Consider the following 54,177-nt stretch of genomic DNA (forward strand, 5'->3'; position numbering starts at 1 on the left):
CCGCACGGGTTCGCGCACATGCTCAACCTGGTCCGGCCGGACGAGCCCACCCACCCCACCGCCACCGCGCTGCTGCGCGACCTCAACCGGCCCGGCGGCCTGGCCGCGCTCCAGGCGCCGCGCGTCGCGCAGGGCGCCCGGGACGCCTCCCAGCAGTACACGACGGAGCAGCTCACCTCCGCGTTCGCGGAGATCGGGCCGGCCGCGATCGAGGGCGCGCGCAGGCTCGGGCCGGTCGTGGTCGACTACTTCGGCATCGCCCGCCTCACGCTGGCGGAGGCCGCGGGCATCGGCGTGGTCGAGTCCACGGTGCACCTGCTCGACCTGCAGCGCGCGCTCGGGCGCGAGCCGTCCGTACCCGAGTCGGGCCTGACCCAGACCACGGAGATCCTGGCCGCGATCCCGTCGCCGATCGCGTTCATCGAGGCCGCCACCGGCCGCGGCGCCGGCACGCTGTTCCCGCTCGTCTCCTGACCGGCGTGGGCTTCCGGGCGTTCTGGCTCGCGCAGACGCTGTCGGTCGCCGGCGACTCGTTCTCCCTGATCGCCGTGCCGCTGCTGGTCCTCGGCGCGACCGGCTCGGTCGCCATGATGGGCCTGCTCACCGCCGCGGCCGGCGTCGCCACCGTGGTGGCCGGCGCGGTCGCCGGCGTCGTCGTGGACCGGGTCGACCGCCGCCGGCTGCTGATCGGCTGCGACCTGGCCCGGTGCGTGCTGCTGGCGACCGTACCGCTGGCCTGGCTCCTGCCGGAACCACCGATCCACCTGCTCTTCGCGGTACTGCCGGCGTGCGCCGCGATCGGCATGTTCTTCCAGGTCGCGGCCGTCACGGCGGTCCGCGGCCTGGTCGGCCCGGACGGCGTCACCCGGGCGAACGGCCGGATCTACGCGTCCACCGCGCTGGCGTCCGTGCTGGGCCCCGCGCTGGCCGGCACCGTGTCCGCCCAGCTCGGTCCCGCCGCCGCGATCGCGGCCGACGCCGCCACGTTCGCGGCCTCCGCCGCCTGCCTGCTGGCGGTACGGCTGGCGCCGGTCCCGGCATCCGTGCGCGGCCGATGGCGGGACGAGTTCTCCGCCGGCGCCCGCTTCCTGCTCCGCCACCCGGTGCTGCGCCCGCTGACCGCGCTGCTCACCGTGTTCCTGCTGTTCACGTTCGGCCTGACCGACGTGGTCATCTACCGGTTGAAGTCCGGCCTGGACGCGCCGGACGCCGTCGTCGGCCTGGTGCTCGGCGCCGGCGCGGTCGGTACCGCGCTCGGCGCGCTCGCCGTCGCCCCGCTGCGGCGGCGGCTCGGCTTCGGCGCATGCTGGATCGGCAGCACCGCCATGTGCGCCGGGGCCGTGCTCGGCCTGGCCGTCGCGTCGTCCGTGCCGGTGGTGTGCGCGCTGGTCACGCTGTACTTCGCGAGCCTGAGCATCGGCGGCATCTGCTCGATGTCACTGCGCCAGCAGGTGACGCCGGAACACCTGCTCGGCCGCGTCACCTCCGCGTTCTGGACCATCCACTTCTCGCTCGGACCGCTCGGCGCTGCGGCCCTCACCGCGCTCGCCGCCCGCTTCGGCACCGCCACCGCCTTCACCGTCGCCGGCGCCGGCACCCTCGCCCTGGCCGCGACCGCCCTCACCACCCCGGTCCGCGCCTCCCGCCCGGAACGGCCGGCGTAGCGATCCGGGCGTCGGTCCGCCGGGCGAATCGGTAGCCATCCCACGATCAGCCGGTCGATCGTGATCTTGCGGTCGCGGCGCGCCATCCACCTCGGTCGCTGCCGGATGCCACGCGACACGCGTCACGTGGGCCGGCCGACGGCGGGAGCCGCGTGGTCTTCGCCGCCACGCCGGGACCGGCTCCGTCGCCGCGGGCGCAGCGGAGCGCCAGCGGAGTCGGAGCCCGCGGCGAGGTTTGCCCGCGGGAGCATGCGGAACCGGGCCACGCCGGAAGCGGGAAGATCGTGAACGTGGTTCTCAGGCCCTGGCGTCGTACGCGGTGCGGTTGGTGGCGACCTCGTCCATGTGGGTCTGGGCCCACAGTTTGAGGCCGCGCATCAGCCGGTGCAGGGAGAGCCCCAGGTCGGTCAGCTCGTAGGAGACCGTGACCGGGACGGTCGGGGTGACCGTGCGGGTGATCAGGCCGTCGCGTTCCAGCGAGCGCAGGGTCTGGGTGAGCATCTTCTGGCTGACGCCGGCCAGCAGGCGGGACAGCTCGGAGTAGCGCATCGGGGCCGGGTCGCCCTGGCAGTCCGGGCCGCTGCCGAGCGCGGAGAGGATCAGCGCGACCCACTTGCCGGAGATCCGCTCGAGCAGTTTGTGGCTGGGGCAGACGGCCAGGAACGCGTCGTAATCGATCTTCGCCTGGGCGCGCTGCGCCGCGGCCGTCATCGTCGCCATCGGCTCGCTCCTCCTACCGGTGGGTGGGTTACGCACCTGGAGGTGCCTACTTCCCGATGGAAAGTTACCACCCGATAGTGGAGTGGAATCATCCGTTCGAGATCAATGAGGTACGCACGATGTCCCACTCCCTGCCCGGCGGCACCTGGACCCTCGGGGATCTGACCGTGACCCGGTTCGGCTACGGCGCCATGCAGCTCGCCGGACCGTGGGTCATGGGGCCGCCCGCCGACCGGGACGGCGCGCTCGCCGTGCTCCGCGAGGCCGTGGCGCTCGGCATCACCCACATCGACACCGCGGACGCGTACGGGCCGCGCGTCACCAACGAGCTGATCCGGGAGGCGCTGCACCCGTACCCGGAGTCGCTGCACATCGTCACCAAGGTCGGCGCGACGCGCGACGCCCGGGGCGGCTGGCCGCCGGCGCGGGACCCGGAGAGCCTGCGCCGGGCCGTCCACGAAAACCTGGACAGCCTCGGCCTGGACGTGCTCGACCTGGTCAACCTGCGGCTCGGCAACGCGGAGGGCCCGCGGCCCGAGCCGATCGCCGAGGCGTTCGAGACGCTGGTCGCGCTCCAGCGGGACGGGCTGATCCGGCACCTGGGCGTGAGCAACGCGACGCCGGAGCAGGTCGCGGAGGCGCGCCGGATCGCGCCGATCGCGTGCGTGCAGAACATGTACAACCTGGCACACCGGACGGACGACGCGCTGATCGACTCGCTCGCCGCGGAGGGCATCGCGTACGTGCCGTTCTTCCCGCTCGGCGGCTTCAGCCCGGTGCAGTCCGCGGCGCTGTCCGCGGTGGCGGCCCGGCTGGGGTCCACGCCGATGTCGGTGGCGCTGGCCTGGCTGCTGCGGCGCTCGCCGAACATCCTGCTCATCCCCGGCACCTCGTCCGTCGCCCACCTGCGGGAGAACGTCGCGGGCGCGGCGCTCACGCTCTCCGCCGAGGACCTGGCCGAGCTGGACACGATCGGCCGCTGACCGCGGTCAGCCCGCGGCCACGGCCGCGATCGCGGCGATCGGCCGGTGCGGGTCGTCCGCGGGCCGCCGCTGGTGCGCGACCTCGGTGAAGCCGGCCCGGGCCAGCCGCGCGGACATCGCCGCGACCGGCCCGCGATAGGCGGTCGTGACCTTGTGGTCGAACGCGGCGACCTCGTCACCGTCGAAGAACCCGACCACCAGCGACCCGCCCGGGGCCGTCACCCGCCGCAGCTCGGCGAGCACGTCGTCGAGCTCCGGCGGCGGCACGTGGATCAGCGAGAACCAGGCCAGGATGCCGGCGACCGAATGGTCCGCCGCGTCCAGCCGGTCGAGCGTGCCGAGCCGGTACCGGCCGTCCGGGTACGCCGCGCGGGCGTGCTCGATGAACTCGGGCACCAGGTCGATCCCGGTCGCGTCCGCGCCCAGCGTACGCAGGTGGTCGGTGAGGTGCCCCGGCCCGCAGCCCAGGTCGAGCACGGTGCCGCGGGTGCCGCCCAGGTGCCGCGCGATGAAGGCGAGATCGTCGGGGTGCACCCGCTCCCGGCTGCCGAACAGGTCGATGTAGAGATCCGCGACGGCGGCGTACGACCGCCGCACCTGGTCCGTGTCCACCGCCGCGACTATAGACGCCGGTAGACCGCGACGGTGGCGCCGTGCACCCGGTACAGCCCGGTCCGGTGGAACTCCGCGCGGAGCACGGCCGCCGCGCGCGGCTTGTGGACCAGCGGGTCCTCGCGACGGGTGGACGCGACCACGAACCAGACGCGGGGGACGCCGGCCAGCCGCGCGGCCACGTCCGGGTGCTCCACCGCGGTCAGCCGCCCGGCCTGCCCGGCGGTCCGGGCCAGCAGCACGTCGGCCGGCCGGCCCGGATCGCCCCGGTAGTAGTAGTCGACGCCGGCCCGCAGCGCGCGGTTGTCGTCCTGGTAGAGGATGGCGTCGCCGGGCCGGTCCCGGTCCGCGATCAGGCGGGTCAGCGCGCGGTAGTCGGCGCCGTTCTTGGCCAGGTCGGTGCGCTGGTGGCGGTGCGCGGGCCAGGCGACGGCGACCAGCACCGCGAGCACCACCGCGGCGTGCGCCCGGACCGCGGCGCGCGGCAGCGGCCGGCCGGCGAGCGAGACGACCGCGGCCGCGCCGAGCAGCGCCAGCGGCGGCAGCACGACCAGCAGGTAGCGCGGCACCCACAGCGGCCCGGCCAGCAGCGAGTACGCGGCCAGCGCGACCGGCGGCGCCGCGCACAGCGCGATCAGCTCCCACCGCCGGGACCGCCACCCGGCGGCCAGGACCAGGCCGATCAGCAACCACGCCACGGCCGCGGAGCCGACGACGCCGGCGGGGGAGCGGTGCAGCGCCGCCACGGACAGCGGCTTGATCCAGGCGACCTGCCCGGCCTGCTGGCCCGCGCCGGCCAGCACCAGCGGTGCCAGCAGCACCAGCACGGCGGCGGTGGTCAGCGCGAACGCCCGCAGGTGACCGCGGTCGCGCAGCACCACGATCAGCGCGTGCGCGGCCAGCACGGACACGCCGACCAGGTGGCTGAGGCCGAGCAGCAGTACGGCGGTGCCGTACCCGAGCCACCGCCACCACGCGGGCCGCCGCAGCGCGCCGAGGAGCAGCAGCAGCGACAGCGCGGAGAAGAGCACGCCGAACGCGTACGGGCGGGCCTCCGCGGCGTACCGGAAGGAGTTGGGCATGATCACCAGCAGGAGACCGGCGGTCAGCCCGGTGAGCGGCGTGAACAGCCGGCGGCCGAGCTCGCCGGTGAGGCCCGCGGCCAGCGACATCGCCACCACCTGCGGCAGCCGCAGCGCGGCCTCGGACGTGCCGGCCAGCCCGGTCCAGACGTGCATGAGCAGGTAGTACGGCCCGATCACGGCGTCCACGTGGCGCATCAGCGCCCAGATCTGGGCCGGCGTGCGCGCGGCGATGTCCGCGGTGGCGACCTCGTCCCAGCTGAAGCCGGGACCGGTGATCCCGGCGAACGCGGTGACGAACAGCAGCACCGCGGGCACCACGCTCGGCGCGCAGACTCGGGCGTGACGCATCAACCGAGAACCCCTTACATGACACGCCGCCAGGCGTCGATGATCTGGACGACGCGCATGCCCTCGGACAGGTACAGGCCGAGCGCGGGCCGCCGCGGATCGGTGTCCACGTGCAGGATCGTGCCGGACCAGCCGTCCCGGGCGTCCTCCGCGAACGCGTGCCGCAGCAACCATCGTCCCAGCCCGCGGCCCTGAAACGCGGGATGCACGCCGAGCAGCCGCAGGTAGCCGCACTTCTCGTCCGGAACGAACTGGGTGGACCGCAGCGTCAGCCCGGCCGGCTCACCCGACTCGGTGTAGAGCACGTTCAGGAACGACCAGTCGTGCGTGCTGCCGGCCTCCAGGTTCGCCACCCAGCCGTCGAACTCGCGGCGCACGTGCCCGTAGTGATCGTGGAACGCCGCCTCGCGCGTCGCGTGCGCATCCCGCCGGACCCGCTCCGACTCCGCACCGTTCTTCAAGACATATCCCGGCGGTACGTCCGGCAGCGCCCGCCGGCCGGTGTGCGCGATGCGCAGCCGGTGGTAGACGGTGCCGACCTCGAACCCGTACCCGGCCAGCCGCCGCCCGGTCGCCGCGTCCTCCCGGTACACGCCCGCGGCCACGGTCACCGACGGCCACCCGCGCTCCCGCCCGATCTCGGCCGCGCGCGCCCGCACGGCCGCCCACAGCCAGTCCGCGACCTCGCCGTCCAGCGTGAACACGTCCACGTCCACGATGCCGCCGTCCCCGGTCGGCCACGCCCACGCCCAGCCCACCGCCGCGCCGTCCGCCCCCAGGACCAGCCACGTGTCACGGCTCAGGTCCCCGTCCGGCGAGCGCAGATCATCCTGGACCTCCTCGAGCGTGTAGTCCACCCGCCCGATCCGGCTGCGCTGCACCGCCGCGATCAGCCCGTGGATCGCCTCCGCGTCCGCCTCCGTGGGCGGCCGCACCTCGTACCGTCCGGAAAGGTCTGTCATGGAATCCCACCCACCAGCTTCCCCACATGATGACGAACGATGCCGAGCATGAACTCCCGGTCCGGAAAGTCGCCGTCCAGCAGCCGCAACGGGCCCGCCACCAGCGACAGCTCGTGTGCCGTGCGATAGAGGGCGAGCCGTGCCGGGTCGAGGCCCGGCACGCGCAGCCGGTCGGCGCGGTCACCGAACCGGATCTCCAGGAACGCGTGCTCCCACTCCGCGTCCAGGAACATCAGGCCCTCGATGTCGATGATCACCGGCTCGCCGCCGTCCGCGATCAGCACGTGGTCCGGGCCCAACTCGCCGTGGACCAGCGTGTATCCGCCGCGCGGCGGCACCGCGCGGGCCAGTTCGTCCAGGCGTGCGGCGAGCGCGTCGCGGACCGGCCGGAGTTCGGGACGCCGCGCGGCCGCCTCCGCGAGATCGCGGTGCGCGGCGGCGGTGATCGCCCCGACGGCCGTCGGGGCGGCCGTGAACGGCGCGGACACCCGGCCGAACGCGGGGGAGCGGGTGGCGTGCATGCGGCGCAGCGAGTCGGCCAGCCGGTCGAGGACCGGTTCCGCCGCGGCCGGATCACGCGCGATCAGCGCCTCCAGCGTGCCGCCGGCCACGTCCTCGACCAGCGCGGCCTCGCCGTCCAGCAGCGTGCGCGAGGCGTCGAAGGCCAGGATCTCGACGGTACGCACGCCCGCGCCGCTCAGCGCCGCGTGCGCGGACCGGAACAGCTCGGGCCCGCTGGCCTCACCGAACAGCACGGGCGCACCGCCGGCCGGTGCCGGCCAGTGGTTCTCCGCGGGCGACCAGAGGTAGAGGACGACGGTCCGGCCGTCCGGCAGCGTCAGGCGGTACGCGCCCTTCTTGGTGCCGCCGCGCAGCCGGGTGACCTCGACGGGCTCGGCGCCGAGATGTCGCCGGGTGAAGGCGGTGAGGCGGGGGGCCTCGGTGAACGTCCGCACCCGGCGACCCTAGCGTCAGGCGGTGGCGCACGTCCCGGGATTTGTCCGCGGCTCGACCCGGTCGGCCACGGTGTGCAGCGCCCGGGCGATCGCGCGGCGGGCGCCGGCCGCGCGCGGGGTGCGGGACGGCCGGTCGGGGCGGATCGGCGCGCCGGGCTGGGCGGAGGTCACGTCGCGCATCATCGCGTTCAGCGCCATGTTCATGCCGAGGGCGTCGGTGGTGTCCATGTCAGTTCCTCCCGTCGAGGGCCGGGCCGGTGCTGGCCCGGACGATGAGCTCGGTGGGGAGCGCCACGCGGCGCCCCTCCGCGGTGGCCGGCGGGTCGAGCAGCAGCTCACCCGCGATGCGGCCCTTCTCCTTGGCCGGCTGGCGGACCGTGGTCAGCCCGGCCTCGGCCGCCTGCGGGATGTCGTCGAACCCGATCACCGACACGTCCCGGCCGGCGCGCAGGCCGCGGGCGCGCAGCGCGTCCAGCGCGCCGAGCGCGATCACGTCGCTGAACGCGATCAGCGCGGTCGGGCGGTCCCGGCGGTCGAGCGCCCGTGCGGCGCCGTCCAGCCCGGCCTCCCGGCTGTTGCCCGCCACGTTGATGATGGTGACCTCGTCCCAGTCCAGGCCCGCCTTCTCCCAGGCCTGCTGGTAGCCGCGCATGCGCTCGCGATCGCCCTGATAGGACACGTCCTCCGGGCCGCGGACCGGCGTGGTCAGCGGGCCCAGGGCCGGGTGCAGCAGGTCCGCGATGATCGCGACGCGGTGGTGGCCCAGCGCGGTCAGGTGCGCGCCGGCCGTGCGGGTGGCGGCCACCTCGTCGACGCCGGCCGCCAGCATCTCCGGGTCGGTGGCGTGCAGTTCCGTGCCGACCACGGGCAGCCCGCGCTCCAGGATCGCCTGCCGCGCCGGGTGCCCCTCGGCCACGCAGAACACGCAGAAGCCGTCGACCGCCGCGTTGCGCACGGCGGCGCGCGCCGCGTCCGCGTCGTCCGGGATCGGGATGAGCAGCAGGCCGGTGGAGTGCCGCTCGGCGGCGAGCGACAGCCCCTGCAGGAAGCGCACCGCGAACGGGTCCTTGAACGCGTAGGACAGCACGTCCGTGAAGAGCACGCCGATCGCGCCGGCCCGGCCGCGGCGCAGCGAGCGCGCGGTCGGGTTCGGACCGGCGTAGCCGAGCCGGCGGGCCGCGTCGAGGATGCGCTCGCGCAGCTCCGGGGAGAGCTGGTCGGGGCGGCCGTAGGCGTTGGAGACGGTGCTCCGGGAGACGCCCACCTCGTCCGCGACGGTCTGCAGCGTCGGCTTCACGCCGCGCCTCCTCTGTATCGATCCAGTGGCGCTCTAAATCGATACAGTACGCGCGTCGGCGTACCCCTTCAAGAGGTTTTCTGGATCGATGCAGAAAGTCCCGCGACCCATCGTCCGGCGGGCCGGGCGGGCCTGACATGATCGGGCGATGACCGTGACCGCCCCGGAGACGACCACTGTGGACAGATTGGCCCGCGTGATCACCGAGGTGCTGGCGCCGACGATCTGGGCCGTGACCATGCCGTTCGTCTTCGCGATCGAGCAGACCCGGTCGCTGTCGGGTGTCTGGTGGGCGCTGCTGGCCTGCATACCGTGCGCGCTGATCCCCTACGGCATCGTCCGGTACGGCGTGGTGCGCGGCACGCTCACCGACCACCACATCGGACGCCGCGAACAGCGTCGCACCCCGCTGCTGCTGGCCATCGCCTCCGTCCTCGCCGGCCTGATCCTGCTCTGGCTGCTCAAGGCGCCGAGCCACCTGATCGGCGTCATCGTGCTCATGCTCGGCGTGCTCACCCTCGTCATGCTCAGCAACCTGGTCTGGAAGCTGAGCGCGCACGCCGCCGTCGCCGCCTCCTCCTCCACCGGCCTGATCTGGCTGTTCGGCCCCGCGCTGCTGCTGGTGCTGGTCCCGGTGGTCGCGGCCGTCGCCTGGTCCCGCGTCCGGCTGGCCGACCACACCTGGCTCCAGGTCGCGGCCGGCACCGCCGGTGGCGCCGCCGTCGCCGTGCTCCTCGGCCCACTGTTCTTCTGAGCGTTTCCGTCGTACCCGCCGGGCGCTCCGCGTGATCGAGGGCGACGCGACCGGAGCACGGCCTGCGGATCGGCGGCGCCGGTCCGCCGATCCGGTACGACGCGGTCACGCGCTGCCTTCAGGCGCCGGGCGGCGAGGCGCGGATCGGCCGCGGCCGGTGGGAGCTGATCGGGCTGTCATCGTCCACGACTACGGACAGTGATTGAATGACAGCGCGTGCCCGGTGTACGGGGACGTGAGCAGGCTTCTACAGTGCTTGTCGTGACCACGGAGAGCCCCGCGAGCGTCGAGATCGAGATCGAGGTGGAGGTCGAGCACCCCGCCGAGCGGGTCTGGCGTGCGCTCACCGAGCCGCGCCTGCTCCGCCAGTGGTTCGCCGAGACCGACCTGAAGCCGCGCGTCGGCGCGTTCTTCCAGCTGTCCGGCACCGACCTGCCCGGCCTGCAGCCGGACCCGACGGCCGAGCGGCCGGACGAGGGCTCGACGGTCGAGGGCGAGGTCGTCGGCGTCGAGCCGGGGGAGCGGCTGGTGCTGTTCCTGCACGGGCCCGGTCTGGTGTCCCGGCTCCGCTGGGAGATCACGACGGTCGAGGACCAGCGGACCCGGATCATGCTGCACCAGTCCTGGCGCGAGGGCGCCGGGTCCGAGGCGGAGCTGGCCGACAAACGCATCGCGTACGAGACCGCGCTCGCCCAGCCGCTCGCGGCCGTGCTCGACTGGCTCGCGTTCGGCGACGTCGACCTGGAGGGCATGCGCGGCCGGCGCGGCCCGGAGACCGTCATCCTGCCGCGGCTCAGCGTGGCGCGGCTGCGCAGCGCCCGGGTGCCGCTTGCGCTGGCCGCCCTGGCCGTGGTCGTCGGCCTGGCCGCGGTCACCGCCGGCATCCTGTGGGGACGCGGCGGGGACGACGGCGACGTGGCGGCCGAGCCCGGCGTCCCGAACATCACCTCCTCGCCCGCGCCGCTGCCGTCCGCGAGCGGCGCGCCGCCGATGACGTCGTCGACCAGCACCGCGCTGCCCGCGCCCGGGCCCACCGGCACGCCGCCGCCCGCCGCGGACGTGCTGCTGCCGACGCTGCCGCCGCGGGCCACGCCGACCGCGTCCGCGTCGCCGCCCCCGGAGGACGTGCTCTCGGCCGCGTACGCCACGGACGCGGACTGGGCGTTCGGCTACCGCGGCAAGATCTCCCTGAGCAACCCGGGTACGGTGCAGAACGGCGCCTGGACGGTCGTGATCACGCTGAAGAGCCCGATCGCGGTGACCAAGGCGGACGGCGCCACCTTCACCCAGTCGGGTGAAAACGTCACGTTCACCCCCGCGCCCGGCGTGTTGCCGGTGGGCGCGGCCGGCGGGACCGCCTCGTTCACGTTCGAGGCCGACCTCAAGGGCGCGCTGTTCAGCGACCGTGAGCCGACCGCCTGCACGATCAACGGGCGGGCGTGCAGCGGGGTCTGATGCGTCATCCACTTAGGGTGATCGCATGACGGAACCCACGTACCTGAGTCCGTTCGTTCTGCCGGTCACGCCGGTGGCGCCGGAGCGGCGCGACCCGATCGACCTCTACCTGCCGGCCGGCGACGGCCCGCACCCCGCGGTCGTCCTCGTGCACGGCGGCCCGATCCCGCCGGAGATGCGGCCGTCCCCGCGCCACTGGCCGGTGTTCCAGGGGTACGGCGCACTGGTGGCGTCCCGCGGCGCGGTCGGCGCCGTGGTCGACCACCCGCTGACCACGCCGGCCGACTACCCGGTCGCCGCGGCCGCGCTCGCCGACGCGATCGAGACCGTCCGCGCCGACCCGCGCGTCGACGGCGAACGGATCGCGGTCTGGTACTTCTCCGGCGGCGGCCTGCTCGCCGCCGACCTGCTGCGCGAGCCCCCGTCCTGGCTGCGCTGCGCCGCGCTCAGCTACCCGCTGCTGGAGCCGTTCCCCGGCATGGAGGTCGACCCGGCGTTCCGCCCGGCCGAGGCGGTCGCGTCCGCCGGCGAACTGCCGATCGTGCTGGTCCGCGCGGGCCAGGAACACCCCTTCATCGCGGGTACGGTGGCCACGTTCGTCACCGCGGCGCAGGCGTCCGGCGCCGACCTGCGGATCATCGACGTGCCGAACGGCCGGCACAGCTTCGACATCGTCGACGACACCGACGAATCCCGCGCCGCGATCGACGCCGCGGTCACCACGGTGCTCGCCGCGCTCGCGGGCCGCTGACGTCTCCGCCCTCGATTCCGGGACGCCCCCGGCGGGATTCCCGCCGGGGGCGCCTTCATCGGTGCTCGCGGCCGCCGCCTCCTCCGGGCGGGGTCGCGGAAGCCGGGTGCCGGGCCGGCGAAGACCGCCTCGAAGAGGGCGCGGTGTTCGGCGGCGATCCGGACCTGGTCGGCGGCGAGCCGGCCGCGCAGCAGCGCGGCGGCCCGCTCGTGATCACACCACGTCCGGCCCGGCCAGTTCCGCCAGCCAGTCCGGGACGGCGGTGGCGACGTCGTCCGCCACCGGCAGCGCGGCGTCGCGCAGCCCCCGCCGCCAGGACATCGCGCGGGACACCCGGGTCACGCGGCCGGCCAGCGTCGCCGCCCGCCGGAGCGCGGCCGGGTCCCCGGGCCACTGCGACAGGTACGCGTCGCGCAGCCGGGCCAGCTCCGGCGCGCCCGCCTCCACGCCCAGCACGTGGCCGCCGAACGACAGCACCACCAGCAGCGACCCGAACGGATGCGCCACGCCCGCGTCACCCCAGTCGAAGAAGCGGTACGGCGGCCCGGGGAACACGTTCGCGTCGGTGAGGTCGTCGTGCTGCACGGTCGCGGGAATCCCGGACGCGTCCAGCTCCGCGCACCAGGCGGCGAACTCCGGCCGCACCGCCTCGACCGCGGCCAGCCGTTCCGGGCCCAGCCCGGTCCGTACCGCCGGATCGTCCAGCAGCTCGGCGAGCTGGCCGGGCAGCGCCCGCGGCCGGTGGTCCGGCACGCCGAGCGCCAGCAACTCGTCCGCGAGCGGCGCCACCTCGCGTTGCAGCGCCGCGTACGCGCGCAGCATGTCGCACCAGCGCGCCACCGTCGCGGGCGCGTCGCCGTCCAGCACGTCGCGCAGCGTGGGCCCGGCGTCCGCGGTGAGCAGCCAGCCGCGCGCGGTGTCCACGGCGAGCGGGACCAGGACGCGGTCCGGGATACGGCGGCCCAGCGCCGCGGCGAGCGCGGCCTCGTACCGGCAGCCCGTGGTGTTGGCCTTGAACCAGCGCGGCCCGGCCGTGGTCGGGACCCGGTGGGTGACCGACCACGGGCGCGCCCGGACCTCCTCGACCGGTCCGGTGGCGGGCGTGCCGAGCGCGTCCAGGCGGCCGATCACCCAGGCGTGCGCCGCGGCCTTCCAGGCGGGATCGTGCCAGTCGTTGTCCATGGCGCGCACGATAGTGACGGGCCGGGGCGGCGCCGTACCGATTAACGGGCTTGACCCTCGAGCCGCTTCACCCCGCACCGTCACCCGGATGACGATCACCCCGGCCGGCGCGTGGCTCGCCGGCACCGCCGTGAGCCTGCTCGGCACCCAGGCGATGGCGTTCGCACTGCTCTGGGCGTCGGCCGAGGGCGGCGCACCGCTCGCCGCGCTGACCCTGACCGCGGTCACCCTGCCCCGGGCGCTGCTGCTGCTCCCGGCCGGCGCGCTCGCCGACCGGCTCGGGCCGTGGCGCGTCCTGGTCGGCGCGGACGCCGCCGCCGCCACCGCCACGCTGGTCTTCGCGCTGCTGCTGGCCGCGTTCCCGGGCGCGCTGTGGCTGATCCCGCCGGCCGCGCTCGCCACCGGCCTGGTGGACGCGGTCTACCTGCCGGCCTCGGCCACGGTGCCGCGACTGCTGGCCGCGAACGGGCTGGCCCGGGTGATGGCCGGCCGGCAGATCGCGGCGCAGGCCGCCGCGCTGGCCGGGCCCGCACTCGGCGGCGCGGCGGTGACGGTGGCCGGCCCCGCGCCGGTGATGGCCGCGAACGCGGTCACGTTCGCCGCCATGGCGCTGCTGCTGGCCCGGTTGCGCCGGTTCCTGGTCCCGGCGTCCCCGGCGGCTGCCGGCCCGGCGGCCCGGTCGATGCTGGACGGGGTACGTGTGCTGGCCGCGGACCCGGTGCTGCGCCCGGCGCTGCTGCTGACCACGGCCGCGGCCGGGTTCCTGCTGCCGGTCTCCGGGCTGCTGCTGCCGCTGCTGGCCCGGGACCGGTCGTGGACCGCCGCGCAGACCGGGCTGCTCGCCGGCGCGCTGGCCACCGGCACCGGCGCGGTGGCGATCGCGGTGCTCACCCGTGGTGCCTGGCGCCGGGCCGGCCTGGTGATCCCGGCCGGGCTGCTGCTCGCGGCCGCGGGCGTGGTGGCGCTGGCGGTGGTCCGCCCGCCGCTGCCGGCCGCGCTCGCGGCGCTGCTGATCGGGGCCGGGTCCGGGCTGTTCGCCACGCACCTCGGGCCGCTGTTCCTGGCCCGGGCGCCGGGCACGCACCTGGCCCGGACGCAGGCGGTGGTGGTGCTGGCGCAGACGCTGCCGCTGCTGGCCACGAACAACGCGCTCGGTGCGCTGGCCGCGCCGCTCGGCGTACCGGCGCTGCTGCTGGGGTGTGCGGCGGTGCTGGCCACGGCCGCGATCGCGGGCCTCGGCACCCGGGCGCTGCGCGCGATGTGATCGCGAGTGGATTATCGTCTGGCGGGTGCGTTTCGTGGCGATCGGCGACAGCTTCACCGAGGGCGTGGGCGACGAGCTTCCCGACGGTACGGTCCGCGGCTGGGCCGACCTGGTCGCGGCCGGGCTGGCCGCCGCGTCCGGCGAGCCCGTCCAGTACGCGAACCTGGCCGTGCGCGGGCGGCTGCTGGAATCGATCATCGGCGAGCAACTGCCGGCCGCGCTGGACATGTCCCCGCCGCCCACGCTCATCTCGCTGAACGGCGGCGGCAACGACATGCTGCGCCGCGGCATGAAGGTCGACCACCTGGTCCGGCTCACCGAGCGGGCGGTGCGGCGCTGCGCGGACGCGGGCGTGGGCCTGCTGCTGATCAGCGGCCCGGACCCGTCCGGCCGGCTGCCGTTCGGCCGGACCATCCACCGGCGCGGTGCGGAGCTGACCGTGGCGGTGGCGGAGCTGGCCGCGCGGCACGGGCTGCCGTTCGCCAACTCGTTCGACGACGTGGAGATCCGGCGCCCGCAGTACTGGGCCGCGGACCGCCTGCACCTCAACGCCGCCGGTCACCGCCGCGTCGCCGGGATCGTGCTGGCCGCGCTCGGGCACGCGGCCGGCGAGCACCGGCTGGACCCGGCGCCCGCACCGGCGCGCCGGCTGCTCGCCGAGGCGCGGTACTACCGCGAGCACGTGGTGCCGTTCGTGCAGCGGCGTCTCCAGGGCCGTTCCTCCGGCGACGGCCGGGCCGCGAAGCATCCGTCCTGGGTGCGGGTGCTGGCCGCCTGACGGTCAGGCCCACCCGGCGCGATCGCCGGGCGGGCCTTGACGGGACCGGTCAGGCCGCGAGGGACGGGACGCGCGACGCGATGGTGCGCCCGTGCGACTCCGCGGTCGCGTGCGCGTCGGCCAGCGACTGCGCGGCGAGCCCGCGCAGCGCCTCCATCGCCGGGTTGACGCCGGCCAGCGTCAGCTCCGCCTCCGCGAAGTGCACGTCGAGGTGCAGGATGTCGGCGAACATCCGCCGCAGGTACGGGGTGTTGTGGTCCCAGCCCTCGCGCGGCGTGCCGGTGCCGTAGCCGCCGCCGCGTGCCGTGACGATCACGGCCGGCCGGCCCTCGAGGAGCCGGGCGTTGCCGGACGGGAAGCGCGGGTCCGTGAGCAGCAGGTCGAACCACGCCTTCACGTGGTGCGGCACCGCGTAGTTGTACAGCGGGATGGCCAGCAGGTACGCGTCCGCGGCGAGCAGTTCGTCGGCGATCACGGTGGCCAGTGCGGCGGCGTCGCGCTGGGCGGCCGTGCGGTCCTCGGCCGGCACGAAGCCGCCGAGCACCGAGTTGCGCCAGGCGTCCGCGGGCAGCGGGTAGAGCCCCAGGTCGCGCCGCAGGATCGAGGCGCCGGGGTGCTCGGCCGACCAGGCCTTCTGCACGGTGTCGGCGACCGCGCGGGTCACCGAGCCCTCGGTGCGGATGCTGGCGTCGAGGCGGTACAGGGTCATCGTCGCTCCCGGAGTGTCTGCGTCAGTCGGTCTGACCCACAGATCGTCTGTCGGAAATACTATCTCGTCAACCGTAGTCTAAGTCACAGATTATCGGTCGATCTCAGAATCGGAGTCCCCTGGCGCGGGTCCGTACTATGGGCAGGTGACCACAGTCGCGGAAGCCGAAGCCGCACTCGCCGAGCGCGCGCGGCAGTGCGAGGAGCAGGGCCACAAGCCGATCGACACGGATCTCGGCTGGGGGCTCGGCGTGGTGTTCCGCGCCTATGTGCGCGCGTCCGAGCACGTGGTCGAGGACCTGCCGGGCGGGCCCCGGGGCTACCAGATCCTCCGGATCGCGGCCGGTGACAAGGCGCTCAGTCAGGCGCAGCTCGCGCAGCACCTCGGCATCGACCGCACGGTCATGACGTACCTGCTGGACGATCTGGAGGGCGCCGGGCTGGTCGAGCGCCGCCCGGACCCGACCGACCGGCGCACCCGGCGGATCGTCGCCACGCCGCACGGGCAGGAGCGCCTCGAGGTGCTCACCCAGCGCTTCGAGGCGGCGGAGGAGCACGCGCTCGCGCCGCTGGCCCCCGGTGACCGCGCGGTGTTCCGGGTGCTGCTCCAGCGGCTGGCGACCACGGCCGACGCGGCGGACCCGCTGACCAACCCGTGCGAGGCGGTCGACGAGTCACACACGCCGGCCGCCGAGGCGGTCACGGCCGGGCCGCGCCGCTCGCGCCGCCGCTGACCCGTTCGCTCAGCGGGACGGCGCCGCGTCCGGTGACGACGCCGTGGCCGGCTCCGCCGACAGTCCCGCGCAGGCGCGCAGCGCGTCGAACCGGGCGCGGGCCTCATCGGCCGCCCGGCCCGCCAGTGGCTCCGCCTGCCCGGTGGCGGGGGAGACGCGGGCCGGCGTGAACGACGCCGCCGTCACCGCGCCGTCGTTCACCGTGAGCTGCAGCACGCCGCTGTCCGGCGAGACCGGCGAATCCTTGAACCAGATCAGATCACCCAGGCCGTACGCCACGTAGGCCGAGCCGAGCCAGCCCGCGCCCTGGAGCGTGTGCGCCGCTCCGGTGCCGACGATCACGCTGGCGCCCGCCTCGGCCAGCGCGGACGCGAACGCCTGCTGCTTCGGCGAGGGGCACTGCGCGTCGGTCTCGCCCCACTGGTTGTAGACCACCACCACGTCGGCGGAGCGCTTGGCGTCGATCACGGCCGCGATCGCGCGCTTGGCGTCCGCCGGGGACGCCACGCCCGGGTTGCCGCCCGAGGCCGCGAAGCTCTCGGCGAACAGCGGCGTGGTGTTCAGCGCGACCACCGCGACCCTCCCGCCCGGCGTCTCGGTCACCCAGGGGCGGAACGCGGCGGCCTCGTCCTTGCCGGCACCGAAGACCGGGAAGCCGGCCTTGGTCGCGGCCGCCACCGTGTCGGTGAGCCCCTGCGGGCCGAAGTCCAGCACGTGATCGCTGGCGATCGAGACCGCGTCCACGCCCGCCTCCTCCAGCGCGGCGAACGCGGTGGCGGGCGCGCGGAAGTTGCCCTCGGTCCGGACGCCCTCGCCGCGGGTGGTGATCGCGGACTTGAGATTCACCACGGTCACGTCCGCGTCCGCGAGCGCCTCCTGGAGGCCGCCGAACGCCTCGGGCGGGTTCCTCAGCAGCGGCGCGCTGCGGCCGGCGAAGTGCACGTCACCGGCGAAGCCGAGCGTGATGGGCCGGCGGGGCGCCTCGCTCTCGTCCACGTACACCGGCAGGAAGGGGGTGCTCGTCGCCGTCGCCGCTCCACCGCCGCCGTCCGTCGCGCAGCCCGTGGCCAGGCACAGCACCGCCACCGGGAGGACGACCAGCCGATGCCAACCCCGTATCACGGGTGCATAGCGTAGGGACAAACTCGTCCTCGGCGGGTCACAGAGGGATAACGAAGTCCTAGGACGCAGGAATCCGCACGAACGGGGTGTAATCACAAGATCAGCGTGGGGCTCATGAGAGCGCGTCCACCGGGCGTTATAGTGGCCCGGCAGTGGGACCGACCGGCCGTGTGCCGGGCGCGACCGCACCACGGACCGCCGCCTCGGCGGGGCCGGGCATCGGTGGGGCATGCCCGGCGTGCTTGCGCGGGAGGGGAAGCTGTGGCGCGTCGGCCTGCGCCTTGGGCGCCCGGACAACCGCTCGAGGGCATCTTCACCGAGCGGGTCCTCACCGTGCCGAACGTGATCAGCTTCGTGCGCCTGCTCGGCGTGCCGCTGTTCCTGTGGCTGCTGCTCGGCTTCGACGACCAGCAGGTCGCCGCGCTCATCGTGCTGGCCATCGGCGGCACCACCGACTGGGTGGACGGCTGGGTGGCGCGCCGGCTCGGCCAGGTCAGCCGCCTGGGTGAGTTGCTCGACCCGTTCGTGGACCGGCTCTACATCGTCGCCACGCTGGTCGCGTTCACGCTGACCGCGGTGGTGCCGTGGCAGTTCACGGCCGCGCTGATGGCCCGCGAGGCGGTGCTCGGCGTCTGCCTGCTGGTCCTGCGCGGGCACGGCTACGGCCCGCCGCCGGTGCACTACGTCGGCAAGACCGCCACGTTCATGCTGCTCGCGTCGTTCCCGGTGCTGCTGCTGTCCACGGCGTCGGAGACGGCCGGGCCGTTCGCCCACGCGTTCGGCTGGGCCTGCGCGATCTGGGGCATCGTGCTCTACTGGATCGCCGCGTTCTTCTACATCTACCAGGTGTCGCTGCTGGTCCGCGCGACCCGCCCGGCGAACGGCACGGCATGACGGCGGACCACCCGGACACGCCGCCGAAGCGGCAGTACGCGCCGGACTTCCTCACCGAGCTGTTCCGCAACCCGCTCGACCCCGGCTACGCCGACGCGGCCGCGCGCCGGGCCGAGCAGGGGCCGCGCACCGGCTGGCGCGGCGCGAGCGCGCGCGGGTTCGCGCTCACCACGCTGGTGCTGGTCGGCTTCCTCTTCGCGGTCGCGTACCGGCAGACCGTGGCCGCGGAGCCGGCCCGCGGCAAGGCACGGGCCGCGCTGGTCGAGCAGATCCGCACCCGCCAGGAGGCCACCGAGGACCTGGAGCAGCGGGCCGCCGCGCTCCGCGCCGAGGTCAACGCGCTGCGCGAGGCCACCCTGGAGGGCGACACCGCGGAGCGGCTGCGCGAACTGGAGGCGGCCACCGGGCTGGCCGAGGTCGAGGGCGACGGCGTGGTGGTCACGGTCGCGGACGGGAACAGCGACGTCAACGCGGTCACCGGCGGGCGCAAGGACGTCTCCAAGGTGCTCGACCGCGACCTGCAGGACATCGCGAACGCGCTCTGGTCGTGCGGCGCGGAGGCGATCACGATCAACGGCGAGCGGCTGACGTCCACGTCCACGATCCGGGCGGCGGGCGAGGCGATCCTGGTCGACTTCCAGCCGGTCACCGGGCCGTACGAGGTCGCGGCGATCGGGCCGGACGACCTCAAGGACGAGTTCGAGCGGACGCGCAGCGCGGCGCTGTTCCGCAAGCTGGTCAGCGAGTACGGCATGCGGTTCCAGGTGGAGCAGCGGGACGACCTGCGCCTCGCGGCGGCGGCCGGCGGCGACCTGGAGCACGCGTACCGCTCGCCGGAGCCGACCCCGCCGGCGTCCGGCTCGACCGCGCCGGACGGCACGAGCACCCCCACCCCGACCACCCCGACCTCCCCGGAAGGCGACTGATGTACGCGGTGATCGCGTTGATAGCGGGCGTCCTGCTCGGCGTGTTCCTGGACCCGACCGTGCCGCCCGCCCTGCAGCCCTACCTGCCGATCGCGGTGGTGGCGGCGCTGGACGCGGTCTTCGGCGGCGTCCGGGCACGGCTCGACCGCAACTTCGACGACAAGCAGTTCGTCATCTCGTTCATCTCGAACGTGCTGGTCGCCGCCGTGATCGTCTACCTGGGCGACCAGCTCGGCGTGGGCGGCCAGCTCTCCACGGGCGTCGTGGTGGTCCTCGGCGTGCGCATCTTCGGCAACGTGGCGGCCATCCGGCGCCACCTGTTCAGCGCTTAGCCGGGTAGCTTGAGTCCGATGAGCGAGCTTGCGAGCGAATCAGTGGCTCAGTGCCGCCCACGACGGGACAGCGGGATGGCGGGGGATTCCGGCATGAGCGAGCTTGCGAGCGAATCAGTGGCTCAGTGCCGCCCACGACGGGACAGCGGGATGGCGGGGGATTCCGGCATGAGCGAGCTTGCGAGCGAATCAGTGGCTCAGTGCCGCCCACGACGGGACAGCGGGATGGCGGGGGATTCCGGCATGAGCGAGCTTGCGAGCGAATCAGTGGCTCAGCGCCGCCCACGACGGGACAGCGGGATGGCAGGGAAACCGGCATGAGCAGCGACGAGCCGATGCGAGCCGACTCGAAGCCGACGGGTAGTCCGGTGGACGATGAGACGACGGTCAATCTGACGCGGGAGGATCTGCGTCATACCGAGCCGCCGGCGACCTCGGTGCCGCCGGTGGTGCTGCCGCCGGTGGCGCCGCCGTCCGAGGTGGTGCCGGCCAAGACGGGCGCGGAGGTGGAGAAGCCGGCGCCGCGCCGGCCCAGCCCCACGCCGAGTCCGAACCCGAGCGCGGCGGGGCCGGTCAGCCCCGTGGGGCCGAAGCCGGTGAGCCCGGCGAGTCCGGTCAGTCCTGCGGGGCCGAAGCCGAGCCCCGCGGGGCCGAAGCCGGTGAGCCCGGGCGGTGGGACCACGCCGAGCCCGGGGCCGGTCGTGCCGGTCAGCCCGGGCGGTGGGGCCAAGCCGAGCCCGGGGCCGGTCGTGCCGGTCAGCCCGGGCGGTGGGGTCAAGCCGAGCCCGGGGCCGGTCGTGCCGGTCAGTCCGGGCGGGCCGAAGACCGAGGTGGCGGCGGAGGCGGCGGCGCCGAAGCAGAAGACGCCCGCGGAGGCGCGGAAGATCGTCGCGCCGGTGCGGGGTGGGGACGGTGGCGCAGCCACGGCCGCGGCGAAGCCGGGGGAGGCGGACGCCGAGGGCTCGGCCGGGGCCGGGGGCGCCCCACGCGTACCCTCCGATGATTCTGAGACCGAGGCGGCGCCGGCGCCGCGGCGGGCGTCCGCGACCACCGTGATGATCGCGGTTCTGCTGCTGTTGTTCGGGTTCACGCTGGTCGTGCAGCTCAAGGCGAACGACGGCGACTCGACGCTGCTGACCGCGCGGCAGGAGGACCTGGTCCGGATCTTGTCGGACCTGGAGTCGCAGGAGCAGCGGCTGTCGCAGGAGGTCGCGGCGCTGGAGGACAGCAAGCAGTCGCTGAGCTCGGGCGCGGAGGGTCGCGAGGCGGCGCTGCGCGAGGCCACCGAGCGCGCGGACGATCTGGGCGTGCTCGCCGGTGAGCTGCCGGCGCGCGGCACCGGGCTGGTCATCCGGATCAACGGGGGAGAGAACCAGGTCGAGTCGGACGAGCTGCTCAACGCCGTGCAGGAGCTGCGCGGCGCGGGCGCGGAGGCGATGCAGATCGAGGGCGGCGACGGCACGGCCGTGCGCGTGGTGGCGTCGACCTCGTTCCAGGATTCCGCGGCCGGGCAGGGCGGTGACCGGTTCGGCGTGGTCGTCGACGGCAAGCGCCTGACGTCGACATACACGATCACCGTGATCGGCGATCCGAAGACGATGGACACCGCGTTGCGCATTCCGGGCGGGGTGATCGAATCGATCACGGATAACGGCGGTAACGTGACCGTGCAAGAACAAGGTGTGGTGGACGTGTCCGCCATCCACGACACCACCACGCTGCGGTACGCCCGACCGGTCTCCTGACCCGGCTCTCACCGAAGGACGAACGACCCGTGATCCCTGAGCACCTGCGATACACCGCCGAGCACGAGTGGGTGGCCGGCGACGGTTCCGCTCCGGTGCGGGTCGGCATCACCGACTTCGCCCAGGACGCGCTGGGCGACATCGTCTACGTGCAACTGCCCGACGAGGGCGCGACCGTGCAGGCCGGCGAGTCGCTCGGCGAGGTCGAGTCGACGAAGAGCGTCTCGGAGATCTACGCGCCGATCTCCGGCACCGTCACCGCGCGGAACGCGGCGCTGGCCGACACGCCCGAGCTGATCAACACGGATCCGTACGGCGAGGGCTGGCTGCTGGAGATCGCGCCCGAGGACCCGGCCGCGATCGCCGGGCTGCTGGATGCGCCCGCCTATGGTGCACTGATCAACAAGTAGTTTTCGTCGCACCGACAGAGTGTGATATCTGACAACCAGACGCGTTGCGCGCGTCCGGTTGCCGCACCCTACCCCGCTGGCTACTCTGCCGTAGTCACGCGAGAACTTGATATTGAAACCGCATTGTCGAACGTCCTTCACATGCCATGGATGGCAGCCGGGGGAGGCCCCGCCGGGCGCTGGCCGGCGGTTGTCCCGGTCCGGGGGGCGCGCGACCGAAAGAGACACGAGGTGGTCCGATGACGCGCCCAGACGACGAGTTCCCCCCGCTCGACGTCACGTCGACGCTGAACCTGGGTTCGCTCGACGAGGTCCTCGAGGGTCCGGATGCCGACGTGGTACCCAGCCGGATGTCCGGCTCGCTGCCGCCCGGCATGGCTCTGCTCGTCGTCCGCCGGGGTCCGAACGCGGGTGCCCGGTTCCTGCTCGACCACGACGTGACGACCAGCGGCCGGCACCCGGACAGCGACATCTTCCTGGACGACGTCACGGTCTCCCGCCGGCACGCCGAGTTCCACCGTGACGGCGGCACGTTCACGGTCCGCGACGTGGGCAGCCTCAACGGCACCTACGTCAACCGCGAGCGGGTCGAGGCCGCGACGCTCTCGAACGGCGACGAGGTCCAGATCGGCAAGTTCCGGCTCGTCTTCATCGCCGGGCCGCGCCCGGACGAGGGTGGCCGCTGATGACCTTGATCCTCATTAGCGAGGAGATGTCATGACCGTGTCCGGGGCGGCGTCCGCCTTCCCCGGTCCGCCGCCCGGGAACCACCGGGCGGCGCAGCAGGATGCGCGCCGGCTGATGAGCATCGGCGAGGTGCTGTCCGAGCTGCGCCCGGAGTTCCCCGACACGACCATCTCCAAGCTGCGCTTCCTCGAGGCCGAGGGCCTGGTCGAGCCGGAGCGCACCGCGTCCGGCTACCGGAAGTACAGCTGGGACGATGTCGCGCGCCTGCGGTTCGTGCTGACCGCGCAGCGGGACCAGTACCTTCCGCTGCGGGTCATCCGCGCGCAGCTGGCCGAGCTGGAGGCCGCCGGTTCCGCGCCGGTGGCCCTGCGGCTGGTCGGCGCGCCCGACCCGGACGCGCCCGCGCCCGCGATCGAGGTGGCGGACACCCGGTGCAGCCGCACCGAGCTGCTGGAGCGCACCGGCCTGGCCGACTCCGCGCTGGCCGAGATCGAGCGCCTCGGGCTGATCACCTGCCGTTCCCCCGGCTGGTACGACGAGGACGCGCTGGCCATCGCGCAGGCGGTCGCCGGGCTCGCCCGGCACGGCATCGAGCCGCGTCACCTGCGCGCGTTCCGGGCGTCCGCCGATCGTGAGGTGGGTCTCTACGCGCAGTTGATCGCGCCGCTCGCCCGTCAGCGTGATCCCGCCGCCCGGGCCCGCGCCGCCGAGACCGCCCATGAGCTGGCCGGACTCTCCCAGGCGCTGCATGCGGCGCTGCTCCGCGCGGGTCTGCGGGACGTTCTCGAGCGCTGAGTTGGGGATTTGTCCGTAACACGCGTGCCGTAGTCTCGCTTGGGTACGGTGCCCGGCATCGCACGGCGCGGGTGGCACTTACGCATGGTGATCCGTGTACCGTGCAGGTGAGGGGCAGGAAAAGCGTCTCGGGGCCGCCGCCGGCGCGGTGGCGTCGGGACGCACACACATAGGCGACACGGAGGCAGCGGTGCGCGAGCTGAGCGTGGTCGGGGTGCGGGTGGAGCTGCCCAACAACCAGCCGATCGTCCTGCTCCGCGAGGTCGAGGGCGACCGATACCTGCCGATCTGGATCGGCGCGGTCGAGGCCACGGCCATCGCGTACGAGCAGCAGGGGGTCAAGCCGGCCCGGCCGCTGACCCACGACCTGCTCCGGGACATCCTGGCGGCGCTCAAGGCGCCCCTGCAGGCCGTCGAGATCACCGAGCTGAAGGAGAACGTGTTCTACGCGGACCTCCTCATCGGCGACGGGGTGCGCGTCTCGGCCCGGCCGAGCGACTCGATCGCGCTGGCGCTGCGCGTGGGCGCGCCGATCCGCTGCGCCGAGCAGGTGCTCACCGAGGCCGGCATCGTCATCCCGGACGAGCAGGAGGACGAGGTCGAGAAGTTCCGGGAGTTCCTGGAGGGCGTGCGCCCCGAGGATTTCGCGGGCTAACCCTTAACGGGTAGGTACGCTTCGCGATACGGTGACGAAGTCGTCACGCTGCGCATGTTCCCCCGTACGCGGCGTGTCGCGGCAAAGCTTCCGCGATCCGGCCCGATGTGCGCTATATGGTGGGGCTCGTCGAGGGACGCGGCACCGCACAGCGGGAGGTAGTCGCATGGACGAATCTGCTGGATCAGCTCAGGCCCCCGGGGCCGACGACGGCGTCGGGATCGGCGAGGACGGCACGGTGGGATACCGCGGGGTGACCGCCTGCCACGCGGTCGGCATCAGCTACCGCCAGCTCGACTACTGGGCACGCACCCAACTGGTCGTCCCCAGCATCCGGGACGCCTCCGGCTCCGGCACCCAGCGGCTCTACTCGTTCCGTGACCTGGTCGTCCTCAAGGTCGTCAAGAGCCTCCTCGACGCCGGCGTCTCGCTGCAGAACATCCGCAAGGCCATCGAGACGCTGCGCTCTCACGGCGTCGAGGACCTGGCCGGCATCACGCTCATCTCGGACGGCACCACGGTGTACGACTGCCGCTCCCCGGAGGAGGTCGTCGACCTGCTCCAGGGCGGCCAGGGCGTCTTCGGCATCGCGATCGGCGGGGCGTTCAAGGAGATCCAGGGTTCGCTCTCCCACCTCCCGGGCGAGCCGGCGGTCTTCTCCCGGCCCACGCCCGAGCCCGAGCCCGACCCGGCCTTCGGCGACGAGCTCGCCGCCCGCCGCGCCCGCCGCCGCGCCGGCTGACCCGACGGCGAGACCCGCTCAGCCCCGGCGTGCGGACCCGCCCGCGAACGTCTCGGTGAGGTCGGCGGCGAGCAGGTGGGGGACCTCCAGGCCGGGGAAGTGGCCGCCGTGCGGCATGAGGGTCCAGCGGGTGACGAGATCCGTGGACTCGGCGAGCCGGCGGACCGGGATGGACGTGTCGTGCGGGAAGACCGCGACGGCCGTGGGGACCGTGTTGCGCGGGACGTCCGGCGAGGCGGTCCGGGCGTGCTCGAAGTACAGGCGGGCCGACGAGCCCGCCGTGCGGGTGAACCAGTAGACGCTCACGGTGGCGAGCAGGTCGTCGGCGCTGATCGGGGTGGCCGGATCGGACCACGCGCGGAACTTCTCGGCGATCCAGGCGAGCTGACCGGCCGGTGAGTCGGTGAGCGCGTAGGCGAGCGTCTGCGGGCGCGTGGTCTGCTGCATGCCGTACCCGGCCTCGTGGCGCATCATGTGGGCGTGCCGGGCCCGCGAGGCCTCGGCGGTGCGGCGTTCGTCCGGGGTGAGGTCGTCGGGCAGCGGCATGCCGGGCCGGGCGACCGCATGCGGCAGCATGGTCAGGTGGATGCCGGTGAGCCGGTCCGGCACCCGCACCGCCAGCGCGCGCGTGATGATCGCACCCCAGTCGCCGCCGTGCGCGGCGTACCGCTGATAGCCCAGCCGTTCCATCAGCGTGGCGAACGCGTGGGCGATGCGGGGCGGGTCCCAGCCGCGGTCGCGCGGCGGGCCGGAGAAGCCGAAGCCGGGGATCGACGGGATGACCAGGTCGTGGTCGAGGCGGTCGGCGAGCGGTGTGAGTTCCAGGACCGAGCTCGGCCAGCCGTGGGTGAGCAGCAGCGGCGGGCGGCCGCGCGCGATGTGGACGAAGTGGACGGTGGTGCCGTCGATCACGGTGGTGTACTGGGGAAGCGCGTTCAGCCGGGCCTCGTGGGCACGCCAGTCGAAGGCGCGGGCCCAGGTCCCGGCGAGGTCACGCAGCTGCTCCACGGGTACGCCGTAGTCCCACCCGGCACCGTCCGGTTCGTCCGGCCACCGGGTCCGGGCGAGGCGCTCCCGGAGATCGTCCAGTTTCACCTGCGGGACATCGATCCGGTACGGCCTGATCGCCTCGCCCATGTACCCGACTCTAGGCGGTGGACGGGCCCGTTTAAGGGTGGAATTCCGGCGATCACGCCCGCGGCCGTGACCTGCGGTGACAAGATTTCCGCGGCGCGCCGGTGGACCTCTTTGAGTGGACAAACCACGCCACCGGCCGACATGGGGGGAAAATCATGCGAATCAAGGCACGTAGGGTGGCCGCCATCGCCGGGGCTCTCGCGGCGATGGCAGTGCCCAGCACCGCCCTCGCGGATACTCACAAGGGCGTCTACATCCGGAACGTCGGTCTGGACGGCTGTCTGACCGCGGTGGACGACGACTCCGGCGAATCGCTGGTCCGCGTCAAGCCCTGCGAGGGCATGTGGTCACAGATGTGGACGGTGAGGCCGGCGCACGCGGACGGCGCACCGCTGGTTCGGGTCACGAAGCAGGTGGGCCTGTGCCTGGAGCTGATCGGGGAGGACATGCCGTGGAACGGCCGTCTGGCACTCCGTGAATGCGACTGGGACAACCCGTACCAGGAGTTCGCGGTGTCCCGGGCCGACTGGGCCGTACCGACCTGGCGGGTCTCCAGCCCGGACTCCGGCTCCTGGCTGAAGGCGTTCCACGAGCACGAGGCGCCGTACGTCTCGCAGACCAAGGAATGGCCGGGCGCCTACGCCGAGTGGGAGCACGTACCGGTCGCACCGTAACTCGCCGACCCGGGAGGGCCGCGCCAGCGGCCTTTCCCGGGCATCGCCATGGGGGACATGTCAATGAACAGGATAATGAAGACGGTACTGACGGCCGCCGGACTCGCCGCGATGGCGCTGCCCGGCACCGCGCACGCGGCCGAGCCGCCCGACGCCTGGGTCCAACTGCGCAACGTCGCCGTCGGTGGCTGCGCCGACGCGGCACCGTACGACGCGGTCCGGATCGGGCCGTGCGACGGCAGCCCCGGCCAGCGCTGGCTGCTGGAGCGGGTCGGCCCGGACCAGGGCGACGCCACGCTCTACCGCCTCCGGCAGCGGGACTGGCGGTGCGCGGAGCTGTCCGGCGACCTCGGCTGGGCGCAACTGCGGCTGGGCTCGTGCGAGTTCTACGCGCCGAATCAGGCGTTCCTGCTGCGACCGGCCCGCTACGGCGGCGGCGTGGAGCTGATCGGCCAGGAGTACCACCAGGCGCTGAAGGTCTACGAGTACGGCCAGGCGCCGTTCACGTCCGCCACGATGGACTGGCCGGGCGACTACGCCGTCTGGTCCTTCGGGTACTGACGACCGTCCGGGGCCGCACCGGCATCCGGTGCGGCCCGGCGGCCGCGGCGATCAGCGCTCGGCCGCGACCAGCTCACGCGCCGCGGGCGCGACCTCCTTGGCGAAGATCTCGATCGCGGCCGGGTCGTCCGAGGCGAGGATGAACCCGCTGGTGCCGTACTCCAGCGTCAACCCGGCCAGTTCCTCCGCCCACTGGTCCGCCGGCCCGTCGAGGAACCCTCGGCTGCGCGACGCGAACGCGCCGCCCACGTTCAGCAGCCGCCGCACGTCCGACGGGGACCGGCCGGCCGCGAGCGCCGCGTCGTCGATGTGCTTGTTCAGCCCGGTCAGATCCGACGGGCCACCCGGGAGGTAGGACAGCGACGGCAGCCACCCGTCCGCGAGCCGTCCGGTCAGCCGCAGCATGCGGGGCTTGAGCGCGCCCACCCAGATCGCCACGTCGTGCGCGGGCGCGGGCCCGCGCTTCGCGCCGTCCGCCGAGTGGTACGTCCCGCGGACCCGGACGCCGCCGGGCGTGGACGTGTCCCACACCGCGCGGATGATCTCGATGGCCTCGGCCAGCGCGTCCACGGCCTGGCCGGGCGTCAGCCGCCGCCCGCCCATCGCCTCGATCGCGTCCCAGAACGCGCCCGCGCCCAGGCCCAGCTCGACCCGGCCGCCGGAGAGCAGGTCCAGCGACGCGACCGCGCGGGCCAGCACCGCCGGGTTGCGCAGCGGCACGTTGAGCACGTTGCCGGCGACCTTGATCCGGGAGGTACGGGACGCGACGTAGCTCATCAGCGTCCACGCGTCATGGAACGACGGCTGGTACGGGTGGTCCTGGAAGGTGACCACGTCCAGCCCGGCCCGGTCCGCCACGACCGCCAGCTCGACCGCCTGCTGCGGCGGCCGGGCCGAGGGCGTCACGAACGCACCGAAGATCAGCTCGTGTCCGTAGTCGGTCATGCCCGGTCCTCCGAGGTGAGCGGCGTGATGTTGAAGTTGTCGCGGAACAGGTTCGTCGGGTCGTAGGCCGTCTTGATCGTGCGCAGCCGGTCCAGCGTGGCGGGCGGGAACGCGTCGGCGAGGCGCTCGGGCCGCGGGTCCGTCTCGAAGCTGAGGTAGAGGCCCTCCATCAGCCCGTACATCTCCCGGTCCCACGCCCGGTCCAGGCGTTGCCGGTTGTTGCCGATCGCCACGATCTGGAAGTTCGCGTCCCGGTGCGCGTAGGCGGTGGCGCCGGCCGGGACGTCCGACACCGCGCCGCCGACCGCGCGGATCTGGAAGAAGTACGTGGCGCCGCTGGCCAGCAGCCGCGCGCTCGCGGCCGCCACCTCCGGCGTCAGGTGCCGGACGAACCCGGACCGGCTCACCGGCTCGCCCTGCCCCCGGTGCGGTTCCGTGGACGCGTTCGAGATCACCACCTGGTACGGCGCGATCACCACGTTCTGGTCGTAGAGCGGCGCCACGGACACCACCGGCGTCAGGTCCGCCACGATCTTCTCCGCGTCGTCCGCGGCCACCATGGCCATCACCTGCGCGAACGACGGCTGACCGGGCTGCGGCGGGCCCATCAGCAGCATCGCGGTCAGCTCGCGCGGCGCCGCCTCGACCGCCTGCCCGTAGCGCACCAGCATCGCGGCCGGGTCGGCGGCGTCCAGCACGAACTGGCCGAAGCCGACGTCGCCGACCTCGTCCACCTCGAAGTCGAAGTCGGTGACCACGCCCAGGTTCGCGCCCGCGCCGCGCAGCCCCCAGAACAGGTCCGGGTGCTCGTCCGCGGACGCGCGCACGATCGAGCCGTCCGCCAGCACCACGGTGGCGGCGCGCACGTGGTCGAGCGTGAGGCCGTGCTTGCGGGACATCCAGCCGATGCCGCCCGCGGTGGTGAGCCCGCCGACGCCCACGCCACCGTAGTCGCCGGAGGTCAGCGCCCAGCCGTGCGGGGCCAGCGCCGCGGCCACCTCCATCCAGCGCATGCCGGCGCCGACCCGGACCAGCCGGGACCCGGCGTCCAGCACCTCGAACGTCTTGAGCCGGCCCAGGTCCAGCACGATGCCACCGTCGTTGGTGGACCGTCCGCTGACGCCGTGCCCGCCGCTGCGCACGCCGAACGGCAGGTGCCGGTGCCGGGCCGCGAACGCCAGCGCGTCCGCCACCTCGGCCGGCGTGGACGGGCGCAGCACCAGGCCGGGCGAGCCGCCGCGCATGTAGTTGGAGCGGACCAGCGGGTACTCCACGTCGCCGGGCTCGACCGCGGAGCCCGACAGCGAGGGCGGCAGTCCGTCGTAGCCGATGCCGGGGCGGCGCTTCGACCGTACCGACGAGGGCTTGTGATTCGTCTTGGCCAGCGGTGCGGCGGCGGCGCGCAGGGCCGGCATCACCTCGGACGCGAACCGCTCCAGATCGGACTCCGAGTCGGTCATCAGGATCAGCGTGCCCACGCCGTCCTCCAGGATCAGCGGCAGCAAGTCGTCCACCCACTGCGACGGCGGCCCCTGGAGGAACCCGCCGGAGGCCGCCTGGAACGTGCCGGAGATGTTGAGCAGCCGGCGGACGTCGGCCGGCTCGCGCCCGGCGGCCACCGCCGCCTCGTCGATGATCTTGTTGCCGGCCGCGACGCCGTCCCGGCCGACGTAGGGCAGCGAGGGTAGCCAGCCGTCCGCCTTCTCGCCGACCAGCCGCAGCATGCGAGGCTTGACCGCGCCGACCCAGATCGGAATCGCGTGCGCCGGGGCCGGACCGCGCTGCGCGCCGACCACCCGGTGGTGCGTGCCACCGGCGCGCGCCGGGCGCCCGACGGAGACGTCCTGCACCTCCCGGATCACGTCGATCGCCTGGCTCAGCGCCTCGACCGACTCCCGCGGCGGCAGCACGGTGGCGCCCATCGCGCGGGCCGCCGCGCCGTTCGCCCCCGCGCCGAGCCCGAGCTCCAGCCGCCCGTGGGAGAGCAGGTCGAGCGAGGCCGCCGCACGGGCCAGCACCGAGGGGGTACGCAACGGCAGGTTGATCACGTTCGGCGCCAGCCGGATCCGGTCGGTCTGCCCCGCCACCCAGGAGAGCAGCGTCCACGTGTCATGAAATATCGGCAGGTAGGGATGGTCCTGGAACGTGACCAGGTCGTAGCCGAGCTCCTCCGACCGCCTGGCCAGCGCCACCGGATCCCGCGGCGACGCATTACCCGGCGTGACGAACGTGCCGAACTCGAGGGGATGTCCGTAGTTCATGACCGCTTCCCGTCTTAGGTTGATGCATCAACCAGTGTGCCAGATCCCCCCGGAAACCGATGTGACGTCCACCGCCCGCGGCCTCGGCGGCCCGACGGGACCCGTGCGGTGGCCGCAGGGGACGCGAAACCCGGCCATGCCGGAATCGGGAGCACGGTGCCCGCGGAAGCGTGCGGAACCGGGGCGCGCCGGAAGCGGGGGATGGGTCAGAGGCGGAGCGGGGCCGGTTTCTCGTGGGCGAGGATCGCGGCGGCGGGGCAGCGCAGGACGGCCTCGCGGACGGCGAGGACGGTGTGTGTGGGTGGGCGCGGGTCCAGCAGGCGGACCAGGCCGGCGTCCTCGTCGAGGTCGAAGACCTCGGGGGCGATCGCGCGGCACATGCCGGAGCCGATGCAGCTCGCGCCGTCGACCTCGACCCGCAATGCCGTCATGCGTCGCCTCCCGCTCACTGTCGGTCTAGGACATCGTTCCTGACCGTCAACCTGGACGCCAGGCGCGTGGCTCGCGGATGACGCCAAACCCGGCACGATTTCTCCGGTTCGGGCCGGAAGTACTAGGGGCGGGGGCGTGGTACGGCCCTTTGGCGGAGGTCGCGGGCGGCGGGGCCGCGCAGGCTGTGCCGCATGTCTTCGACACGGATCAGGGCGCTGGACGTCATTCGCGGGTTCGCGCTGTGCGGGATCACGGTGGCCAATGTGAAGCCGATCGCGCATCGGGGTTCGGTGTTCGAGTCGGCCGGTACCGTGCTGGGGCCGCCGGGGGACGGTGTGCCGTGGCTGCATCTGCTGGTCGATCAGCGGTTCTACCCGATCTTCGCGGTGCTGTTCGGCGTGGGGTTCGAGCTGTTGCTGCGGTCGGCGGCCGGTGCGCGGCGGGTGCTGGTGCGGAGGCTGCTGGCGCTGCTGGTGATCGGGCTGGTGCACCTCACGCTGCTCTGGCCGGGGGACGTGCTGACCGCGTACGCGCTGTTCGGGCTGGTGGTGCTGGTGCCGGCGTCGTGGCTGCCGCGGGCGGGGGCGGCGGTGCTCTGCGCGGTGCTGATCGTGGCGGCGCTCGGGCTGGGGACCGGGTTCCATCTGCTGATCCCGGGGTTGTTGCTGCTGGGTTCGGTGCTGGCGCGGTGCGGCGTGGTGGACCGCCTGGAGGGGGCGGTGCGGGTGCCGTCGCTGCTCCTGGCGGGCTTCGTGGTCTTGGCGGCGCCGTTCGCGTGGCTGCAGGTGGCGGGCGAGGGGTACGCGTATCCGATCGCCGGGCTGCTGATCGCGGGGGCGTACGGGTGCGGGCTGTTGCTGCTGTTGGGGACGCCGGTACGGGGTGTGCTGACCGCGGCGCTGGCGCCGCTGGGGCGGATGGCGCTGACGAACTACCTGGCCACCACGGTGCTGGTGTTGGCGATCTCGCTGCTGGTGCCGGGTTCGGACGGGTGGGGGACCGGAACCGTGCTGGCGATCGCGGGGTCCGTGCTGGTTCTAGAGTGGGGCTGGTCGACGCTGTGGTTGCGGTGGTTCCGGCAGGGGCCGCTCGAATGGGGATGGCGGTGGGTGACCTGGTGGCGCCGGCCTCCGCTGCGGGTGGACCGGGCGGCGGGCGGCGGGGCGGCGCGGCCGAGCGCCGGCGAGACGGTGCACGGGCTGGTTCCTGGACCGGGTGGCCGCGTGGAGCGTGCGCGTTGAATCGGTGGAGCGGGGCGGGGCCGGTGATCGCGCGGGCCGGGGTCGTGGCGGTCCTGGTGCTGGGGCTGCTGCTGGAGATCGTGGTGACGGCCGGGGCACCTCCGTCGTTGCTCGTCGGCGTGGTGAAGCTGCTGGCCACGGCGGGGGTTTGCGCGGCGGCGGCATATGTGGTGATCGGTCGGTCCGCGGTATCGGACGGGGATGACGCGTCCCCGCGCCGCGCGTTCGACACCGCGACCACGGGCAGGCGGCCCGCCGCGGCTGCTGCCGCGGGTGCGAGCGGCTCGGGCGCGAGGGAATCCGGCGCCGTGGTGGCCGCGGCGACGGCTCGGGACCGATCTGACGGACGCCATTCCGGTGCGGCCGGATCGGGCGAACCCGATCCGGGCACCGCGGCAGCCGTCCCGCACCGGCCTGGCACGCGTGACCCCCACCGCGCGGCGATCGGGCTCGGTGCCGCGGCCACCCTGGCGATCGGCTCGATGCTGGTCGCGCAGGCAACCGACGTGACGGCCGGATGGCGGGCACCACCGGCCCCCGTTGCGTGCCTCGCCCTGCTGATCGTGACCGCCGCGGCCGTTCGGCACCTCACCTCCGCCTGGGCGGCGATCCTCGCCGCCGCCGCGGCCCTGGTGCCGACCGTCGCGTTCCGGACCGCCTACACGGGAACGGTCACGCTCGTCATGACCGCCGGATGGATCGCCGCCGTCGTGATCGGCGCGTGGCTGCGGGCCACGGACGCCCGGCGGCGGCGGTTGCGTGACTCGATCCGGCGGGCGGAGCGGACCGCGCTGGCCCGCGATCTGCACGACGTCGCGGCGCACCACCTCACCGCGCTGATCATTCAGGCGCAGGTGGCACAGGTGGCGCCGGGCGAGACCCGCACCGCGCTGGCCGAGATCGAGCGGGCCGGCGTCGAGGCGCTGGACTCGCTGCGCCGGGTGGCGCGGCTGCTCCGCGACCCGAACGCGGAGCCGGAGACGCCGGGCACCGTGGCCGACCTGGTGGCCGCGTTCGCCGCACGTGACCCGGCCGCACCGGATCGGCCCGCGATCGAGGCCCGCCTGGACCTGCCGAACGGGCCGCAGCCCCGCGACTGGCCGCCCGGCGTGGCGCTCGCGCTCTACCGGATCACGCAGGAGGCGCTGACCAACGTGGCCCGCCACGCCCACGACGCCCGCCACGTCACGGTGACGCTCGCCCACGACCGGCGCTCGATCCGCCTCACCATCACCGACGACGGACAAAAGGGAACAGGAACGGAGGATCGTCCCGCCGGCGGTCACGGCATCGAGGGCATGCGCGAGCGCGCCGCCGCCCTCGGCGGCACCCTCACCGCCGCTCCGGACGGCGGCTGGGCCGTGCGCCTCACCCTCCCCGCGCCCCGGCGCCGCCGATGACGGCGCCAGCGATCACCGTGCTCGTCGCCGACGATCAGGCGATCGTCCGGCGCGGGCTGCGGATGCTGCTGGAGAGCCACGACGGCATCACCGTGGTCGCCGAGGCCGCGGACGGGGTGGAGGCGATCGAGGCGGCGCGGCGGCTGCGGCCGGACGTCTGCCTGGTCGACATCCAGATGCCGCGCCTCACCGGGCTCGACGTGACCCGCGCGCTCGCCGCCACCACCAAGATCGTCGTGATCACCACGTACGACCTGGACGAATACGTGCACGAGGCGCTCGGCGCCGGCGCGGTCGGGTTCATCCTCAAGGATTCCGGGCCGGCGCTGCTGGCCGAGGCGGTGCGCGCCGCGCACGCCGGCGACGCGCTCGTCTCCCCGTCGATCACCATGCGCCTGCTGCGGCATTTCACCACCCCGGCCAGGGCGGTACGGCACCCGCTCACCGACCGGGAGATCGAGCTGGTCCGGAAGGTGGCCCGCGGCCGCACCAACCGTGAGATCGCGGCCGAACTGTTCGTCGCGGTCAGCACCGTCAAGGCGCATCTGGCGAACGTGCAGACCAAGCTCGGCCTGCGCAACCGCGTGGAGGTGGCGGCGTGGGCCTGGGAGAACGGGATCACCTGACGGCGCCCGGTACCCGGCAGGGCCGGCGACCCTGCCGGGCCGAGCGAAATGGCCGGATCAGCTCAGGCCGGACGAGCGCCAGACCTGGTTACGGTCATCACCGCCGGAGTTCCACGGCGCGACGTTCACATTCGCGGTCTCGACGCCGTTCACGTAGCTCTGCTGCAGGTCCTTCTGGCTCTTCATGTTCGTCTGGTAATAGCCGGTGACCAAGAAATCCGCCTCGAAGGTGCGCCATTGCTGGCTCAGGTCGGTATTGCACACGGCCGCCTTCACGTCCGGCTGCTCAATGCCGTTGACCCAGCTCTGCTCCAAGCACTTGCCGCTCCGCTTGTTCTTCACGGTCGAGGCGATGTAGGAGTCGTCGACCCAGGTGGACGACCAGAGCTGCTGGTCGCTGCCGTTGCACACGGCCATCTTGATGGCCGGCTGCTCGGCGCCGTTCACCCAGCTCTGCTCCAAGCACTTGCCGCTTCGCCAGTTCTTCATGACATACCAGTACTCCTCCGCCGGGGCGGGCGCCGCGAGCGCGGCGGCCGGTGCCACGAGGACGGCCACGCCCGCCGTGCAGGCCGCGGCGATGGCGATAGCGATACGTCTCACGGATAACCTCCGAAGAGCTGATGGGAAAGGCCGGTGCGAGGATGGGCACCCTGAATCCGCAAGCCCTGGACATCAAAGAAATGGCACGGCCGAGACGCGCATTGCAGGATGCCACGAATGAACTCCGTGAAGTTCGCAGCGACACTACCAACAGAAGCGTTCGCGCGGCGCGACACTTGGACATTCGTCCAAGTGGTTATTTGTATTGTCGTATATCTATGACGAGGCTCACTGAAGGTCGCTGAACGCGGTCAGGAACCGGTCCCGGAACGCGTCCATCCGCCACACCGGCGCGTCCGGCGCCGGCGTGAGGCCGGGCGTCCAGCCCCACGAGGAGATCCGGTCCAGCACGGCTGGGTCCTTGGCCACCACCGTGATCGGCACGTCGCGGGTCGCGTTCTCGCCGGTGATGATCGGCGCGGGCTGGTGGTCGCCGAGGAAGACCAGAACCGTGTTCTCGTCGCCGTAGGTGGAGATCCAGGACGTGAGCGCCTCGATCGAGTACTCGATCGACTGCCGGTACGCGGCCCGCACCCGGTCGGAGTTGCTCCACAGCTCGCGCGTGGGCACGCCGGCCCGGGCCTGCGGCGTGAAGATGGTGCCGTCGCCGACCGCGTCCCAGTCGACCATCGTCGGCAGCTTCGTCCACGGCGTGTGGCTGGACAGCGTGTCGATCTCGGCCATCACCGGGCCGCCCCGGCGCGCGTCGCCGAGCTCACGGCGCTGGAGCACCGAGTAGGAGAACTGGTCCGGCACCACCACCCAGGTGAAGTGCTCGCCCTCGTACCCGATGGTCTCCGAGTCGTAGACCTGGTCGAAGCCGTAGAAGTGCTGCTCGGGCCAGGCGTAGGTGAGCGCGGGCATGACGCCGACGGTGCGCCAGTCGGCGCGCTGGAACGCGCCGGTCAGCGTGGTGTGCTCGGTGCTGACCAGGTTCCGGTACCGCTCCTGGTTCTCGATCCACAGCCCGGACTGGAACGTGGAGTGCGCCAGCCAGCTTCCGCCGCCGGCGGTCGGCGAGGTGAGCCAGCCGCTGCGCGCGTCGAAGCCCTGCGCGGACAGCCGCTCCTGGCCGGCGTCGAGCGCGGCCGTCACCGCGGCGGTGTAGTCGTACCCCTCGACCGCGGTCCGCCCGTAGCTCTCGATGAACGTGACGAACACGTCCTTGCCGCGCAGCCCGGTCAGCAGCTGCTCCGGCGGCACGTCCCGGAACGCGTCGTTCGCGGCCAGCTCCGCGAACTCGCGCGAGTCGGCCAGTCCCTCGTTGACCTGCCGCACCTTGTCCGCGGCCATCCGCGCGGTGCTCCACGCGGCGACCGGGCCGCCCGGGTCCGCGCGCAGTCCGGTGCCGGCGATCAGGACCCAGATCACGGTCAACACCGCCACGGTACGCACGGAGGCCCTGTCGTGCCGCACCACGAACCCGGTCAGCCGGATCATCGACGCGGCCATCGCGGCCAGCACCGCGACCGCGAGCAGCAGCACGCCGGCGATGGCGCCCCAGGCCGCGGCCGTACCCGCGTTGCCCTTGACGAAGTTGTAGGCGTCGCCGAAGAACGGCCAGTCCAGCACGAGGTCGAACGACCGGGACAGCGTCTGGTAGAAGCCCATGTCGACGAGCTTCACGATCAGCAGCACGCCGAGCAGCACGCCGAGCACGGCCGCGAGCACGGTCCGCGGCCGGCGCGGCAGCAGTCGCAGCACCGCGACCGCGATCAGCGCCTCCAGCGGCAGCCGCAGGAACGCGGCCGGGCCGAGGCTGCTCACCTGGTTGGGGGAGAGCAGCGCGCCCAGCACGAGCGCGGCCGCGGCCAGCGTCAGCGCCCATCCGCCGACGGTGCGCAGCCGTCGTCGTACCACCTGATCATCGGCGACCGCGGGCGTCTCCGCAGCCGGCGTGTCCGGGGCCCGGGTGTCCGGGGCCAGGGCGTCCAGGTCTGGTGCGCGGCGCAAGCGCGTGATGAGCGACAACGGTGGTTTCCTTCGCAGCGGGACCCGGACGGGCCGTCGGACCTACCCGGTCCTAGGTACGTCCGTACGCGCCCGCTGCGTTCAACGGCGCGCGATCTTTCTGCTCGCCGGACCGCGCCGCGGCGGCGAGGTTTCGGCCGCCGGTCATCTCGGCGCAAGGTTCCGTCCCTAGCGTGGGTCGTCATGAGCACCGTCGATCGGCGTAGCTTCCTCACGATGATGGGCGCGCCCGCGGTCGGCGCCGCGCTGCCCGGAGGCCTGGAGCGCGCCGTACGCATCGCACCCGACAGTCGGCACGGCAGCATCCGCGACGTCGAACACGTGATTTTCCTGATGCAGGAGAACCGGTCGTTCGACCACTACTACGGCGCGCTGCGCGGCGTCCGCGGCTTCGCCGACCCGCACCCGGCGCGGCTGCGCAACGGCGACCCGGTCTGGCGCCAGCCGCACGGCGACGACGTGCTGCTGCCGTTCCGCCCGGAGGTGCCGGACGTGGGCCGGATGTTCCTGCCGGACCCGCCGCACGGGTGGAACGACGGGCACGCCGCGTGGAACGAGGGCCGGTACGACGCGTGGGTGCCGAACAAGGGCATCACCACGATGACCCACCACGTGCGCGGTGACCTGCCCTACCAGTTCGCGCTGGCGGACGCGTTCACGGTGCTGGACAACTACCACTGCTCGCTGATGGGCCCGACCGACCCGAACCGCTACCACATGTGGTCCGGCTGGGTCGGCAACGACGGCCGGGGCGGCGGCCCGGTGGTGACCAACGCGGAGCTCGGCTACGACTGGACGACCTACCCGGAGCGGCTCTCCGAGGCCGGCGTGTCGTGGCGGATCTACCAGGACACCGGCACCGGCCTGGACGCGGCCGGCTCGTGGGGATGGACGCAGGATCCGTACATCGGCAACTACGGCGACAACTCGCTGCTGTACTTCAACCGGTACCGGAACGCGGCGCCCGGCGACCACCTGTACGACCTGGCCCGCACCGGCACGTCCATCGTGGACGAGGGGCGCGACCCGGAGAAGCTGCTCACCGACTTCGCGGCGGACGTGGCGGCCGGGCGGCTGCCGCAGGTGTCCTGGATCGTGGCGCCGGAGGCGTACACCGAGCACCCGAACTGGGAGCCCGGCTACGGCGCCTGGTACATGTCCAAGGTCATCGACATCCTGGCCGCGCACCCCGAGGTGTGGAGCCGGATGGCGCTGTTCATCACGTACGACGAGGAGGGCGGCTTCTTCGACCACCTCGTGCCGCCGACGCCGCCGCGCACCCCGGCGCAGGGCGGCTCCACCGTGCCGATCACCAACGAACTCTTCCCGGGCGACTCCGGCCTGGTCCCCGGGCCGTACGGGCTGGGCGTGCGGGTACCCATGGTGGTCGTGTCGCCGTGGACGCGCGGCGGCTGGGTCGACTCGCGGCTGGCCGACCACACGTCGCTGATCCGCTTCCTGGAGGCGCGCTTCGGCATTCGGGAGCCGAACATCACGCCGTGGCGGCGGGCGATCACCGGCGACCTGACCGAGGCGTTCGACTTCCGCACGCCGAACGACTCCGCGCACGTGCGGCTGCCGGACACCGACTCGTACAAGCCGGAGGAGCTGACCCGGCACCCGGACGAGGTGCCGGTCCCGCCCGCCGACCCCCGGCTGCCCGCGCAGGAGCGGGGCGTGCGCCCGGCCCGCCCGCTGCCGTACCGGCTCTACGCGGACCTGCGCGGCTCCGACCTGCGGCTGCGCAGCGACGGCGGTGCCGCGGCCGTGTTCGCCGTCCGCTCGCCGGACCACGACCCGCGGTCGTACACGGTGGGCAACGGCTCGGAGATCACCGAGTCGCTGGCCGGTCACCGGTCCGCGGAGGTGCACGGGCCGAACGGCTTCTACCGGCGCTTCGCGGTGGGCGGGCGCACGCCGATCGACGTGCGCGCCCGCTACGACGAGCACCGGCTGGAGGTGATCCTGGAGATCACCAACCGGTCCGCGCAGCGCGCCGAGGTGCGCGTGGCCGACCGCTACAAGAGCCGGGCCCGCACGCTGACGCTGAAGCCGCGCGAGACCCGCGCCGAGCGCTGGTCGCTGGGCCGGACCAAGGGCTGGTACGACCTGACCGTCACGGCCGTGGAGACCGAGCTGCGCTACGCCGGCCACGTGGAGAACGGCAGGCCCAGCATCAGCGACCCGGGCATGGGTGGACTGATCTGACCGTTCGGTGGAGCGGCGGAATCCACCGCCGCTCCCCGCCGGCGGACGATGTGGACGCGGGGCCGGTTTCGGCACGCTGACGGCATGACAGAACTCAGCCGCCGTACCCTGCTCGCCGCCGCGGCCGGTGCGCCCGCCGCCGCGCTCCCCGCGACCGCGGCCGTGGCCGCACCGCCCGCATCGCCCGCGCCGGTGGTCATCCGTCCCGGTGACCGCCGCTACGACGGCCTGCTGCGCGGCAACAACTGGCGCTTCACCGGTGCGCCGGACGAGATCCGGATCGCGTCGTCCACCGCGGACGTGGTGCGCGCGGTCTCGGACGCGGTCCGGACCGGCCGGCGCATCGCCCCGCGCAGCGGCGGGCACTGCTTCGAGGACTTCACCGCCGACCCGGCCGTACGCATGCTGCTCGACCTCAAGCCGATGAACGCGGTCGGCTGGGACGCGGACCGGCGCGCGCACGTGGTCGAGCCCGGCGCCACGCTCGGCGAGGTCTACCGCGCGCTGTTCACCCGGTCCGGCGTGACCGTCCCGGGCGGCAGCTGTCCCGAGGTCGGCGCCGGCGGCCACGTCGCGGGCGGCGGGTACGGCCCGCTGTCCCGCCGCTACGGCTCGGTCGTCGACCACCTCTACGGCGTGGAGGTGGTGGTGCCGGACGCCGCGCGAGGCGCCCGCGCGATCGTCGCCACCCGCGAGCCGGGCGATCCGCACCGCGACCTGTGGTGGGCGCACACCGGCGCCGGCGGCGGCAGCTTCGGCGTGGTCACGAAGTATCTGCTCCGCGACCTGCCGCCGGTGCCGCGCACGATGCTGCAACACGTGATCGTCTGGTCCTGGGAGGGGATGACCGAGGCCGCGCTGACCGGCCTGGTCCGCAACTTCGGCACCTGGCACGAGCGGCACAGCGCGCCCGGCACCCCGGAGTGCGGCGTCTACGGGATTCTCGACGTCGCGCACCGCAGCGCCGGCACGGTCATGCTGGTCGCGCAGATCGACGCGGACCTGCCGGACGCGGGCGCGCTGGTCGACGGCCTCGTGAGCGCGGTGACCGCGGGCACCGGGCTCACCCCCGTGCTGGACCTGCGCACCAGCATCCCGTGGCTGCACCGGATGACCTGGCCGGGCAGCGGCGAGCCGGGCGACGTGCTGGTCCGCCGCTACAAGATCAAGGCCGCGTACCTGCGGCGCGGCTACACCGAGGCGCAGCTGGCCGCGATCTGGCGCCACCTGACCGGCGCCTACGGCGGCGGCACCCTGCTCATCGGGTACGGCGGGCAGGCCAACGCGGTCGCGCCGGACGCCACCGCGATCGCGCAGCGGTCGGCCGTGATGAAGGCGATCTGCCAGTCGGTCTGGCGCGAGGAGGCGCACGACGACGCGATGATCGCCTGGGTACGCGACATCTACCGGGACGTGTTCGGCGACGTGCCCGCGGACGGCTCCTACATCAACTATCCGGACACGGACCTGCCGCGCACGGCGTTCTACGGCGCGAACTACCCACGGCTGCGGCGGGTGAAGTCGCGGTACGACCCGGCGAACGTGTTCCGGCACGGGCTGTCCGTCGAGCCGCTATAGATTGACCGCCATGAGGTGGTGGCCGTACGCGCTGCTCGCCGTGCTCGCGGCCGTCCAGGTGCACTCGCCGGTCGCGCTGGCGCTGTGCGCGCTGACCGCCGCGTGGATGCTCCAGCCGTGGTGGCGCGGCAGCGCGCTCGTGGTCGGCCTGATCGCGCTGAACGCGCTGCTGGTGCTGGCCACGCCGTGGTTCGGCCTGTTCACCCCGGTCTCCTACGTGTACACGTTCCGGCTGCTGCCGTGGCCGTGGCAGCCCGTCGGCGTGGGCGCGGTGGCGGTGATCGCCGGCGCCGCGCAGGCGTCCAACGTGGACGGCACGCTGCTGTCCGCCGCGGTGGTGGCGGGCAACGTCGTACCCATGTGCGCGTTCGCGTTCTTCGTCCGGCGCGCCACCGAGCACGAGCGGGACCGCGAGCGCGCGCTGGCCGAGGCGGAGGAGGCGAACCGCCGCCTGGCCGCGTCGCTGGCCGAGAACGCGGCGCTGCAAGAGCGGTTGCTCGCCCAGGCCCGGGACGCGGCGGTCCGCGACGAGCGGCAGCGCATGGCCCGGGAGATCCACGACACGCTCGCCCAGGGCCTGACCGGCATCATCAGCCAGCTGCGCGCGGCCTCGCACGTGGCCGGCGACCCGGCACGCTGGCGGCGGCACGTCGACGCCGCGACCGCGCTGGCCGCCGAGAGCCTGACCGAGGCACGGCGCTCCGTGCACGCGCTGCGCCCGGAGCCGCTGCGCGCCGCGCGGCTGGTCGAGGCACTGGACGCGGTCGCCGCGCGCTGGTCCGCGCTGCACGGCGTCCCGGTCCGGGTCAGCACCACCGGCACGCCGCTGCCGATCCCGCCGGAGGCGGAGGACGCGCTGCTGCGCGTGGCCCAGGAGGCGCTGACCAACGTGGCCCGGCACGCGCACGCGACCCGCGTCGGCGTGACGCTGTCCTTCCTGGACACCGAGGCCGCGCTGGACATCCGCGACGACGGCCGCGGCTTCCCGGCCCGCGGCGACTCCGGCGCGGATTCCGGCGGCGGTTTCGGGTTGATCGGGATGCGGCAGCGGATGGAGGATCTGTCCGGCACGCTGCGCATCGAGTCCGAGCCGGGCGCGGGCACCGGCATCTCCGCCCGCGTGCCCGTGAAGGGAGACCCGCCGTGACCCCGATCCGGCTGCTGATCGTGGACGACCACCCGATCGTGCGCGACGGCCTGGTCAGCCTCTTCGACGGCGACCCCGGCTTCACCGTGCTCGGCGAGGCCGCGGACGGCGCCGAGGCGGTCCGGCTGGCCCGCGCGCTGCGGCCCGACGTGGTCCTGATGGACCTGCGCATGCCCGGCACCGACGGTCTGACCGCCACCCGCGAGCTGGCCGGCGAGGTCCGCGTGCTGGTGCTGACCACGTACGACACCGACCACCACGTGCTCCCCGCGATCGAGGCGGGCGCCGTCGGCTACCTGCTCAAGGACGCCTCCCGAGAGGACCTGACCCGCGCGGTCCGCGCCGCCGCGCGCGGCGAGGCCGTCCTCGCCCCGTCCGTTACCGCGCGGCTGATGGACCGGGTCCGCAAGCCGCCGCCGAGCCCGCTCAGCGCCCGGGAGATCGAGGTGCTGGCGCTGGTCGCGGCCGGCGCCACCAATCGCGAGATCGCCGCCCAGCTCTTCCTGACCGAGGCCACGGTCAAGTCCCACACGCTCAACATCTACACGAAGCTCGGCGTCAACGACCGCGCCGCCGCCGTCACCGAGGCCTTCCACCGCGGCCTGCTGACCCCCCGCCCGCCCGATTTCGGGTGAACCTCGGTACGAGTCCCGGGCCGTTCACCGGGTTCCGCTACGTAGCGTATGCAACTTGCCTGGCGGAGGGCCGGGTGAGGCTCCTACAGTCGGTGGATGCAGACCGACCGTCGGGCGCCGGTGGTGATGACCGTGCTGCGTGAGACCGGGGGCGGTGAGGCGCCGCCCGCGGAGGCCGGTGCGCCGGCGGGGCGGGCCCGGTGGCCGCGGCTCGACCGGCGCCGGGTGCTGATTCTCGCGCTCGCGGCCTGGGCGGTGGTGATCACCGGGCTGGTGGTGCTGCAGGGGACGCGCGGCGAGCCGGAGGCCGCGCCGGTGGCGCCGTCGCCGTCGCCGAGCGCGTCCGAGGGGCCGCTCGGTGTGCCGGAGATCTACGGGGCGGTGCTGCCGTCCGTGGTCCGGATAACCGCGGGACGGTCGACCGGGACCGGCGTGCTGGCGAACGCGGACGGCACCATCCTGACGGCACACCATGTGGTCGACGGCGCCGGGACGATCACGGTCACCTACGCGGACGGCAGCGAGGCCGGTGCGTCGGTGGCGCGGGCGGACCCGGCCATGGACATCGCGGTGCTGACGCCGGAGCGGCTGCCGGAGACGCTGGTCCCGGCCACGCTCGGCGGCGCGGCGGGCGTCGGCGACCCGGTGGTGGCGATCGGCAACCCGCTCGGGCTGACCGCGTCCACCACCAGCGGCGTCGTCTCCGGTCTCGAGCGGACGCTCGATCGTGGGAACGATCCGGACATGGCGGGACTCATCCAGTTCGACGCGGCGGTCAACCCGGGCAGCTCGGGCGGGCCGCTGATCAACGACCGGGCGGAGGTGGTGGGCATCGTGGTGGCGCTGGCCAACCCGACCGACGCGGACACCTTCATCGGCATCGGCTTCGCGGTCCCGATCGGGGCCGCGCTCGGCGCCGTCGAGGGCGACGGCCAGGCACCGCCCCTGTGAGCGTGAGGAGAGACCACATGCCGGACGCCGGACCGATCGAGCAGGTGCTCTACGAGGTCAAGAAGACCATCGTGGGCCAGGACCCGCTGCTCGAACGGCTGGTCGTGGCGCTGCTCGCGCGCGGCCACATCCTGGTCGAGGGCGTGCCCGGCCTGGCCAAGACGCTCGCGGTGAAGTCCCTCGCGGAGGCGATCGGCGGCGCGTTCCACCGGGTGCAGTTCACGCCGGACCTGGTGCCGGCGGACATCCTCGGCACCCGCGTCTACCACCAGCCGACCGGCGAGTTCCAGGTGTCGCTCGGCCCGGTGTTCACCAACCTGCTGCTCGCCGACGAGATCAACCGCGCGCCGGCGAAGGTGCAGAGCGCGCTGCTGGAGGTCATGCAGGAACGGCAGGTCACCATCGGCCGCGAGACGCACCGGGTGCCGAACCCGTTCCTGGTGATGGCCACCCAGAACCCGATCGAGAGCGAGGGTACGTATCCGCTGCCCGAGGCGCAGACCGACCGGTTCATGATGAAGGTGCTGGTCGGCTACCCGAGCGTGACCGAGGAGTTCGTGATCGTCGAGCGGGCGCTGTCCCCGGCCGCGGTCATCCAGCGGATCATCGACCCGGAGACGCTGGTCGGGCTCCAGGAGCGGGCCGACCGGGTCTACGTGGACCCGTCGCTGATCGAGTTCGCGGTCAACCTGGCGCACGCCACCCGCGAGCCGGGCCGGATCGGCCTGGACGACCTCGCCCGGTACGTCACCTACGGCGCCTCGCCGCGCAGCTCGATCAGCCTGGTGCTGGCCGGGCGGGCGCTGGCGTTCGTCCGCGGGCGCGACTACGTCGTACCCGGGGATCTGCTGGATCTGGCTCCGGACGTGCTGCGGCATCGGCTCGTCCTGTCCTATGAGGCGCTCTCCGACGACGTCACCGCGGACCTGATCCTGCAGAAGATCCTGGCCAACCTGCCGGTGCCCGAGCCGGCGGGCCGGGGACGATAGATGGCCTCCGCACCGGACCGGTTGCTGCGGCGCCTGGAGTGGCGGCTCGGCCGCCGGCTCGACGGGCGGCTCCAGGGCGCCTACCGCACGGTGTGGCACGGCACCGGGCTGGACTTCACCGACCTGCGCGCCTACACCGCGGAGGACGACGTCCGGCACATCGACTGGAACGTGACCGCGCGCCTGGACGAGCCGTACGTCCGGCAGTACACGGAGGACCGTGAGCTGACCGCGTGGCTGGTCGTGGACCGGTCCGCGTCCATGCGGTTCGGCCCGGCCGAGCAGGGCAAGGACTCGGTCGCGGCGGAGCTGTCGGTCAGCCTGGCGCGGCTGGTGTCGCAGGGCGGCAACCGGGTCGGCGCGATCCTCTACGACAACGACGACCAGCGGGTCATCCCGCCGCGCGGCGGGCGCGACCAGATCCTCCGCATCGCCGGCGAGCTGATCAGGCCGCGCGCCGGGACGGCCGGGCGGACCACGGACCTGGCCGGGATGCTCGCGCTGGCCGCGGCCACCACGCGGCAGCGCCGCAGCCTGATCTTCGTGGTGTCGGACTTCATCGGCGACCTCGGCTGGGAGAAGCCGCTGGCCATGCTCACCCACCGGCACGAAGTGGTGGTCGTGCGCGTGGTCGACCCGGCCGAGCTGTCGCTGCCGGACGTGGGTCTGGTGCTGGTCGAGGACGCGGAGACCGGCGAGCAGGTGCTGGTCGACACCAGCGACCCGCTGCTGCGCCGCCGGCTCGCCGAGGAGGTCGACGGCCGCGAGTCGGCCGTGGCGACCGCGATGCGCCGGGCCGGCGTGGCCGCCCACCGGATCACCACCGATCAGGACCTGCTCGACGCGCTGCTGTCGATGACCAGGACCTCCGGGAGGGTACGCCGATGACGGTGCTCTACCCGGCCGTGCTCGCGGTCGCGGCACTGCTGACCGGCGCGGCGATCTGGGCGTACGTGACGCTGGCCCGCCGCCGTACCCGCGTGCTGGTCTCTGTGGGCCTGTCCGCCCCGGGCGACCGGCGCGCGGCCGTCCGGCGCCACCTGCCGTGGGCGCTGCTGCTCGCCGCGCTGCCGATCATGCTGGTCGGGCTCGCGCGGCCGCAGGCGGAGGTGGCCGTGCCGCGGGTGTCCGGCACCGTCGTGCTCGCGTTCGACATCTCCAACAGCATGGCCGCGGACGACGTCAGCCCGACCCGGCTCGGCGCCGCCCAGGCCGCGGCCGGCGAGTTCGTGCGCCGCCAGCCCGACTCGGTCGACGTGGGCGTGGTGGTCTTCGGCGACCAGGCGCTCACCACGCAGGCGCCGACCGCCGACCACGACCTGGCGGTGGCCGCGATCGACCGGGCCAGGGCCGGCGGCGGCACCTCGCTCGGCCAGGCCATCATGGTGTCGCTCGGCGCGATCACCGGCCGCCCGGTCGTGCTGCCGCCGGACGGCGGGCCGGCGCCCGACCTCGGCTACTGGCCGTCCGCCACGATCGTGGTCTTCTCCGACGGCGAGGAGACCGGTGGCCCGGACGTCGAGGCCGCCGCGAACCTGGCCGCGTCCGCGGGCGTGCGCATCCAGACCGTCGGCGTCGGCACGCCCGAGGGCGCCACCGTGGAGGTCGACGGGTACCGGCTGACCACCGTGCTGGACGAGACGCTGCTGACCGCGATCGCGCAGGTCAGCGGCGGCGCCTACCACACCGCGGGGGACGCGGAGGCGCTCGCGGACACCACCGGCGGCATCGACCTGCGGCTGACCACGACGAAGGAGCCGGTCGAGCTGACCGCGCCGTTCGCCGGGGTCGCGCTGCTGCTGCTCGCCGCCGGGGCACTGCTCAGCACCCGCTGGCACGGAAGGATCATCTGATGTCCGTCGGCTGGCCGCTGGGCTTCCTCGCGCTGCTGATCGTGCCGCTGCTGCTGCTCGCCCGCTGGTGGCTGAACCGGCGCCGCAGACGCGCCGCGCTCCGGGTCTCCAGCGTGGCGCTGATCCGGGCCGCGCTGCCCGCCCGGCCGTCGTGGCGCCGCCGGGTACCCGTGATCCTGTTCCTGGCCGGCCTGGCCGCGCTGGCCGGCGGCCTGACCCGGCCGCAGGCGTCGATCGCGGTGCCGACCAACCAGTCGGCGATCCTGCTGGCGATCGACGTGTCCGGCTCGATGTGCACCACGGACATCGCGCCGAACCGGCTGGCGGTCGCGGCGGACGCGGCGCGCGAGTTCATCCGCGCGCAACGCGACGGCACCCGGATCGGGCTGGTCGCGTTCTCCGGCATCTCCGGGCTGCTGGTCGCGCCGACCGAGGACAAGGAGGCGCTGCTCGCCGCGATCGACGGGCTCAAGACCGCCCGCGGCACCGCCATCGGCCAGGCCATCCTGACCGCGATCGACGCGATAGCGGAGATCAACCCGAACGTGGCGGCCACCGGCGTCGACCTGGGGGACCCGCCGGCGGGCGACCTCGGCGCGTACCAGCCGGACACGATCGTGGTGCTCACCGACGGCGCGAACAGCACCGGCGTCGACCCGGTCACCGCGGCCGAGCAGGCCGCCGCGCGCCGGCTGCGGATATTCACGATCGGCTTCGGTACGACCGAGCCGGCGCAGATGGTGTGCACACCGGACCAGATCGGCACGGACGCGTTCAGCGGGCGGCGCGGGCCGGGCGGGCGCGACCCCGGCTGGGGCAGCGGCAGCGGCGGCCGGCGGATCCAGGAGATCGACGAGGAGGCGCTGACCGCGGTCGCGGACCTGACCGGTGGGCGCTACTTCAAGGCGGAGGACTCCGAGCAGCTCACCGACGTGCTGGGCGACCTGCCCCGGGAGATCGGGCTGCAGCGGGAGGACGTGGAGATCACGTTCTGGTTCCTGCTGGCCGGGGCGGCGCTGGTGGGCGCGGGGGCCGGGCTGTCGCTGTGGTGGAACCGAGGGCTCACGCCGGTGCGTCGATAGGCGGCTGCACCAGGCAGGACAGGTGCTGCCCGTGCCGCGCGGCCGCCGCGCACCACTCTCCGATGATCTCCAGGGCGGCGCGGGCGGTGGCCGGCCGGGCCTCGGCGAACCCGTCATAACCGACGAAGGCCACGGCGAGCCCGTCCTTGGCGCGCTCCTGTCGGACGAGGTCGTTCAGGCAGTCGGTCAGCGCGTCGAGGGTCCCGCCGTAGTGGTCCGGGAAGTCCAGTGCCGCCGCTATCTCCCGGTGGAAGTCGCCGTCCTCGGTCCAGCCGGAGGCGTCGAGCCGGACCACGCGCTGTCCCCGGGCGCGCAGCGACGCCGCCACCGCGTCCAGCACCACGACTTCGAGGAACGGACGCACGTGAGTCATGGCCCCGACCATAGCCAAATATTGATGTTGTCGCAGGCCCTATAGTCCGTGGACATGAGCGATTCGCCACTGTCCGACGCCTTGGCCGCGTATGCCGGAAATCGGACGGATGAGAACTGGGCGCGGTTCGTCGCCGTGTTCCGTAACTCGATCGTGGGCGCGGTCGGCGCCGGCCCGGTCTCCGGTGGCCGGTCCGGCGCCGGGTTCGGCGTGGGCCGCACCACGCACGGCGACGGGCTGCCGCGCATCCTGACGTTCGCCGACCCGCCGGTCTACGCGCGCACGTTCGGGCAGCACTTCACCGTGGGCGTACCCGGCTCGGTGCTGCTGGAGATGGCCGCCGGCGACCCGGACTGCGCCGGCATCCTGGTCAACAGCGCCACCTCGGAGACCAGCGTCGTGATCACCCGGGAGGCGGCCGAGGCCGCGCTCGACTGATCCGTGGGACACGTTGGTCAGAAGCAGATCACCCTCGGTAGGGTTGACGGCTATGTCCGACACCTCGTCCCGGCCGAGCCTCCGCCAGATGATCGAGACGGGCGGGGAGCCCCTGCTGGTGGGCATCACGCCGCCGCGCCGCTCCGCCGCACCCGAGCAGGTGGCGGAGATCGCCGAGCGCACGCTGGAGCGGCTCGCCGCCGTCGACGTGGACGGGCTCATCCTCTACGACATCGACGACGAGAGCGACCGCAACCCGGAGCAGCGGCCGTTCCCGTACCTGCCGACCATGGACCCGGCCGCGTTCCACGACACGCACCTCGGCGCGTGGGAGCGCTGCGTGATCGTCTACCGGTGCGTCGGCAAGTACCCCGAGGCCGACCTCGCGGAGTGGCTGCGGGCCGTCGACACCGACCGGGTGCTCAGCGTCTTCGTCGGCGCGTCCTCCGGCGACAAGCCGGTGCACACGCACCTGGGCCAGGCGCACGCGCTGCGCCGGGAGATCCGCGACGAGTTGTCGCTCGGCGCGGTCACCATCACCGAGCGGTACACCCGCCGCGGCGACGAGCACCTGCGCATGCTGGACAAGCAGGAGCGCGGCGTCGCGTTCTTCATCTCCCAGGTGGTGTACGACGTCGGCGCCACCAAGAGCATGCTCAGCGACTACTTCTACGCGTGCCGGGAGCGCGGCGTGGCGCCCCGGCCGGTGATCCTCACGCTCTCGGTCTGCGGCTCGGTCAAGACGCTGGAGTTCCTCCAGTGGCTCGGCGTGGACGTGCCGCGCTGGCTGGAGAACACGCTGCGGCACGCGCAGGACCCGCTGACCGAGTCGTACGAGCAGTGCGTGGCCAATGCGCGCGAGCTCATCGCGTTCTGCCGCCGCCTGGGCCTGCCGTTCGGCTTCAACGTGGAGAGCGTGTCCAGCCGCAAGGTCGAGATCGAGGCCTCCGTCGCGCTGGCCGCGGAGATCCGGACGCTGCTCGGCTGACCGACGTACCGTGGAGGGATCGGGCCGGCGGCCCGGTCCCTCCCTCTTTGGCGCCGTAACCGCGTCAAATAGATCAATATTGATATTTATGAACTTTGATGCAATGCTCCTGGAAGCGCTCCCAACCATGATGCGCGCCGAAACGGAGGATGCACCATGAGTTCACCCACGACCGGGTCCTCCCGGTCAGCCGCCCGCCACCCACTCCGGGCGCTCGTCCTGTTGCTGACCCTGGTCGCGGTCGTGCTGCCCTGGAGCGGTGTCGCTCAGGCGCACGGCACCATCGTCGGCCCGGCCACCCGGCAGTACCAGTGCTGGCAGGCCTGGGGCAGCAACCACACCAACCCGGCCATGCAGCAGCAGGACCCCATGTGTTACCAGGCGTTCCAGGCGAACCCGGACACCATGTGGAACTGGATGAGCGCGCTCCGGGACGGCCTCGGTGGCCAGTTCCAGGCCCGCACGCCGGACGGCCAGCTCTGCTCCAACGGCCTCTCCCGCAACAGCAGCCTGGACACCCCGGGCGCGTGGAAGACCACGCCGATCAGCAACAACTTCACCGTCCACCTGTACGACCAGGCGAGTCACGGCGCTGACTACTTCCGCGTCTACGTGAGCAAGCAGGGGTTCAACCCGGCCACCCAGCGCCTCGGCTGGGGCAACCTCGACTTCATCACGCAGACCGGACGGTACGCGCCGGCCCAGGACATCCGCTTCAACGTGTCCACCTCCGGCTACACCGGCCACCACATCGTGTTCGTCATCTGGCAGGCCTCGCACCTCGACCAGGCCTACATGTGGTGCAGTGACGTGACCTTCTCCTGATCCATCCCCACCCTCGCCACTCCGGCTCCGGGCGCCACCGCCCAGGGCCGGAGTGGCGCTTTTCGTTCCGGTTCCGGGGTGATCGGACGTCGGCTCGGCGGCGGAAATCGGCCGGTGGGGTCGCCCGCGGTGGGGGCCGCGCTCGACCGGCTCGGGGTCGGGCATCCCGGTGGCTACACCCACGAGATCGTCTTTCGGCGCTGCCCGGCCTGCGGTGAGCGCAACATCGTCCGCGACGGCGACTTCACCTGCGCGCTGTGCGACGGTGACCTGCCCGCGGAGTGGAACGTCGACGAGGTGGCCGGACGCGGCCACGGCTGATCGGGGAGACGCGGGGCCGGGGCGAATGTGTCCGACTCGCAACACGGTTAACGGCGTCCGGGGGCGGATTCGTTAACCTGCGGGCCATACCGTGTCCGCCCGATGGTCTCCTCGGAAGGCAGTCAGGGACATGATGCTCGACGTCTCCACGCGCGCTGACGGCAGCCTGGTCATCCGCGCCAGCGGCGACGTGGGCGTGGAGAACGCGGTGCACCTCCGGCGGGCGCTGGTGCACGCGGTGCGCCGGACCCGGCCACTGCGCCTGATCCTCGATCTCGCCGGCGTCGCGTCCGTCGATTCGATAGGCGTGGGTACGTTCGCGGCCACCTGTGCGCTCGCGGACGTGCACCAGGTGGCGGTGTTCTTCGACGATCCGGCGCCGGAACTCGCGGCGCGACTGGCCACCGCCGGCGTGCCGCCGTGGCGACTGCGCCGTTCGGAGTGGGGCTGAGGCTTCGGGTGCGTCACCGGAACCACACCACGGGCGTACCGATCGTTCGTTTCCGGGACATTCGGGTGATCATTTGGCGCATCTATATTCCCGTCCATGAATCCTACCAAGGCGATCGCCACCGCACTGATCACCACCGGGGTCGCGGTGTTCGCGGCCGTCGCACCGGCCTCGGCCGCGCCGAGCCGGGCGGAGCTGGCGCTGCGCTGGGCGCCGATCCACCACCAGGACGTCGACCAGACCGGTGGGCACGCGCTGGGCGGCAAATCCGACTACATCACCCGCGTCGACTTCGACGGCGACCTCAACGGCCGCAACAACTGGGACAACACCGGGGCCGGCAACGCGGACCTCTCCGCGGCCGCGTACTACTCGGTGTCCGAGACCAGCTCGCACTGGTTCATCACCTACCTCTTCTTCCACCCGCGCGACTGGGTCGACCACCCGTTCTTCGAGACCGAGCACGAGAACGACGGCGAGGGCGTCATGCTCGCCATCGAGAAGAACGGCACCGACTACGGCGTGCTGCGCTCCGCGGTGACGGTGGCGCACAGCGACTTCTTCTCGTACCTGCCGGCCGGCAGCTCCTGGACCGGCGGGCGGGAGAACAGCGACGGCACGCTCCAGCTCGCGTCCTCGCCGCACGACTCGTTCCAGCACCCGGTCACCGCGCAGGAGACCCAGGGGCACGGGCTGAAGGCGTACCCGCAGTACCAGATCAACGGCGACGGCATCGTCTACTACCCGTCCACCACCGGCGAGACGCCGAGCGGGCCGGACGACCGGGACGTCAAGTACCGGCTGATCGACATCTTCGCGGGCGGCGGGCTGTGGGCGCAGCGCGCCAACGCCAGCCTCTTCGCGAGCCTGGGCACGTTCGCGGGTGACACCTCGGGCGGCTGCGGCTCCGGCACGTTCAGCTGCGGCACCAACTCGGCGAACGCGCCGTGGGGCTGGGACGACGGCGACGACGTGCCGGTCCGCGGCGAGATCGCGACCGACCCGGCGAAGCTGTCCGCGGAGTACTGGACGATTCCCGGCACGTTCGCGCGGAGCTACACCTACAACCCGTACTCGTCCGCGGCGGCCGCGCTCAAGGCCGCGGAGAGCCTTCCGCGGGTGACCGACTGAGCAGCTCGTCGACGCGCGCGGCCGCGGTCAGCATGGCCCGGCCGCGCGCGGTCAGTCGTTCCCGCCACTGCGCCAGCGAGTCGGCCAGCGCCTCCGTGCCGCCGGACGCGCGGACCCGCGCCGCGACCGTGGCGATGTGGTCCAGCCGGTAACCGCCCCGGCGCAGCAGGTGGGCGAGCTGGGCGTCCCGGACGTCGTCCGCGCCGTACACGCGCTGGCCGGTCCGGTCCCGGGACGGCGTGAGGATGCCGGCGACCTCCCACGTGCGCAGCGTGGCGGGCGTGACGCCGATCCGGTGCGCCAGCTCCCCGATCTGGAGGTTCCCCCGGCCCGGCGGCGGCGTCTCCGCCGCCACGGGGACGGCGATCTCCACCGAGTCCAGCGTCTCCCGGTCGCGGAGCAGCAGCGCATGGCCCGCATCGATGGTGCGCAGCGCCGCGTCGATCTCGCCGCGCACGATCGCCCGCATGATCGTGCGCGCGGTCGCGTGACCGAACGCCGGGACCAGCGCGAGGAACGCCCGCAGCGCCGCCGCATGCCGCTCCGTGTAGACGCGGTATCCGCTGGCGGTCCGCGGCGCCGCCGGCAGCACGCCGTCCGCCTCGTAGTTGCGGATCGCCTGGGCGGACAGCCCGTGCTCCCGGGCCAGATCCACCGGGCGTTGAGACTTGGACACCATGCTCCCGAGGTCGAGGGCTTCAAAGCCTCAATGGGCCCTTCAACGGTACGGTAGAGGTCTATGACCTTCGGATTCTCCCCGCTGTACGCGCTGCTCGACGCCCGCCCGGCCCCGGTGGAGGTGCTCGCGTGCGGCGAGCCCACGCACGGCGAACCGGCGTTCCAGACCCTGCGCAACGAACTGCTGTCCGGGCTCGCCGCGCGCGGCTTCCGGTCGGTCGCGCTGGAGACCGACCGCCTCCGGGCCCGGCTCGTCGACGCCTACGTCCGGCTCCGCACGGACGCGGACCTGGAGACCGTGCTGGCCGACGGGTTCTCCCACGGCTGGGGCGCGTTCCCCGGCAACCGCGAGCTGGTCGTCCGGCTGCGCGAGCACAATCACGGGCTGCCGCCGGAGGAGCGCATCGCGTTCCACGGCTTCGACGCGCCGACCGAGGTGGACTCCGCGCCCAGCCCCCTGCCGTACCTGCTGAGGGCCTTTGATCTGGTCGGCGACCGGATCGCGGCGAGCCGTGCCGAGATCGAGCGGCTGGCCGGCGACGACGCGCGCTGGTCCCGTCCGGACGCGGTGCTGGACCCGGCGAGGTCCCCGGGCACCGGCGCGGACGCGGTCGCGCTGCGCGTCATCGCGGACGACCTGCTCGGCGCGCTCTGGGCCGCGGGCCTGACCGGCGACGTGCCGGACGCGGAGGCCGCGCTCTGGCTGCTGCGGTACCACGCGCAGGCCGCCGCGCCGCTGGAGCTGGGCGAGCGGGTCACGCGCCTGATCGGGCTCCGCGACGCCTGGATGGCGCGCAACCTGGCCGACGTCCGCGAGCGGGAGCGGCGGCGCGGCGCCACGCTGGTCCACTCGCACAACGCCCACCTGCAGCGGCACGGCGCCTCCTGGGACGCGGCCGGGTGGGAGCGCGGCGACCTGCGGCTGCGGTGGAACCCGGCCGGCCGGATCGCCGCGGACCTGTTCGGCGACCGCTACGTGTTCCTGGCCGGCAGCCTCGGCGCCAGCGCCGCCCTGGGGCTCGGCGCGCCGGCGGACGGCACGTTCGAGGCCGCGCTCTCCGACGGGCTGAACGTGGACGTGACGGCGGGCGACCGCGCGGGCCGCGCCGACGCGGTGCACGGCTACTTCCCCCTCACCGCCGAGCTGATCGCGGACGCGGACGCGATCTGGCACGTGCGCGGCGCGGGCTTCGACGGCCCCGGCGAGTCCGAGATCGCCGAGCGGATTCGCGCCATGCCGGGCGTCACCGAGTTCGTGGCGGACGAGGCCGCGGGCGCGCCGCCCGGCAGCAACGGCGACCGGTTCTACTTCGCCGGCGTCGCGCACCGCATGCCGTTCGCCACGATCGTCGCGCACGACACCCCGGGCTTCGACGAGGACTCGCGACTGGACCGGCCCGGCGTGTTCCGGCTCAACATCGCGCTCGGCCGCGCGGAGTTCGCCCGGCGCTTCGGCTACCCGCCCGCGGAGGCGGCCGGCCACCGCGCGGGCGTCGACTTCACCCGCGCCGGCGTGATCATGCCGCATCCGGCGTACGCGGTGCAGGGCTGGGCCGCCGTGCTCAACCCGCCGGTCGCGCTGCTGCCCGAACTGGACGACCTGCTGGACCGCGCGCGGCGCCGCGCCTCCGGGGACCGCCGGTGATCATGAGCCTGTTACGGTGGCCTCCGTCACCCCGGTGAAAGGTGGTCGCCATGACCGACGTGGAGAGCCCGTTGCGGCCGGTCGAGCCGCCCACCGCGGCCGATCTGGACCACGCCCGGCACGTCGTCGCGGCCGAGCTGGCCCCCACGCCGCTGATCCGGCTGCCGCTCGACGACCTGGCCGGTGCGGACGTCTACGCCAAGCTCGAGACGCTGCAGCCGACCGGCTCGTTCAAGGTCCGCGGCGCGCTCGCGGCCGTGTCCGCGGCCGGCGCTGACCAGGCCGGCGTGATCACCGCGTCCGCCGGCAACCACGGGCTCGGCGTCGCCTACGCGGCCACCCGGCTCGGCGTTCCCTGCACCATCGTGGTCCCGGCCAACGCGTCGCCGGCGAAGATCGAGGGTCTTCGCCGGCTCGGCGTGGGGCCGGTGCTGCACGGCGAGTCCTACGACGAGGCCGAGGCGCACGCGCT

Annotated in this window: 59 protein-coding genes (2 of these 59 cut by a window edge); 40 read left to right on the top strand and 19 right to left on the bottom strand. The window is 73.6% G+C overall.

Translation table 11 applies throughout. From position 1 onward, the window contains the following. Both J2S41_RS07710 and J2S41_RS07715 read left to right on the top strand, forming a co-directional pair. Positions 1-474 carry the 3' portion of a maleylpyruvate isomerase family mycothiol-dependent enzyme gene (locus J2S41_RS07710; RefSeq protein ID WP_310364822.1) on the top strand. 153 nt of this gene lie to the left of the window's left edge, so only the last 474 of its 627 coding nucleotides appear in the window; its start codon lies beyond the left edge, outside the window; the stop codon is at positions 472-474. A 5-nt stretch (positions 475-479) separates the two neighbouring features. Beyond that, on the top strand, positions 480-1,664 hold the full coding sequence (locus tag J2S41_RS07715) for an MFS transporter (RefSeq protein ID WP_310364825.1): 1,185 nt from the start codon (positions 480-482) through the stop codon (positions 1,662-1,664). Positions 1,665-1,961: 297 nt separating this feature from the next. Here J2S41_RS07715 and J2S41_RS07720 read toward each other — a convergent pair whose 3' ends face one another. Then, the gene (locus J2S41_RS07720; protein WP_310364828.1) at positions 1,962-2,384 is read right to left on the bottom strand and encodes a winged helix-turn-helix transcriptional regulator; all 423 of its coding nucleotides are present in this window, start codon (positions 2,382-2,384) and stop codon (positions 1,962-1,964) included. 119 nt (positions 2,385-2,503) lie between these two features. Between J2S41_RS07720 and J2S41_RS07725 the strand changes: the two genes are divergently transcribed. After that, positions 2,504-3,367 (top strand): aldo/keto reductase family oxidoreductase, encoded by an 864-nt coding sequence (locus tag J2S41_RS07725; RefSeq protein WP_310364829.1) that lies wholly within the window; start codon positions 2,504-2,506, stop codon positions 3,365-3,367. 6 nt (positions 3,368-3,373) lie between these two features. On the opposite strand, the gene J2S41_RS07730 is transcribed toward J2S41_RS07725, so the two are convergent. Genes J2S41_RS07730 through J2S41_RS07755 form a run of 6 tightly spaced genes read right to left on the bottom strand, consistent with a single transcriptional unit; the run spans position 3,374 to position 8,627 of the window. After that, positions 3,374-3,979 (bottom strand): class I SAM-dependent methyltransferase, encoded by a 606-nt coding sequence (locus J2S41_RS07730; RefSeq protein WP_310364833.1) that lies wholly within the window; start codon positions 3,977-3,979, stop codon positions 3,374-3,376. An 8-nt stretch (positions 3,980-3,987) separates the two neighbouring features. Further along, positions 3,988-5,412, bottom strand: a complete 1,425-nt coding sequence (locus J2S41_RS07735; RefSeq protein WP_310364837.1) for a glycosyltransferase family 39 protein — start codon at positions 5,410-5,412, stop codon at positions 3,988-3,990. 14 nt (positions 5,413-5,426) lie between these two features. Further along, positions 5,427-6,374, bottom strand: a complete 948-nt coding sequence (locus tag J2S41_RS07740) for a GNAT family N-acetyltransferase (protein WP_310364839.1) — start codon at positions 6,372-6,374, stop codon at positions 5,427-5,429. Then, positions 6,371-7,330 (bottom strand): phosphotransferase family protein, encoded by a 960-nt coding sequence (locus tag J2S41_RS07745; protein WP_310364840.1) that lies wholly within the window; start codon positions 7,328-7,330, stop codon positions 6,371-6,373. Before J2S41_RS07745 ends, J2S41_RS07740 begins: the two co-directional genes overlap by 4 nt. A 15-nt stretch (positions 7,331-7,345) precedes the next feature. Then, entirely contained in the window at positions 7,346-7,558 is a 213-nt protein-coding gene (locus tag J2S41_RS07750; protein ID WP_310364843.1) for a hypothetical protein, read from the bottom strand. A gap of 1 nt (position 7,559) precedes the next feature. Next, complete coding sequence (locus J2S41_RS07755) at positions 7,560-8,627, bottom strand: LacI family DNA-binding transcriptional regulator (RefSeq protein ID WP_310364846.1); 1,068 nt, start codon at positions 8,625-8,627, stop codon at positions 7,560-7,562. Positions 8,628-8,775: 148 nt separating this feature from the next. Between J2S41_RS07755 and J2S41_RS07760 the strand changes: the two genes are divergently transcribed. The 3 genes from J2S41_RS07760 (at position 8,776) to J2S41_RS07770 (ending at position 11,587) form a co-directional block, all read left to right on the top strand. Further along, complete coding sequence (locus J2S41_RS07760) at positions 8,776-9,381, top strand: hypothetical protein (protein WP_310364853.1); 606 nt, start codon at positions 8,776-8,778, stop codon at positions 9,379-9,381. A 261-nt stretch (positions 9,382-9,642) separates the two neighbouring features. Continuing rightward, a complete protein-coding gene (locus tag J2S41_RS07765) occupies positions 9,643-10,836 on the top strand; it encodes a cellulose binding domain-containing protein (protein ID WP_310364854.1) in 1,194 nt (397 codons plus the stop codon). A gap of 25 nt (positions 10,837-10,861) precedes the next feature. Then, positions 10,862-11,587 carry an alpha/beta hydrolase gene (locus J2S41_RS07770; RefSeq protein WP_310364857.1) on the top strand — a complete coding sequence of 242 codons (726 nt, stop codon included), beginning with the start codon at positions 10,862-10,864 and terminating at the stop codon, positions 11,585-11,587. A 213-nt stretch (positions 11,588-11,800) separates the two neighbouring features. On the opposite strand, the gene J2S41_RS07775 is transcribed toward J2S41_RS07770, so the two are convergent. After that, positions 11,801-12,769 carry an aminoglycoside phosphotransferase family protein gene (locus J2S41_RS07775; protein WP_310364859.1) on the bottom strand — a complete coding sequence of 323 codons (969 nt, stop codon included), beginning with the start codon at positions 12,767-12,769 and terminating at the stop codon, positions 11,801-11,803. Positions 12,770-12,857: 88 nt separating this feature from the next. Here J2S41_RS07775 and J2S41_RS07780 point away from each other — a divergent pair, with 88 nt between their 5' ends. Both J2S41_RS07780 and J2S41_RS07785 read left to right on the top strand, forming a co-directional pair. Next, positions 12,858-14,033, top strand: coding sequence for an MFS transporter (locus tag J2S41_RS07780; protein ID WP_310364860.1), 1,176 nt, complete (start codon positions 12,858-12,860; stop codon positions 14,031-14,033). Between the two features lie 25 nt (positions 14,034-14,058). Continuing rightward, positions 14,059-14,811: an SGNH/GDSL hydrolase family protein gene (locus J2S41_RS07785; protein WP_310364863.1), complete on the top strand. Its 753-nt coding sequence runs from the start codon at positions 14,059-14,061 to the stop codon at positions 14,809-14,811. A gap of 49 nt (positions 14,812-14,860) precedes the next feature. On the opposite strand, the gene J2S41_RS07790 is transcribed toward J2S41_RS07785, so the two are convergent. Beyond that, positions 14,861-15,520 (bottom strand): FMN-dependent NADH-azoreductase, encoded by a 660-nt coding sequence (locus J2S41_RS07790; RefSeq protein WP_310364866.1) that lies wholly within the window; start codon positions 15,518-15,520, stop codon positions 14,861-14,863. 145 nt (positions 15,521-15,665) lie between these two features. Here J2S41_RS07790 and J2S41_RS07795 point away from each other — a divergent pair, with 145 nt between their 5' ends. Next, positions 15,666-16,253, top strand: coding sequence for a MarR family winged helix-turn-helix transcriptional regulator (locus J2S41_RS07795; protein WP_310364869.1), 588 nt, complete (start codon positions 15,666-15,668; stop codon positions 16,251-16,253). Positions 16,254-16,262: 9 nt separating this feature from the next. Here J2S41_RS07795 and J2S41_RS07800 read toward each other — a convergent pair whose 3' ends face one another. Next, entirely contained in the window at positions 16,263-17,375 is a 1,113-nt protein-coding gene (locus J2S41_RS07800) for a CapA family protein (protein WP_310364872.1), read from the bottom strand. A gap of 261 nt (positions 17,376-17,636) precedes the next feature. Between J2S41_RS07800 and clsA the strand changes: the two genes are divergently transcribed. The 3 genes from clsA to J2S41_RS07815 are packed head-to-tail and all read left to right on the top strand — an operon-like array spanning position 17,637 to position 19,527. Continuing rightward, positions 17,637-18,269, top strand: coding sequence for a cardiolipin synthase ClsA (gene clsA / locus J2S41_RS07805; RefSeq protein ID WP_310364874.1), 633 nt, complete (start codon positions 17,637-17,639; stop codon positions 18,267-18,269). Next, positions 18,266-19,195, top strand: coding sequence for a DUF881 domain-containing protein (locus J2S41_RS07810; RefSeq protein ID WP_310364877.1), 930 nt, complete (start codon positions 18,266-18,268; stop codon positions 19,193-19,195). Before clsA ends, J2S41_RS07810 begins: the two co-directional genes overlap by 4 nt. Continuing rightward, positions 19,195-19,527: a small basic family protein gene (locus J2S41_RS07815; protein WP_307246706.1), complete on the top strand. Its 333-nt coding sequence runs from the start codon at positions 19,195-19,197 to the stop codon at positions 19,525-19,527. The genes J2S41_RS07810 and J2S41_RS07815 overlap by 1 nt, the downstream gene beginning before the upstream one ends. Positions 19,528-19,939: 412 nt before the next feature. Here J2S41_RS07815 and J2S41_RS39810 read toward each other — a convergent pair whose 3' ends face one another. Further along, positions 19,940-20,305, bottom strand: coding sequence for a hypothetical protein (locus tag J2S41_RS39810; RefSeq protein ID WP_374728118.1), 366 nt, complete (start codon positions 20,303-20,305; stop codon positions 19,940-19,942). Here J2S41_RS39810 and J2S41_RS07825 point away from each other — a divergent pair. The 6 genes from J2S41_RS07825 (at position 20,277) to J2S41_RS07850 (ending at position 24,561) form a co-directional block, all read left to right on the top strand. Next, positions 20,277-21,272 carry a DUF881 domain-containing protein gene (locus J2S41_RS07825; protein ID WP_374728119.1) on the top strand — a complete coding sequence of 332 codons (996 nt, stop codon included), beginning with the start codon at positions 20,277-20,279 and terminating at the stop codon, positions 21,270-21,272. The two genes, J2S41_RS39810 and J2S41_RS07825, sit on opposite strands and share 29 nt — an antisense overlap. A gap of 29 nt (positions 21,273-21,301) precedes the next feature. Further along, the gene (gcvH, locus tag J2S41_RS07830) at positions 21,302-21,682 is read left to right on the top strand and encodes a glycine cleavage system protein GcvH (RefSeq protein WP_310364896.1); all 381 of its coding nucleotides are present in this window, start codon (positions 21,302-21,304) and stop codon (positions 21,680-21,682) included. 239 nt (positions 21,683-21,921) lie between these two features. Continuing rightward, on the top strand, positions 21,922-22,368 hold the full coding sequence (gene odhI, locus J2S41_RS07835) for an oxoglutarate dehydrogenase inhibitor Odhl (protein ID WP_307246713.1): 447 nt from the start codon (positions 21,922-21,924) through the stop codon (positions 22,366-22,368). 115 nt (positions 22,369-22,483) lie between these two features. Beyond that, positions 22,484-23,164, top strand: coding sequence for a transcriptional regulator FtsR (gene ftsR, locus J2S41_RS07840; protein WP_310376323.1), 681 nt, complete (start codon positions 22,484-22,486; stop codon positions 23,162-23,164). 190 nt (positions 23,165-23,354) lie between these two features. Further along, a complete protein-coding gene (locus J2S41_RS07845) occupies positions 23,355-23,819 on the top strand; it encodes a bifunctional nuclease family protein (protein WP_307246715.1) in 465 nt (154 codons plus the stop codon). Between the two features lie 166 nt (positions 23,820-23,985). Continuing rightward, on the top strand, positions 23,986-24,561 hold the full coding sequence (locus J2S41_RS07850) for a MerR family transcriptional regulator (RefSeq protein ID WP_310364899.1): 576 nt from the start codon (positions 23,986-23,988) through the stop codon (positions 24,559-24,561). 18 nt (positions 24,562-24,579) lie between these two features. On the opposite strand, the gene J2S41_RS07855 is transcribed toward J2S41_RS07850, so the two are convergent. After that, positions 24,580-25,698, bottom strand: a complete 1,119-nt coding sequence (locus J2S41_RS07855; RefSeq protein ID WP_310364902.1) for an epoxide hydrolase family protein — start codon at positions 25,696-25,698, stop codon at positions 24,580-24,582. 206 nt (positions 25,699-25,904) lie between these two features. Here J2S41_RS07855 and J2S41_RS07860 point away from each other — a divergent pair, with 206 nt between their 5' ends. Together J2S41_RS07860 and J2S41_RS07865 are read left to right on the top strand one after the other, a co-directional pair. Beyond that, positions 25,905-26,372, top strand: coding sequence for a DNA-directed RNA polymerase subunit beta family protein (locus J2S41_RS07860; protein WP_310364904.1), 468 nt, complete (start codon positions 25,905-25,907; stop codon positions 26,370-26,372). A 75-nt stretch (positions 26,373-26,447) separates the two neighbouring features. Beyond that, positions 26,448-26,933 (top strand): ricin-type beta-trefoil lectin domain protein, encoded by a 486-nt coding sequence (locus J2S41_RS07865; protein WP_310364906.1) that lies wholly within the window; start codon positions 26,448-26,450, stop codon positions 26,931-26,933. A 51-nt stretch (positions 26,934-26,984) separates the two neighbouring features. Here the strand turns inward: J2S41_RS07865 and J2S41_RS07870 are convergent, their stop codons facing one another. From J2S41_RS07870 to J2S41_RS07880, 3 genes are all read right to left on the bottom strand, one after another. Further along, complete coding sequence (locus J2S41_RS07870; RefSeq protein WP_310364909.1) at positions 26,985-27,878, bottom strand: LLM class flavin-dependent oxidoreductase; 894 nt, start codon at positions 27,876-27,878, stop codon at positions 26,985-26,987. Continuing rightward, on the bottom strand, positions 27,875-30,139 hold the full coding sequence (locus J2S41_RS07875; protein WP_310364912.1) for an LLM class flavin-dependent oxidoreductase: 2,265 nt from the start codon (positions 30,137-30,139) through the stop codon (positions 27,875-27,877). Before J2S41_RS07875 ends, J2S41_RS07870 begins: the two co-directional genes overlap by 4 nt. Before the next feature lie 206 nt (positions 30,140-30,345). Then, positions 30,346-30,570, bottom strand: a complete 225-nt coding sequence (locus J2S41_RS07880) for a ferredoxin (RefSeq protein ID WP_310364916.1) — start codon at positions 30,568-30,570, stop codon at positions 30,346-30,348. 192 nt (positions 30,571-30,762) lie between these two features. On the opposite strand from J2S41_RS07880, the gene J2S41_RS07885 reads away from it, so the two are divergent. The 3 genes from J2S41_RS07885 to J2S41_RS07895 are packed head-to-tail and all read left to right on the top strand — an operon-like array spanning position 30,763 to position 33,838. Then, complete coding sequence (locus tag J2S41_RS07885; RefSeq protein ID WP_310364918.1) at positions 30,763-31,812, top strand: DUF418 domain-containing protein; 1,050 nt, start codon at positions 30,763-30,765, stop codon at positions 31,810-31,812. Next, positions 31,809-33,212 carry a sensor histidine kinase gene (locus J2S41_RS07890; protein ID WP_310364919.1) on the top strand — a complete coding sequence of 468 codons (1,404 nt, stop codon included), beginning with the start codon at positions 31,809-31,811 and terminating at the stop codon, positions 33,210-33,212. The genes J2S41_RS07885 and J2S41_RS07890 overlap by 4 nt, the downstream gene beginning before the upstream one ends. Beyond that, positions 33,209-33,838, top strand: a complete 630-nt coding sequence (locus J2S41_RS07895) for a response regulator (RefSeq protein ID WP_310364923.1) — start codon at positions 33,209-33,211, stop codon at positions 33,836-33,838. The genes J2S41_RS07890 and J2S41_RS07895 overlap by 4 nt, the downstream gene beginning before the upstream one ends. Positions 33,839-33,895: 57 nt before the next feature. Here J2S41_RS07895 and J2S41_RS07900 read toward each other — a convergent pair whose 3' ends face one another. Together J2S41_RS07900 and J2S41_RS07905 are read right to left on the bottom strand one after the other, a co-directional pair. Next, positions 33,896-34,441, bottom strand: a complete 546-nt coding sequence (locus J2S41_RS07900; protein WP_310364927.1) for an RICIN domain-containing protein — start codon at positions 34,439-34,441, stop codon at positions 33,896-33,898. A gap of 228 nt (positions 34,442-34,669) precedes the next feature. Beyond that, a complete protein-coding gene (locus J2S41_RS07905; RefSeq protein ID WP_310364929.1) occupies positions 34,670-36,394 on the bottom strand; it encodes a sulfatase-like hydrolase/transferase in 1,725 nt (574 codons plus the stop codon). Between the two features lie 201 nt (positions 36,395-36,595). On the opposite strand from J2S41_RS07905, the gene J2S41_RS07910 reads away from it, so the two are divergent. The 9 genes from J2S41_RS07910 (at position 36,596) to J2S41_RS07950 (ending at position 46,855) form a co-directional block, all read left to right on the top strand. Further along, the gene (locus J2S41_RS07910) at positions 36,596-38,620 is read left to right on the top strand and encodes a phosphocholine-specific phospholipase C (RefSeq protein WP_310364934.1); all 2,025 of its coding nucleotides are present in this window, start codon (positions 36,596-36,598) and stop codon (positions 38,618-38,620) included. 84 nt (positions 38,621-38,704) lie between these two features. Further along, positions 38,705-40,198: an FAD-binding oxidoreductase gene (locus J2S41_RS07915; RefSeq protein WP_310364936.1), complete on the top strand. Its 1,494-nt coding sequence runs from the start codon at positions 38,705-38,707 to the stop codon at positions 40,196-40,198. Between the two features lie 10 nt (positions 40,199-40,208). Then, positions 40,209-41,345, top strand: a complete 1,137-nt coding sequence (locus J2S41_RS07920; RefSeq protein WP_310364938.1) for a sensor histidine kinase — start codon at positions 40,209-40,211, stop codon at positions 41,343-41,345. Next, positions 41,342-41,980 carry a response regulator gene (locus tag J2S41_RS07925; RefSeq protein WP_310364941.1) on the top strand — a complete coding sequence of 213 codons (639 nt, stop codon included), beginning with the start codon at positions 41,342-41,344 and terminating at the stop codon, positions 41,978-41,980. The genes J2S41_RS07920 and J2S41_RS07925 overlap by 4 nt, the downstream gene beginning before the upstream one ends. Before the next feature lie 96 nt (positions 41,981-42,076). Continuing rightward, on the top strand, positions 42,077-42,931 hold the full coding sequence (locus tag J2S41_RS07930; protein WP_310364943.1) for a S1C family serine protease: 855 nt from the start codon (positions 42,077-42,079) through the stop codon (positions 42,929-42,931). Between the two features lie 17 nt (positions 42,932-42,948). Next, positions 42,949-43,920 (top strand): AAA family ATPase, encoded by a 972-nt coding sequence (locus J2S41_RS07935; RefSeq protein ID WP_310364946.1) that lies wholly within the window; start codon positions 42,949-42,951, stop codon positions 43,918-43,920. Next, positions 43,921-44,808: a DUF58 domain-containing protein gene (locus J2S41_RS07940; RefSeq protein WP_310364948.1), complete on the top strand. Its 888-nt coding sequence runs from the start codon at positions 43,921-43,923 to the stop codon at positions 44,806-44,808. Further along, complete coding sequence (locus J2S41_RS07945; protein ID WP_310364949.1) at positions 44,805-45,773, top strand: VWA domain-containing protein; 969 nt, start codon at positions 44,805-44,807, stop codon at positions 45,771-45,773. Before J2S41_RS07940 ends, J2S41_RS07945 begins: the two co-directional genes overlap by 4 nt. Beyond that, positions 45,773-46,855 carry a VWA domain-containing protein gene (locus tag J2S41_RS07950; RefSeq protein ID WP_310364951.1) on the top strand — a complete coding sequence of 361 codons (1,083 nt, stop codon included), beginning with the start codon at positions 45,773-45,775 and terminating at the stop codon, positions 46,853-46,855. Before J2S41_RS07945 ends, J2S41_RS07950 begins: the two co-directional genes overlap by 1 nt. Here the strand turns inward: J2S41_RS07950 and J2S41_RS07955 are convergent. Next, the gene (locus J2S41_RS07955; RefSeq protein ID WP_310364954.1) at positions 46,836-47,228 is read right to left on the bottom strand and encodes a barstar family protein; all 393 of its coding nucleotides are present in this window, start codon (positions 47,226-47,228) and stop codon (positions 46,836-46,838) included. The two genes, J2S41_RS07950 and J2S41_RS07955, sit on opposite strands and share 20 nt — an antisense overlap. 54 nt (positions 47,229-47,282) lie before the next feature. Here J2S41_RS07955 and J2S41_RS07960 point away from each other — a divergent pair, with 54 nt between their 5' ends. The 6 genes from J2S41_RS07960 (at position 47,283) to J2S41_RS07985 (ending at position 51,382) form a co-directional block, all read left to right on the top strand. Continuing rightward, positions 47,283-47,666, top strand: a complete 384-nt coding sequence (locus J2S41_RS07960) for an SseB family protein (RefSeq protein WP_310364957.1) — start codon at positions 47,283-47,285, stop codon at positions 47,664-47,666. Positions 47,667-47,718: 52 nt separating this feature from the next. Beyond that, on the top strand, positions 47,719-48,654 hold the full coding sequence (locus tag J2S41_RS07965) for a 5,10-methylenetetrahydrofolate reductase (protein ID WP_310364961.1): 936 nt from the start codon (positions 47,719-47,721) through the stop codon (positions 48,652-48,654). Positions 48,655-48,810: 156 nt separating this feature from the next. After that, complete coding sequence (locus J2S41_RS07970) at positions 48,811-49,479, top strand: lytic polysaccharide monooxygenase auxiliary activity family 9 protein (protein WP_310364963.1); 669 nt, start codon at positions 48,811-48,813, stop codon at positions 49,477-49,479. A gap of 78 nt (positions 49,480-49,557) precedes the next feature. Next, positions 49,558-49,800 (top strand): TFIIB-type zinc ribbon-containing protein, encoded by a 243-nt coding sequence (locus J2S41_RS07975; protein WP_310364966.1) that lies wholly within the window; start codon positions 49,558-49,560, stop codon positions 49,798-49,800. A 130-nt stretch (positions 49,801-49,930) separates the two neighbouring features. Further along, on the top strand, positions 49,931-50,251 hold the full coding sequence (locus tag J2S41_RS07980) for an STAS domain-containing protein (RefSeq protein ID WP_310364969.1): 321 nt from the start codon (positions 49,931-49,933) through the stop codon (positions 50,249-50,251). A 96-nt stretch (positions 50,252-50,347) separates the two neighbouring features. Continuing rightward, positions 50,348-51,382, top strand: a complete 1,035-nt coding sequence (locus J2S41_RS07985; RefSeq protein ID WP_310364971.1) for a hypothetical protein — start codon at positions 50,348-50,350, stop codon at positions 51,380-51,382. On the opposite strand, the gene J2S41_RS07990 is transcribed toward J2S41_RS07985, so the two are convergent. Continuing rightward, positions 51,345-52,061 (bottom strand): TioE family transcriptional regulator, encoded by a 717-nt coding sequence (locus J2S41_RS07990; protein ID WP_310364973.1) that lies wholly within the window; start codon positions 52,059-52,061, stop codon positions 51,345-51,347. The two genes, J2S41_RS07985 and J2S41_RS07990, sit on opposite strands and share 38 nt — an antisense overlap. 60 nt (positions 52,062-52,121) lie before the next feature. Between J2S41_RS07990 and J2S41_RS07995 the strand changes: the two genes are divergently transcribed. Continuing rightward, a complete protein-coding gene (locus tag J2S41_RS07995; RefSeq protein ID WP_310364974.1) occupies positions 52,122-53,705 on the top strand; it encodes a DUF6194 family protein in 1,584 nt (527 codons plus the stop codon). Between the two features lie 50 nt (positions 53,706-53,755). After that, positions 53,756-54,177: the 5' end (the start) of a threonine ammonia-lyase gene (locus J2S41_RS08000; protein WP_310364976.1), read on the top strand. It continues 586 nt past the right edge of the window; 422 of the gene's 1,008 nt are visible here — the first part of the coding sequence; the start codon lies at positions 53,756-53,758; its stop codon lies off the right edge, out of view.

Origin of the sequence: Catenuloplanes atrovinosus (assembly GCF_031458235.1) — a bacterium.
In the GTDB taxonomy this organism is placed as follows: Bacteria; Actinomycetota; Actinomycetes; order Mycobacteriales; family Micromonosporaceae; genus Catenuloplanes; species Catenuloplanes atrovinosus.

Coding starts and splice junctions, on each gene's coding strand:
- J2S41_RS07780 (WP_310364860.1), top strand. CDS start 12,858: ATGACGATCACCCCGGCCGGCGCGTGGCTCGCCGGCACCGCCGTGAGC.
- J2S41_RS07740 (WP_310364839.1), bottom strand. CDS start 6,374: ATGACAGACCTTTCCGGACGGTACGAGGTGCGGCCGCCCACGGAGGCG.
- J2S41_RS07955 (WP_310364954.1), bottom strand. CDS start 47,228: ATGACTCACGTGCGTCCGTTCCTCGAAGTCGTGGTGCTGGACGCGGTG.
- J2S41_RS07870 (WP_310364909.1), bottom strand. CDS start 27,878: ATGACCGACTACGGACACGAGCTGATCTTCGGTGCGTTCGTGACGCCC.
- J2S41_RS07885 (WP_310364918.1), top strand. CDS start 30,763: ATGTCTTCGACACGGATCAGGGCGCTGGACGTCATTCGCGGGTTCGCG.
- J2S41_RS07810 (WP_310364877.1), top strand. CDS start 18,266: ATGACGGCGGACCACCCGGACACGCCGCCGAAGCGGCAGTACGCGCCG.
- J2S41_RS07815 (WP_307246706.1), top strand. CDS start 19,195: ATGTACGCGGTGATCGCGTTGATAGCGGGCGTCCTGCTCGGCGTGTTC.
- J2S41_RS07965 (WP_310364961.1), top strand. CDS start 47,719: ATGTCCGACACCTCGTCCCGGCCGAGCCTCCGCCAGATGATCGAGACG.
- J2S41_RS07980 (WP_310364969.1), top strand. CDS start 49,931: ATGATGCTCGACGTCTCCACGCGCGCTGACGGCAGCCTGGTCATCCGC.
- J2S41_RS07895 (WP_310364923.1), top strand. CDS start 33,209: ATGACGGCGCCAGCGATCACCGTGCTCGTCGCCGACGATCAGGCGATC.
- J2S41_RS07860 (WP_310364904.1), top strand. CDS start 25,905: ATGGCAGTGCCCAGCACCGCCCTCGCGGATACTCACAAGGGCGTCTAC.
- J2S41_RS07910 (WP_310364934.1), top strand. CDS start 36,596: ATGAGCACCGTCGATCGGCGTAGCTTCCTCACGATGATGGGCGCGCCC.
- J2S41_RS07770 (WP_310364857.1), top strand. CDS start 10,862: ATGACGGAACCCACGTACCTGAGTCCGTTCGTTCTGCCGGTCACGCCG.
- J2S41_RS07855 (WP_310364902.1), bottom strand. CDS start 25,698: ATGGGCGAGGCGATCAGGCCGTACCGGATCGATGTCCCGCAGGTGAAA.
- J2S41_RS07935 (WP_310364946.1), top strand. CDS start 42,949: ATGCCGGACGCCGGACCGATCGAGCAGGTGCTCTACGAGGTCAAGAAG.
- J2S41_RS07930 (WP_310364943.1), top strand. CDS start 42,077: ATGCAGACCGACCGTCGGGCGCCGGTGGTGATGACCGTGCTGCGTGAG.
- J2S41_RS07790 (WP_310364866.1), bottom strand. CDS start 15,520: ATGACCCTGTACCGCCTCGACGCCAGCATCCGCACCGAGGGCTCGGTG.
- J2S41_RS07760 (WP_310364853.1), top strand. CDS start 8,776: ATGACCGTGACCGCCCCGGAGACGACCACTGTGGACAGATTGGCCCGC.
- J2S41_RS07970 (WP_310364963.1), top strand. CDS start 48,811: ATGAGTTCACCCACGACCGGGTCCTCCCGGTCAGCCGCCCGCCACCCA.
- J2S41_RS07915 (WP_310364936.1), top strand. CDS start 38,705: ATGACAGAACTCAGCCGCCGTACCCTGCTCGCCGCCGCGGCCGGTGCG.
- J2S41_RS07990 (WP_310364973.1), bottom strand. CDS start 52,061: ATGGTGTCCAAGTCTCAACGCCCGGTGGATCTGGCCCGGGAGCACGGG.
- J2S41_RS07735 (WP_310364837.1), bottom strand. CDS start 5,412: ATGCGTCACGCCCGAGTCTGCGCGCCGAGCGTGGTGCCCGCGGTGCTG.
- J2S41_RS07775 (WP_310364859.1), bottom strand. CDS start 12,769: ATGGACAACGACTGGCACGATCCCGCCTGGAAGGCCGCGGCGCACGCC.
- J2S41_RS07875 (WP_310364912.1), bottom strand. CDS start 30,139: ATGAACTACGGACATCCCCTCGAGTTCGGCACGTTCGTCACGCCGGGT.
- J2S41_RS07750 (WP_310364843.1), bottom strand. CDS start 7,558: ATGGACACCACCGACGCCCTCGGCATGAACATGGCGCTGAACGCGATG.
- J2S41_RS07720 (WP_310364828.1), bottom strand. CDS start 2,384: ATGGCGACGATGACGGCCGCGGCGCAGCGCGCCCAGGCGAAGATCGAT.
- J2S41_RS07880 (WP_310364916.1), bottom strand. CDS start 30,570: ATGACGGCATTGCGGGTCGAGGTCGACGGCGCGAGCTGCATCGGCTCC.
- J2S41_RS07850 (WP_310364899.1), top strand. CDS start 23,986: ATGGACGAATCTGCTGGATCAGCTCAGGCCCCCGGGGCCGACGACGGC.
- J2S41_RS07995 (WP_310364974.1), top strand. CDS start 52,122: ATGACCTTCGGATTCTCCCCGCTGTACGCGCTGCTCGACGCCCGCCCG.
- J2S41_RS07950 (WP_310364951.1), top strand. CDS start 45,773: ATGTCCGTCGGCTGGCCGCTGGGCTTCCTCGCGCTGCTGATCGTGCCG.
- J2S41_RS07940 (WP_310364948.1), top strand. CDS start 43,921: ATGGCCTCCGCACCGGACCGGTTGCTGCGGCGCCTGGAGTGGCGGCTC.
- ftsR (WP_310376323.1), top strand. CDS start 22,484: ATGAGCATCGGCGAGGTGCTGTCCGAGCTGCGCCCGGAGTTCCCCGAC.
- J2S41_RS07920 (WP_310364938.1), top strand. CDS start 40,209: ATGAGGTGGTGGCCGTACGCGCTGCTCGCCGTGCTCGCGGCCGTCCAG.
- J2S41_RS07865 (WP_310364906.1), top strand. CDS start 26,448: ATGAAGACGGTACTGACGGCCGCCGGACTCGCCGCGATGGCGCTGCCC.
- J2S41_RS07985 (WP_310364971.1), top strand. CDS start 50,348: ATGAATCCTACCAAGGCGATCGCCACCGCACTGATCACCACCGGGGTC.
- odhI (WP_307246713.1), top strand. CDS start 21,922: ATGACGCGCCCAGACGACGAGTTCCCCCCGCTCGACGTCACGTCGACG.
- J2S41_RS07960 (WP_310364957.1), top strand. CDS start 47,283: ATGAGCGATTCGCCACTGTCCGACGCCTTGGCCGCGTATGCCGGAAAT.
- J2S41_RS07945 (WP_310364949.1), top strand. CDS start 44,805: ATGACGGTGCTCTACCCGGCCGTGCTCGCGGTCGCGGCACTGCTGACC.
- J2S41_RS07725 (WP_310364829.1), top strand. CDS start 2,504: ATGTCCCACTCCCTGCCCGGCGGCACCTGGACCCTCGGGGATCTGACC.